The organism is Haliscomenobacter sp. (assembly GCF_040403615.1).
In the GTDB taxonomy this organism is placed as follows: Bacteria; Bacteroidota; Bacteroidia; order Chitinophagales; family Saprospiraceae; genus Haliscomenobacter.
Map to the genome: position 1 here is coordinate 25,950 of NZ_JBBAKG010000007.1, position 57,671 is coordinate 83,620.

Annotated in this window: 38 protein-coding genes (1 of these 38 only partly in view); 8 read left to right on the forward strand and 30 right to left on the reverse strand. The window is 46.5% G+C overall.

The features are described 5' to 3' along the window. From ABW391_RS03770 to ABW391_RS03780, 3 genes are all read left to right on the forward strand, one after another. On the forward strand, positions 1 to 1,557 hold a 1,557-nt coding region (locus ABW391_RS03770), incomplete at its 5' end, for a vanadium-dependent haloperoxidase (RefSeq protein ID WP_353480493.1). A gap of 2 nt (positions 1,558 to 1,559) precedes the next feature. After that, a complete protein-coding gene (locus tag ABW391_RS03775) occupies positions 1,560 to 3,080 on the forward strand; it encodes an FG-GAP repeat domain-containing protein (RefSeq protein WP_353480494.1) in 1,521 nt (506 codons plus the stop codon). 90 nt (positions 3,081 to 3,170) lie between these two features. Then, on the forward strand, positions 3,171 to 5,201 hold the full coding sequence (locus ABW391_RS03780) for a transketolase family protein (protein WP_353480495.1): 2,031 nt from the start codon (positions 3,171 to 3,173) through the stop codon (positions 5,199 to 5,201). Positions 5,202 to 5,286: 85 nt separating this feature from the next. Here ABW391_RS03780 and ABW391_RS03785 read toward each other — a convergent pair whose 3' ends face one another. The 28 genes from ABW391_RS03785 to ABW391_RS03920 form a co-directional block, all read right to left on the reverse strand. Continuing rightward, on the reverse strand, positions 5,287 to 6,909 hold the full coding sequence (locus ABW391_RS03785; RefSeq protein ID WP_353480496.1) for a tetratricopeptide repeat protein: 1,623 nt from the start codon (positions 6,907 to 6,909) through the stop codon (positions 5,287 to 5,289). A 27-nt stretch (positions 6,910 to 6,936) separates the two neighbouring features. Beyond that, complete coding sequence (locus tag ABW391_RS03790) at positions 6,937 to 7,893, reverse strand: PstS family phosphate ABC transporter substrate-binding protein (RefSeq protein WP_353480497.1); 957 nt, start codon at positions 7,891 to 7,893, stop codon at positions 6,937 to 6,939. A 263-nt stretch (positions 7,894 to 8,156) separates the two neighbouring features. After that, complete coding sequence (locus ABW391_RS03795) at positions 8,157 to 9,020, reverse strand: energy transducer TonB (protein WP_353480498.1); 864 nt, start codon at positions 9,018 to 9,020, stop codon at positions 8,157 to 8,159. An 18-nt stretch (positions 9,021 to 9,038) separates the two neighbouring features. Beyond that, positions 9,039 to 9,653, reverse strand: coding sequence for an ExbD/TolR family protein (locus ABW391_RS03800; protein ID WP_353480499.1), 615 nt, complete (start codon positions 9,651 to 9,653; stop codon positions 9,039 to 9,041). A 43-nt stretch (positions 9,654 to 9,696) separates the two neighbouring features. Next, positions 9,697 to 10,323, reverse strand: a complete 627-nt coding sequence (locus ABW391_RS03805) for an ExbD/TolR family protein (RefSeq protein ID WP_353480500.1) — start codon at positions 10,321 to 10,323, stop codon at positions 9,697 to 9,699. Positions 10,324 to 10,410: 87 nt separating this feature from the next. Then, on the reverse strand, positions 10,411 to 11,241 hold the full coding sequence (locus ABW391_RS03810; protein ID WP_353480501.1) for a MotA/TolQ/ExbB proton channel family protein: 831 nt from the start codon (positions 11,239 to 11,241) through the stop codon (positions 10,411 to 10,413). 351 nt (positions 11,242 to 11,592) lie between these two features. Next, positions 11,593 to 12,972, reverse strand: coding sequence for an NADH-quinone oxidoreductase subunit N (locus ABW391_RS03815; RefSeq protein WP_353480502.1), 1,380 nt, complete (start codon positions 12,970 to 12,972; stop codon positions 11,593 to 11,595). Positions 12,973 to 13,020: 48 nt separating this feature from the next. Continuing rightward, the gene (locus ABW391_RS03820; RefSeq protein ID WP_353480503.1) at positions 13,021 to 14,457 is read right to left on the reverse strand and encodes a complex I subunit 4 family protein; all 1,437 of its coding nucleotides are present in this window, start codon (positions 14,455 to 14,457) and stop codon (positions 13,021 to 13,023) included. An 11-nt stretch (positions 14,458 to 14,468) separates the two neighbouring features. Next, a complete protein-coding gene (nuoL, locus tag ABW391_RS03825; protein ID WP_353480504.1) occupies positions 14,469 to 16,364 on the reverse strand; it encodes an NADH-quinone oxidoreductase subunit L in 1,896 nt (631 codons plus the stop codon). Between the two features lie 72 nt (positions 16,365 to 16,436). Further along, positions 16,437 to 16,757: an NADH-quinone oxidoreductase subunit NuoK gene (gene nuoK, locus ABW391_RS03830; RefSeq protein WP_353480505.1), complete on the reverse strand. Its 321-nt coding sequence runs from the start codon at positions 16,755 to 16,757 to the stop codon at positions 16,437 to 16,439. 2 nt (positions 16,758 to 16,759) lie between these two features. Beyond that, positions 16,760 to 17,257, reverse strand: coding sequence for an NADH-quinone oxidoreductase subunit J family protein (locus ABW391_RS03835; protein WP_353480506.1), 498 nt, complete (start codon positions 17,255 to 17,257; stop codon positions 16,760 to 16,762). A gap of 3 nt (positions 17,258 to 17,260) precedes the next feature. After that, positions 17,261 to 17,791: a NuoI/complex I 23 kDa subunit family protein gene (locus ABW391_RS03840; protein WP_353480507.1), complete on the reverse strand. Its 531-nt coding sequence runs from the start codon at positions 17,789 to 17,791 to the stop codon at positions 17,261 to 17,263. Positions 17,792 to 17,806: 15 nt separating this feature from the next. Continuing rightward, positions 17,807 to 18,823 (reverse strand): NADH-quinone oxidoreductase subunit NuoH, encoded by a 1,017-nt coding sequence (gene nuoH, locus ABW391_RS03845; protein ID WP_353480508.1) that lies wholly within the window; start codon positions 18,821 to 18,823, stop codon positions 17,807 to 17,809. Next, positions 18,820 to 19,776 (reverse strand): NADH-quinone oxidoreductase subunit G, encoded by a 957-nt coding sequence (locus ABW391_RS29575; RefSeq protein ID WP_502916311.1) that lies wholly within the window; start codon positions 19,774 to 19,776, stop codon positions 18,820 to 18,822. The genes nuoH and ABW391_RS29575 overlap by 4 nt, the downstream gene beginning before the upstream one ends. Before the next feature lie 154 nt (positions 19,777 to 19,930). Continuing rightward, entirely contained in the window at positions 19,931 to 21,286 is a 1,356-nt protein-coding gene (gene nuoF / locus ABW391_RS03855; protein ID WP_353480509.1) for an NADH-quinone oxidoreductase subunit NuoF, read from the reverse strand. Then, positions 21,283 to 21,792 (reverse strand): NADH-quinone oxidoreductase subunit NuoE family protein, encoded by a 510-nt coding sequence (locus tag ABW391_RS03860; RefSeq protein WP_353480510.1) that lies wholly within the window; start codon positions 21,790 to 21,792, stop codon positions 21,283 to 21,285. The genes nuoF and ABW391_RS03860 overlap by 4 nt, the downstream gene beginning before the upstream one ends. A 13-nt stretch (positions 21,793 to 21,805) precedes the next feature. Further along, entirely contained in the window at positions 21,806 to 23,023 is a 1,218-nt protein-coding gene (locus tag ABW391_RS03865; RefSeq protein WP_353480511.1) for an NADH-quinone oxidoreductase subunit D, read from the reverse strand. Continuing rightward, positions 23,020 to 23,532: an NADH-quinone oxidoreductase subunit C gene (locus ABW391_RS03870; protein WP_353480512.1), complete on the reverse strand. Its 513-nt coding sequence runs from the start codon at positions 23,530 to 23,532 to the stop codon at positions 23,020 to 23,022. The genes ABW391_RS03865 and ABW391_RS03870 overlap by 4 nt, the downstream gene beginning before the upstream one ends. A gap of 12 nt (positions 23,533 to 23,544) precedes the next feature. Continuing rightward, on the reverse strand, positions 23,545 to 24,084 hold the full coding sequence (locus ABW391_RS03875; RefSeq protein WP_353480513.1) for an NADH-quinone oxidoreductase subunit B: 540 nt from the start codon (positions 24,082 to 24,084) through the stop codon (positions 23,545 to 23,547). Positions 24,085 to 24,155: 71 nt separating this feature from the next. Beyond that, positions 24,156 to 24,524 (reverse strand): NADH-quinone oxidoreductase subunit A, encoded by a 369-nt coding sequence (locus tag ABW391_RS03880; RefSeq protein WP_353480514.1) that lies wholly within the window; start codon positions 24,522 to 24,524, stop codon positions 24,156 to 24,158. 377 nt (positions 24,525 to 24,901) lie between these two features. Beyond that, the gene (locus ABW391_RS03885; protein ID WP_353480515.1) at positions 24,902 to 25,612 is read right to left on the reverse strand and encodes a hypothetical protein; all 711 of its coding nucleotides are present in this window, start codon (positions 25,610 to 25,612) and stop codon (positions 24,902 to 24,904) included. Then, positions 25,584 to 26,675, reverse strand: a complete 1,092-nt coding sequence (locus ABW391_RS03890) for a hypothetical protein (protein WP_353480516.1) — start codon at positions 26,673 to 26,675, stop codon at positions 25,584 to 25,586. Before ABW391_RS03890 ends, ABW391_RS03885 begins: the two co-directional genes overlap by 29 nt. Before the next feature lie 213 nt (positions 26,676 to 26,888). After that, positions 26,889 to 28,760 carry a DUF8740 domain-containing protein gene (locus ABW391_RS03895; protein WP_353480517.1) on the reverse strand — a complete coding sequence of 624 codons (1,872 nt, stop codon included), beginning with the start codon at positions 28,758 to 28,760 and terminating at the stop codon, positions 26,889 to 26,891. 43 nt (positions 28,761 to 28,803) lie between these two features. Next, a complete protein-coding gene (locus tag ABW391_RS03900) occupies positions 28,804 to 30,618 on the reverse strand; it encodes a DUF8740 domain-containing protein (protein WP_353480518.1) in 1,815 nt (604 codons plus the stop codon). 50 nt (positions 30,619 to 30,668) lie between these two features. Then, complete coding sequence (locus tag ABW391_RS03905) at positions 30,669 to 31,160, reverse strand: T9SS type A sorting domain-containing protein (protein WP_353480519.1); 492 nt, start codon at positions 31,158 to 31,160, stop codon at positions 30,669 to 30,671. 98 nt (positions 31,161 to 31,258) lie between these two features. Beyond that, positions 31,259 to 46,159 carry a GEVED domain-containing protein gene (locus ABW391_RS03910; protein WP_353480520.1) on the reverse strand — a complete coding sequence of 4,967 codons (14,901 nt, stop codon included), beginning with the start codon at positions 46,157 to 46,159 and terminating at the stop codon, positions 31,259 to 31,261. Between the two features lie 354 nt (positions 46,160 to 46,513). Further along, positions 46,514 to 47,209 (reverse strand): response regulator transcription factor, encoded by a 696-nt coding sequence (locus tag ABW391_RS03915; protein ID WP_353480521.1) that lies wholly within the window; start codon positions 47,207 to 47,209, stop codon positions 46,514 to 46,516. 6 nt (positions 47,210 to 47,215) lie between these two features. Then, positions 47,216 to 48,682, reverse strand: coding sequence for a sensor histidine kinase (locus ABW391_RS03920; protein ID WP_353480522.1), 1,467 nt, complete (start codon positions 48,680 to 48,682; stop codon positions 47,216 to 47,218). Between the two features lie 182 nt (positions 48,683 to 48,864). On the opposite strand from ABW391_RS03920, the gene ABW391_RS03925 reads away from it, so the two are divergent. Continuing rightward, on the forward strand, positions 48,865 to 49,659 hold the full coding sequence (locus ABW391_RS03925) for a GLPGLI family protein (RefSeq protein WP_353480523.1): 795 nt from the start codon (positions 48,865 to 48,867) through the stop codon (positions 49,657 to 49,659). Positions 49,660 to 49,703: 44 nt separating this feature from the next. Here the strand turns inward: ABW391_RS03925 and ABW391_RS03930 are convergent, their stop codons facing one another. Further along, positions 49,704 to 52,430 (reverse strand): putative LPS assembly protein LptD, encoded by a 2,727-nt coding sequence (locus tag ABW391_RS03930; protein WP_353480524.1) that lies wholly within the window; start codon positions 52,428 to 52,430, stop codon positions 49,704 to 49,706. A 46-nt stretch (positions 52,431 to 52,476) separates the two neighbouring features. Between ABW391_RS03930 and ABW391_RS03935 the strand changes: the two genes are divergently transcribed. Together ABW391_RS03935 and ABW391_RS03940 are read left to right on the forward strand one after the other, a co-directional pair. Beyond that, positions 52,477 to 53,946: an N-acetylmuramoyl-L-alanine amidase family protein gene (locus tag ABW391_RS03935; protein ID WP_353480525.1), complete on the forward strand. Its 1,470-nt coding sequence runs from the start codon at positions 52,477 to 52,479 to the stop codon at positions 53,944 to 53,946. Between the two features lie 195 nt (positions 53,947 to 54,141). Then, the gene (locus ABW391_RS03940) at positions 54,142 to 55,173 is read left to right on the forward strand and encodes an MlaD family protein (RefSeq protein ID WP_353480526.1); all 1,032 of its coding nucleotides are present in this window, start codon (positions 54,142 to 54,144) and stop codon (positions 55,171 to 55,173) included. Positions 55,174 to 55,253: 80 nt separating this feature from the next. Here the strand turns inward: ABW391_RS03940 and ABW391_RS03945 are convergent, their stop codons facing one another. Further along, positions 55,254 to 56,717: a glycosyltransferase family protein gene (locus tag ABW391_RS03945; protein ID WP_353480527.1), complete on the reverse strand. Its 1,464-nt coding sequence runs from the start codon at positions 56,715 to 56,717 to the stop codon at positions 55,254 to 55,256. Between the two features lie 218 nt (positions 56,718 to 56,935). Here ABW391_RS03945 and ABW391_RS03950 point away from each other — a divergent pair, with 218 nt between their 5' ends. Together ABW391_RS03950 and ABW391_RS03955 are read left to right on the forward strand one after the other, a co-directional pair. Then, on the forward strand, positions 56,936 to 57,478 hold the full coding sequence (locus tag ABW391_RS03950; protein WP_353480528.1) for a YceI family protein: 543 nt from the start codon (positions 56,936 to 56,938) through the stop codon (positions 57,476 to 57,478). A 4-nt stretch (positions 57,479 to 57,482) separates the two neighbouring features. Then, positions 57,483 to 57,671, forward strand: the 5' portion of a protein-coding gene (locus tag ABW391_RS03955; protein ID WP_353480529.1) for a UbiA family prenyltransferase. It continues 678 nt past the right edge of the window; the window shows 189 of its 867 coding nt (coding positions 1-189); the start codon lies at positions 57,483 to 57,485; its stop codon lies beyond the right edge, outside the window.

Genomic DNA, 57,671 nt, shown 5'->3' on the forward strand with positions numbered 1-57,671 from the left:
GGTACAAGTCTCCAGACTTGTACCCCTATTTCTGCGTCTCTGACGCACGAGCAAGGTGCGCATGTTGCATTTTCGAAAGATACAAATACGGGGTATGGAGACTCGAACCAGCATAACTTTGAAGAACAAAACCATTTTCGCCTTGCTCGTGCGTCAGAGACGCGAGAATATTGGTTCAAGTCTGGAGACTTGAACCAGCAGCGAGACTTGAACCAGCGAAAGTACTGGATTGCGCAAATCGCACTGTTTTGGTTTTTCACCCTGATCATCTCCTGTTCCCCTACAGAAAAACCTTACCACTCTTCGCCCCAAAGCCACGATCCTCAAATCTTGCACGATTTGAGTCAGTCGCTGACGGATGTAATCGTGCACGATGTTTTTTCTCCGCCGGTGGCAGCGAGAATATATAGCTATACCCATTTGGCTGCCTACGAGACCCTACGTTGGGACAAAGCCAATGATTACCCTTCTTTAACGGCAAAAATGCGTGGTTTTTCAGCTGTACCTGAACCGCAGAATGACGGAGTACCCATTTGTTTCCCTTTTGCAACTGCCCATGCGATGGTTGGCGTGAGCAAAATGCTGGTCTTTTCGGATACCATGCTGGATCGAAAAGTTGAACCTGTTTTTAAAAGATTTGCCGCTTTGCATTTGCCCGCTGCCGTCGAAAAGCGTTCAAAAGCTTTTGCAGATAAAATCATTGCGGCAATTGCTGAACGCATCAAAAGCGACAACTACAAAGAAACCAGGGGATTCTCCAGGTATACCCCCAAAGCAGCAGCAGACAACTGGGAACAAACACCCCCGGATTACATGGATGCCATCGAACCACATTGGCGCAAAATTCTGCCTTTTGTACTCGACAGCGCCAGTCAGTTCAAACCCATCAGGCCTGCACCTTACAGCAAAGACCCGGCCAGTCCGTTTTTCAAAGACATGATGGTGGTGTATTCAACTTCACTAACCCTCACGGAGGAGCAAAAAGGCATTGCCAATTTTTGGGATTGCAATCCTTTCGTCACCCACAATGAAGGCCACTTGATGTTTGCCACCAAGAAAATCACTCCAGGTGGACACTGGATGGGCATCGCACGCATCGCCTGCCTCAAAACCAAAGCAGACATTTTCAAAAGTGCCCAAACTTACGCTCTAACGGCGGTCACGATGAATGATGCCTTCATCAGTTGCTGGGATGAAAAATACCGCAGCGAATACGTTCGTCCAGAAACGGCCATTCGCAATTTGAAAGACCCCAAGTGGTTTCCCTTGTTGCAAACCCCGCCATTTCCGGAATACACCAGTGGCCACAGCGTCGTATCTTCGGCTAGTGCCGTGATGCTTACCAAACTTTTTGGGGATTCTTTTGCATATGTGGATTCGGTAGAAGTAAATTACGGGTTGCCTCCACGCTCTTTTGATTCTTTTGCGGCAGCAGCCTCGGAAGCTTCGCGCAGTCGACTGTATGGTGGAATTCATTTTTTACCCGCTATCGAAAACGGCGCTGAGCAAGGAAAAGCGGTAGGCTCATTCATCGTACATAAAATCATCACTCAATAGGAATGCGTTTCAAAATTATACTTTTACTCATTGTAGTTGGAATCGGTTTGACCATTTTTTACGGTGGTCGCTACCTGCGGGTGCAAGAATACCGCAAACTGGCCATCACCAATTGCAGCAGTTGCCATCTTTTTCCAGAGCCCAATTTGTTGAACAAAGACAAGTGGGTTAACGGGGTTCTCCCCGAAATGGCTATTCGCATGGGTTTGGCAGCGCCACCGATGGATTTCAACAGAGATCCGAATATTGCAATGAATTACCCCCAGGCGCCGATGATTTCGGAAGAAGACTGGCAAAAAATTCGGACCTACTACTATTACGCTGCGCCCAAAAAACCACTCCCGCAAAAGCGCAAACTCGACCTGGAGCTAGACTTGCCTGGTTTCAAACCACAGGTTTTGCGGGCCAAACCGGGGATATTGCCACTGGTATCCATGCTAAAATTTTTGCCCAAAACCGGACAGTTTCTGGTGGGCATCTATGGGGGAAGTTTGTTTCGGTACAACTTAAAGGAAAGCTTGAAGCCCAAAGATTCACTGTTTATGTACTCCTCTCCGAGTTTTGCCGGACTTACTGACAATGGTGACCTGGAAGTGCTGGCGATGGGGCGAATCAATCCGAATGATTACCCCATCGGTACACTGATTCGGGTCAAGGAATCAGTGGATGGCATTTTTTTTGCTGATCCCAAAATCAAGCAACTCAAACGCCCCGTTCATTTCAACAAAGCCGACTTTAACGGAGATGGGAAAACGGACTACCTCATTTGTCAATTTGGACACCTGAGTGGAAAACTGAGCCTGCACCTGAAAGTTGATACAGGATATGTGGAAAAAATCCTCAAGCCCATGCCAGGGACCAGGGTAACTTATTGCCTTGATTTGGATGGCGACAAAAAAAAGGACATCCTGGCACTTATGGCGCAAGGCGATGAAAAAGTGGTTTGGTTTCGGAACAAAGGCAAAGGGGATTTTGAAGAGCAAGAGTTGTTGCGGTTTCCTCCCATCTATGGTTCCAGTTACCTGGAGGTCAAAGACATGAATGGCGATGGCTTGCCGGATTTGATCCATGCCTCGGGAGACAACCTGGATTACTCCTATTCCTTGAAGCGTTACCACGGGGTGCGGATTTACCTGAACCAGGGTAAAGGAGTATTCAAAGAACAATTGTTTTTGCCCCAACATGGCACGGGCATGGTCATGGCCGAAGATTTTGACCAGGATGGAGATGTTGATTTGGCTTCGACTGCGTATTTCCCCGATTACGAAGGCAATCCCAATGAAGCATTTGTTTATTATGAAAACCTGGGCAATCTTCGATTCAAAGCGCGCTCTTTTTCTGATGCCAGCGCAGGAAAATGGCTGGTGATGGAAAAAGGCGATTTTGACACCGATGGTGACATCGATCTTGCATTGGGGGCCATGGCTTTGAGCAACAGTGAGCAGTTGCCCGAGAAAACCTGGCAATTGTACCGCAAGCAGGGCATCGAAGTACTGCTGCTCCTAAATCAGCTCAAAAAATAATTGTAGGGCGAAAGCTTCCCATTTTTTATCTTTGGCTCATCCTATTTAGTGAACAAACAATTAACACACAAACTGCTATCAATCAACGTCATGGAAAATAACCTTTCTCTGCGTGCCGCCGATAATATTCGCATCCTTTCGGCGGCGATGGTGGAAAAAGCACAATCTGGTCACCCTGGTGGCCCAATGGGTGGTGCTGATTTTACCCACATCCTTTATTCTGAATTCCTGGAATTCGATCCCAATGACATGCAATGGCCACTGCGCGACCGTTTCTACCTGGATGCGGGGCACATGTCGGCGATGTTGTATGCACAGCAAACCCTGTTGGGTAATTACTCGCTGGAAGACATCACCAACTTTCGCCAATGGGGCAGCCCAACTCCGGGACACCCAGAAGTAGATTTTGAGCGGGGTATCGAAAACACCTCAGGTCCATTGGGCTTGGGGCATACTTTTGGCATTGGTTCGGCCATTGCCGAGCGTTTCCTGGTCAATCGCTTTAGTGAAGCAGTTGCCCACAGGACTTACCTCTATATCTCTGATGGAGGCGTTCAGGAAGAAATTTCTCAAGGTGCGGGTCGCATCGCCGGATTTTTGGGTTTGGGCAACATCGTGATGTTTTACGATGCCAACGATATTCAGCTTTCTACAGAAGTCAACGCAGTAACCAATGAGGATACTGCCATGAAATACGAAGCCTGGCATTGGCATGTGCAAACCATCGATGGAAACGACCACGATGCGTTGCGCGCCGCGATCAAAGCAGGTATTGCCGAAACAGATCGTCCATCCTTGATCATTGGCAAAACCACGATGGGCAAGGGCGTAAGAAAAGAAGATGGTTCCGCTTTTGAAGGCGAAGTAGAATTGCACGGCAAACCCCTGGGGCAATCCAATGCCTCTTTTGCCAAAACCATCGAAGGTTTGGGCGGTGATCCTGCCAACCCCTTCCAAATATTCCCGGATGTAGCCGAATACTACGCTAAAGTGTTGGATCAAAAACGCAGCAGTGCGGCAGCCCGCAAAGCTGAATTTTCTGCATGGGAAAAAGCCAATGTTGACCACGCAGTGAAATTGGCAACCTGGCTGAGTGGCACCTTGCCCGAAATCAACTGGGGAGAGATTGCCCAAAAAGAAAACGATGCAACCCGCAACGCTTCGGGCAACGTATTGGCTTATCTGGCTGGTAAATTAGAAAACCTCATCGTTGCTTCTGCGGATTTGAGCAACTCGGATAAAACCGATAGCTTCCTCAAAAAAACTACGGCATTCACCAAGGGCGATTTTTCTGGCTCCTTCCTTCAGGCAGGCGTTGCCGAATTGACCATGGCGGCTTTAGCAACTGGGATGTCTTTGCACGGTGGAATCATTCCGGTGTGTGCTACTTTCTTTGCTTTTTCTGATTACATGAAGCCGGCTATTCGGGTTGCGGCTTTGATGGAGAAGCAAGTGATTTTTGTCTGGACGCACGATGCCTTCAGGGTAGGGGAGGACGGCCCTACGCACCAGCCGGTTGAACAAGAGGCGCAATTGCGCTTGTTGGAGCAATTGCAAAATCACTCTGGCCACAATAGCTTTTTGGCGATGCGTCCTGCTGATGTCCACGAAACAACCATTTGCTGGAAACTGGCTTTGGAAAATCGCCATTCTCCGGCAGGCCTGATCTTGTCACGCCAAAACATCACCGATCTTCCGGCTGAGTCCAGCCGTTTTGCGGAAGCTTCTCAAGCAGAGCGTGGCGCATACATTGTACAAAACTGTGAAGGTACTCCCGAGGTGATTTTGGTGGCCAACGGTTCTGAAGTAGCGACCTTGGTAGCTGGTGCCGCAAAATTGATGGCAGAGAAAAACCTGAAAGTGCGGATCGTATCTGCTCCATCTGAAGGCCTGTTCCGCAATCAATCCGTTGATTACCAGGAGACGGTGTTGCCTTCCGATGTTCCTACTTTTGGCCTTACAGCTGGTTTGCCGGTCACCATGCGTGGTCTGGTAGGTACCCGTGGCAAGGTTTGGGGTTTGAACCACTTTGGCTACTCTGCGCCATTCAAGGTACTGGATGAAAAATTCGGCTTTACGGCTGAGAATGTATACAACCAGGTATTAGACTTGTTGGGATAAAATCCAGCAAAGCGCAAAAGCAAAGAGGCTTCCCGTTTTTCAACGAGAAGCCTCTTTGCTTTTTAACGATTTTCATTCAAAGGAATCATCGATTCTGTTTATTCCCACCGGAGGTTTTGATGGCTTCCTCCAGAAGCTTTTTGTTTTCTGGTGCTTCTTTGTTGGCCGGATCGAGCGCAATGATTTTGTCAAAGAAGGTAACCGCAGTTGCGTAATCATTCACGGTGTTGGCAAAATGCTCAGCGAGGTAGTTGTAAGCCTCGATGGCGCTGCGCTTTTTGAAATCCGTATCGATCTTTGGTTCGGTCAATGACAGGAACTTCTCGTAGTAAGGCTTGGCCAGGGTAGGCTTCGTCTTGGCCGTATCCAATTTGGTATTGGTTTTTGCGCGCATCAACCAACCTGGACCGTAATCTGGTACGATTTCGTTCACTTTGCGGAAAGCGGTATCTGCCAGTGAATAATTCTTTTGTTGGTACTCACTGTTGCCGATAAACCACCAATCTTGGTTGGTCGCTTTCACTTTGGAGATCTTGGTGTAATACGCTTTGCCCGCCATTGGATAGTTCTTGGCATCGGAGTAATACATTTTTGCGATCATGTCGTACACTTCCACTTTGGTGCTGTCCAACTCGAGTACTTTCATGAAGTTTTCTGAAGCAAGATCGTATTCTTTCATTTTGGCAGCAGCCTTGGCGTAGTTTTCGTAATCGATGGAAAACTTTTTACGGCCTGCTTCTTTTTCGAAAAACAACTTTGAGCTCTCCAGTGCTTCCTTGTACTTTTCCTTTTGTACATAAGCCCATGCCAAATAGCGGTAAACTTCGCTGCGGTTTGGATCTTGCTGCAATACGGTTTGTGCTTCGGTGATACCGCGGTCATAATCGTTGACGATACCAACCAAATAACGCACCAAACGAACCCGAGCATCGATGTCGGAACCAGCCAGGTCTACGTATTTAGACAGGATTGGTGTACCTTTGGTATATTGCTTGTTGTCGAAATACACTTCGTACAAGGCCTTGTAGGCAGGAGGATAACTTGGAAACTTGGCGATGATGTCTTCCAGGTTCTTTTGACCTACGTCCTTGATGTTGTTGCGGATGTAAGTCAACGCAATCTTCATCTGAATTTCGGGGTTTTCCTTGTCTTTTTCAGCAGCAAACTGATAGTTTGTCAATGCATCACCAACTTTTTCCGCAGCCATTTGGGCATCGCCTAAGAGCATGAAATAGCGAGGATTTTTGGTATCGCTGTCTCTGGCCAGGGTGAAATTGCTCAACGCCTTTTCGGAATCCGGCTTTTGAGAATTCAAATAGGCAATACCGATTAATGCATAAGCTTCAGCAGGTTTTTTCTTTACGGAGCGCAAGGCACGGCCAAAAGATTTTTCGGCATCTTGAGACAATCCTTTGTCCAGCGCAATCTTTCCAACCCCTACATGAGGTGAGAATGCTTCAGGGGCAAGTGCTAGCCCTTTATTGTACCAGAAAGCAGCAGAATCCTGTGCTTCGTCAAAGTAGAAGGTTTCACCTAGGTAATAATAGCCGTCACCGTTAGTTGGTTCTTTTTTGATCAACTCCCGAGCCATTTTGCGGGCGCCAGAGATGTTTTCATCCGACAGCATCTTCTGAATTTCCGCAACAGTTTGCGCAAACATCCCTTGCGAAACCACAATTAATACAGACCACAACACAAGTTTCTTCATTGCCGATGAATTTTGAATGGTTATTACTTACTTGTTATTACCAAGTTTAAAAGGTTTTGAATAAATTTCGATGTTGTAAGGGACCCTGTAGTAGGGCGGAATACCCGCTTTTTTGATGATTCTTTGTCCAATATCGCCCGATACGAACGAAGCGAAACCAGTACCCAAACCCGATCTCCCTTCTCTGCTGATGATGTACACCGTTCTACGGAAAGGATACAATGTGTCGATTAAATACGTCGCAAAAGGTTGGTAAAAACCCTTGCGTGGATCCTTGGGATTTGGAGAAACGGCCAAAAGCTGTGCTTCTTTCAGCATTTTTTTGGTCAAGGGGTCGTCGTAATCGCTGATCCAACTGTAACCAATGATTCCCAAAGCATTGGGATGGTTGGCCACATAATCAACTACAGATAGATTGTCTTTTAACGCATATACGTTAGCGGGCAATTGTTTTTGGTGCGTTTGCTCCAGGATGTATTGTACTGTACTGGAGTTTTGGTTGTCAAAAACGATATTGATCTTTCCGTTGCTGGTATTGGGACTGAGCTCAGCCCAACTCGTCACTTGGCCACTTAAAACTTTAAGAATTTCTTCACTAGTCAATGCTGTATCGGGATTACTGGGGTTGATCAAAAAGGCGACAGCATCGGTAGCAATTGGAGTGTAGCGTGGGGTAATGTTATTTTTTTTAAAAAAGGCTTCTTCTTTGGAATTGAGTTTGCGGGCAGACACAATGATGTTGCTACTGTCCTTTAGGAAGTAATTCATGGCCTGGTTGCCAGGCAAATACTTTACGTTAAGGAATGCGCCAGGGTAGGTGTGTTCAAAAATATCTTCTTCTGCCGCAACAATAGGAAGTAGGGTCTCGTCAGCAATGATGGTGATTTCGCCCATAGTAGGAGTGTCTGTGTCAGTTTTATCTGATGCACACCCTAGTTCCAATAGCAGGGCAATACAAATCAAGGCGAAAATTGGGAATCGCATGTTCTATCCTTCTTGTTGTTTCGGGATGAATAATCCCCGGATGAGTCGAAAGGCGCCATAAAGGATTGCCCCATATCCGAGAACAGAATCAAATATATTGTCTTGCATTGGTCGATACTTGAGTACAAACCATCCAATGGCGATGTAACCAATGCCCACAACGATTACGAGAACGATCTTTAGAATATTCATTCAGGTCAAAAAGAGAGGGAAGGTTACCAAGCCCAAATTTCTTTGTAGCGCTGGTAACCTTCGTCTGGTGATTACTCTAGTTTGAAACGGATAGGCAAGTTGAACTGTACCCGTACCGGTTGTCCACGTTGTTTACCAGGTTGCCATTTCGGCATCGCACGTACTACGCGCAAAGCTTCTTCATCGCAACCGGCACCAATGCCTTTCACTACTTGAGCACCAGCAATAGAACCATCACGTTCTACTACGAATTGTACTACAACCATACCTTCTACACCGTTTTCCTTCGCAATGGTAGGATATTCGATGTTTTGTGCCAAGAATTTAAGCAAAGCTGCTGTTCCATCTGGGAAAGAAGGCATCTGTTCTACAACCCGGAATACTTCCTGGGTCTCCGGTTTCTTTTCTTCGGCCTGAACCACCTCAGGAGCTGGTTCGTCAATTGGTTCGTCACCCAACCCGTCAGGCACACCATCGTTGCTACCTTCCTGAGTCTTGGTACTTACTTCAATGTCTTTCATTTCTTCCTGAGTTGGTGGTGGAACTTCTTCCACTACTTCCTCATCTTTCTTGACCACGGGTGCCACGAAAGCGATGGTCGCTTTTGGTGGGGGTGGTTCCACCGGCGGTGGTGGTGGTGGTGGTACTGCCTTGGGGTCAATCGGTGGCGGCTCAGCCAGGTTCACCTCTACGCTGAGGGTCTCCTGGTTGGCTTGATTTTCACGAATTACCTTTGCCAACAATTGGCCGCCAATCAGCAAAGCGATGAGGCCCAATGCAGCGAGTGTTCCCTGAGTCATGCGGTCACTGTACTTCTTGCGAAGTACATAAGCACCGTATTGTTGGTTACGCCCAGCAAAGATAATATCATTCAAATCCGCCTTCATTACCGCATCTGCCTTAACAGCTCCTTGTGGAGATTTTTCGGTACTCATGCGCGAATTATTTTTTAATTATTTGATTCCTGTTTTGGCAATTTCGGCGTTGATGGCCTGCATGCCTTTTTCGGAGAGCAAGCGATTACCAGATTTTGCAGCAACCAGTTTGTCGATTTCGTTGAAATCGTCAATGATGGCATAGCGTTTCACGCCGGTAATGGCCATTTCATCCAGGATGTCTACCATGTTGCGGTACTTGGAGTCAGGTAATGGTTTGATCATCACAAAGAGCTCGTCTTTGTTGCCCCACTGCTGCTGTACTTCCATTTGGCGCTGTTTGATCATGGCGCGGATCCCTGTTCTGGAGAAAAACGTACTGTCTACTTTAATGCTGCTGTCGTCGCTGGCACCAGTATAACAGTAAAGCATATCGTTTTTGCCCATTACAATGGAATAGGTCTTGGATTGCTTGATTTCAGGCAAGTCTTCCGTCTTTTCCTTGTCTTTAGCTGGCTTGTTTACTTCCATCGCCTTAGGCTTGCTGAAAGTTGTGGCCAACATGAAGAAGGTAATCAGCAGAAACCCCAAGTCCACCATCGCTGTCAAATCCACCCGAGTTGAAGATTTTTTCGATCGGGCTTTCTTTTTGCCTTTTTTTGCCCCACTTTCGGGGGTACTCATTTCTGCCATGGCTTCAATGCTTTTAAAGGGCCAATAAAATTATTACCTTCGATTACTCTTTATTGGCGCTTTCAGCGTTAGCTGCCCGGCCAGAAGTAATCAGGTTGAATTTGTTCACCTTGCGCTCTTGAAGTTGAGCAATAACTTCGTTGACGTCTTCGTAACTTGCTTCTTTGTCGGCTTTCACCGCAATCCGCAACTTAGGATTTGATTGACGTGCAAAGAGAATTGCATCCATGAATTCACTGGGCTGAGGTGGTTTGATCTCCATGCTAATGCCCTGTTGCTTTACCTTGTTGAGTTCTTCTGGACTCAAGGCAAGGAATTGAGGCAACTGGCTGGCGGTGACTCCATAACTGTCCAATACAACGAAATTGTGCTGCATGGTAGCAGTCACTTTAAACTTGTAGTGTTCAGCCATTTTGGCCAACCAAAGCGCACGGGTGTTTTGATCATCAACCCCAATGAATACCTTTCCCCCTTTTTCGACCTGGATCAGCAAAATGTCCTTGTCTGGTAGAGGCAACTGCGCAGTAGATGCTGGGATGTTTATCTGTGCTACTTCGTTTGGCTTAAACTTCGTCGTCAAGATGAAGAAAGACAAAAGAAGGAACGCAACATCACACATCGCGGTCATATCGATCGCTGTACTTTTGCGTGGTAATTTTACCTTACTCATGCTTTTAATTTTTAAAAATGCTCTGTCTTACTAGATGCAGGTCGCATCAAAAGTGGTGTGCGACAGAGCATTTTTTTTTAAAAATTCTTAGTGCTTGGAAGCAAAAGTTTGAGCGATGCTGAATCCAGCTTCATCGATGGCATAAGTCATACCGTCGATACGAGTAGTAAAGAAGTTGTAGAAGATGATCGCACAAGCAGAGGTAGAGATACCTAATGCAGTGTTGATCAAGGCTTCAGAGATACCAGTTGAAAGCGCAACGGCATCAGGGGCACCAGTAGACGCCATCGCGGAGAAGGATTTGATCATACCGAATACTGTTCCCAACAAACCCAACAAAGTTGCGATTGAAGATACAGTAGCCAGAATTACCAGGTTTTTCTCCAACATTGGAAGTTCCAAAGAAGTAGCTTCTTCGATTTCCTTGGTGATGGCCAACACTTTTTGCTCGCGGTCAAGCCCTGTTTCCGATTGCATTTTCTTGTAAGTTTCCAATCCAGCTTTAACTACATTGGCAACTGAACCCTTCTGCTTGTCGCATTCAGCAATTGCAGAATCAACGTTGTCCGCATTCAGCAGTTGTTGGATTTTTCTTACAAAATTTGGAATGGAACCTTTACCACGCGCATTGAAGATGGTAATGATGCGCTCAAAAAATACAGCAAGAACCAAAAGGAAAACGCCAATCAGGATGGGTACCAAAAACCCGCCTTTGTACATCATACCTTGAATTGCACCAGGAAGTGGGTGGTTTTTGTTGTCATTTCCTTCAAACCATTGGCCATCGCCAAGGTAAAGTGAATAAACAAGATAACCACAGATCAACACAATTGGAATAATTGCGAAGGCAAATGCTGTACTGAAAGAACCGGAAGACGCTTGTGCTGACTTGGCAGCTGGTTTTGTCGATTTACTCATGGCTAATCAGGATTTTAGAAAAAAATTATTTTTTAGTTAACAAATGTTTTACCAAAACGAAACGTGGGAAGGAAGTGTTCACAGCCGTGAAGATAAACAAAAGATAATTCATTGCAAGTATAAAATTTGCCGGAAAATATGGCTTTGCATAGGGAATGACATAATAAATCTGGTAAAGCGGCGAACAAAAACAAAGTCTGTACCAAACTGCGATGGGTAAAGTTTTGATAGTGTTGAAAATACAATAAGAAAGGGGCAAAATGTCAACATCTTGCCCCTTTCTTTGCGCAATCTTCAAGGAATCGCGAATATTGTTTTTTTTGTTCAATTTACATTTAATATGCAATCAGTTTACAGACTGTTCAGAACGATGTTGGGAAAAATACCCAAAACCAGTAACGCTAAAGTGCAAATCACCAAAACGGCAGCGTATCCCAAAACATAAGGAACGCTGATTGGCCCTTCTTCAGAAGATATAAACGCCATGCGCATCACCTTAAAGTAGTAAAAGATACCGATCGCGGAATTGAGTGCAGCCAATACCACCAGCCAGGCGTATCCATTGTGCAGCGCCTCTACAAAAATGGCATACTTGCCAATGAAACCCGCTAAGGGAGGAATACCCGCCAACGACAGCATGGCCAATACCAGGCAGAAGGTCAACAATGGCTTGCTTTGATACAAGCCTTTCAAGCCTTCGATTGATCCTGAACCCAGGCTTTCTTTGACGGTGAGGTACACCGCTATGGCAATTACGTTGGCGATGGAATACACCAACATATAATACAGTACCGTTGAAGAGGAACTTGCCCCCAATCCTACCAGCGCCAGCATCACGTAGCCCGCATTGGCAATACTTGAAAAGGCCAACAAGCGCTTCAGGTTGCTTTGATTCAAGGCCATCAGGTTGCCAATGGTCATGGTTAAAGCCGACAACACCGCAATCAATGGCGTAAATGAATCTTCGATGGGCGCAATAGCTTGGGTCAAAAACCGCAGAAAACCTCCAAATGCTGCCGTTTTGGCTACCGTAGCCATGAATACCATAATTACGGCAGGAGATCCCTGATATACATCGGGTGCCCAGAAATGAAAGGGAGCCGCTGAGATTTTGAAAATAAAGGCGATCATAATGAGCATGACCCCCAGTTTGACCAAAGCAGATATACTTGGCGTACTACTCAAATAAGCACTGATGGCTCCAAAATCGAAACTGCCACTCATGCCGTACACCAGCACCATACCCAACAGCAAGAAAACCGTAATGAAAGAGCCCATCAGGAAGTATTTCAAACCCGCTTCGTTAGAGAGGAGATTGTTGCGCTCGCTGGTAGCCAGGATGTACAATGGAATGGAAAGGATTTCCAAGCCGACAAAGAACATCACCAGGTTATAACTTCCCACCATGATCATGCCCCCCACCACCGAAAACAAAAATAGTGCGTAAATATCGCCCAGGTGCTCGGTGGTGTCGCGGTAATACCGGCGACTCAAGATCAAGATGACAAAAGTGATGCCCATCAGCACCGCCGAGAAATTGACTGCAAAACTGTCAAACTTCAACATTCCCGAAAACACAGGGGTATCATGCAGGTTTTGCGGCAGTAAATTCGCTACAAATCCGGCCAAAGTAGCCAGTAATACCGCAGGCAAAGCCAACTTCTTCAATTTGAAGGCTCCAATGAACATGGACAAAATGCCCGCAATGGAAAGTATAACAATTGGATACATACGATTCTGTTAATGGGTTGTTCTACAGTTGAACTTCCCTTGCCTACATTAAAGCGATTGCAACAAGTGTTCAATGGAGGGTTGAGCGATGCGCGTAATTACATCGGGCATAATTCCCATCAATATAATGGCAATGACGATTGGAACCAGTACTACTTTGTCCCAAATGTCCAAATCCGGGAAAGCAACCACCTTGGTTTCACCCAACATAACACCCTGGTAAGATTTGAACATGTACACCGCACCCAGGATCACTCCAGATCCAGCTACCAAAGTCCATACCCAATTGTATTTGAATAAGGACGAAAGCAACATGAATTCTCCGGGAAAACCATTGGTCAGAGGCAGTGCCACCGAACCCAACAGCACCACGAAATAAGTCGTGGCAAACCAGGGCGCAAAATTCCGAATACCTCCCAGGGCAGCTATTTCATTGGTTTGGGTACGATCCATCAGTACTGCGCAGATGTAAAACAAACCAACCGCATTGACGCCGTGGGCAAACATTTGCAGCATCGAGCCATTCAAACCTTCGGGAGTCATGGTCAGGATACCTGCGGCAATCAAACCCACGTGGGCAATAGAGGAATAAGCAAAAAGCCGCTTCAGGTTCTTTTGCTGAATGGCAATGATACTTGCATATGCGATGCCAATCACAATTAACCAGATCATCCAGGTGCGTTGCTCTGCCAACGTCTGCGTAACCACCGGCAACACCCAACGAATGATGCTGAACAGACCCATCTTGAGCATGATCCCCGAAAGCATCATGGTGCCTGCCGCAGGTGCTTCGGTGTAGGTATCTGGCTGCCAGGTATGAAAGGGAAATAAAGGTATCTTGATGGCGTAAGCCAACATAAAGGCCATTAGTACAAAAATTGCTGCTTCGGGGCTGAGGTTCACCTGATGTACATTGCTCACATCAAACGAAGACGGGCTCCATTGTTGGCTCAAAAAGATGATCGCCACCAGCATCAGCAAACTTCCAACCAGGGTATAGATGAAAAATTTTAGCGAAGTTTTGCGGTGATTCCCGCTGCCCCACAACAAAACCAGGAAATAAGCCGGAATCAGTGCGAGTTCCCAGAAAATGTAGTATAAGAACAGATCCAGGGAAACAAATACTCCGGTAATCGAGCCTTGCATGATGAGCAATAGCCCATAAAACAAACCTTTGTGGTCAAATTCCTGCTTAAAGGTGGACAACAAAATGAGGGGAGTCAACAAGTTGGTCAACAACAACAGTACCATGCTGATGCCATCTGCACCAACGTGGTAACCTATGCCCAAGCTGGTAATCCATTCCGCTTTGATTTCAAACTGAGTTGCTGCGGAAGGCACATATTGTGTAGCCATATATACACTCACTCCTGCGGCTACCGCCGAAATGAACAACGCCTGCCAACGGGTAGCACTGCTGCCCGGAATCAAGGTGAGAATTAATCCACCAATTATAGGTATAAAGAGTAAAAGTGTAGTCAGCATGAGCGTTTTCGTTAGAACAAGATTTGTAATGCCAACAAAATAATTATGCCAACGGCAAAGACAAAGAGGTACAAACCTACGGCGCCTTGTTGGATGTTTTTCAATACGCTTCCCATTGTCAGGATCGATTGGCCAATGCCATTGATCGCGCCGTCGAGAATTTTGGGATCTACAATCCGGCCAAACCATTCAGAAATAGCCTGGGTTGGTTTGACAAAGAGCGAGGCATACAACTCATCCACAAAATATTTGTGACTGAGTACACGGCCAAAGCCCGCTTCCGCTTCGTCTTCAACCGGAACGGTATTCCGATTGACGTAGATTGAGTAAGCCAAGCCAATCACCACCACCACCAGTGCCACCACGATGGCCATCAAGATCCATTCGGTACTGGCAGAAATGGAATGCGCGTGCTCAGCGCCTTCTGAGGTACCCAATACACCACTTAAGGTATGTTGCAACCAATCGCCACCACCCATGAGGGAAGGCCAATTGAGAATACCACCAACTACGGAAAGTCCAGCCAAAATGCCCAATGGCAGGGTCATTGAAAGTGGAGACTCATGCGCATGGTGCAGGGTATCGTGGTTAACCCGATTTTGACCATAAAAAACCAGGAAAAACATGCGGAACATATAAAACACCGTCAGCAAGGATGCGAAAACACCCAATGCAAACAGCAAGGGGCTTTTTTCATAAGCTGCCAATAGAATCTGGTCTTTGGAAACAAAGCCCGCGAACGGAGGAATCCCCGCAATGGCCAAGGTACCAATCAAGAATACAATATAAGTGATGGGCAATACTTTGCGCAATGCCCCCATTTTGCGAATGTCCTGTTCGCCACCCAAACCATGGATGACACTACCCGCGCCAAGGAACAACAAGGCCTTGAAAAAAGCGTGCGTCACCAGGTGGAAAAAGGCGGCTACATAAGCCCCCATGCCCAAGGCGAAAAACATCAAACCCAATTGAGATACGGTAGAGTAGGCGAGTACCTTCTTGATGTCATTTTGCTTGAGGCCAATGGTTGCTGCAAAAATCGAGGTGGCCAAGCCCAGGTAAGTCAACACTTCCATGCTGATGGGCGCCAAATCAAACAAGGCGTGACTGCGAATCGTCAAGTAGATACCGGCGGTTACCATCGTAGCCGCGTGGATCAACGCTGAAACAGGCGTTGGTCCGGCCATTGCATCCGGCAACCAGGTGTACAAAGGAATCTGAGCACTTTTGCCCGCTGCACCAACTATGAACAACAAGGTAATGGCCGTCAGCGTACCAACCGGAATTTGGCTGAGTACCGTGCTGTCGAATACGCCATCGTAGTTCAGGGTGCCGAAGTTGACCAAAATCAAAAACAAGCCCAGCAAAAAACCAAGATCACCGATCCGGTTCATCACAAAAGCTTTTTTGGCGGCTTCGTTGTATTCGTCTACCTTGAACCAGAAGCCGATCAGCAAGTAAGAGCAAAGCCCTACACCTTCCCAACCTGCAAAGAGCAGCAGGTAATTGTTACTCATCACCAGGATAAGCATAAAAAACACAAAGAGATTGAGGTAGGCAAAAAAGTAATTGTGCCGCTCATCATCGTGCATATAGCCAATAGAATAGATGTGAATCAGTGCGCCTACGCCAGTAATGACCAGCATCATGATCAGCGACAATGGATCTACCAGAAATCCAAAATCTACCGTCCATGCGCCACTCGATACCCAGTTGAAAAGGGTTTGCTCCAGTTTGCCGCTGGCAAAAACCGGACCTGCCAGTCCGAGAGACAAGGCAAAGGCAATCAAAATTGTTGCACAACCCACTACACCTGCCAATCCTTTGGACAACTTGCTTGCGCCAAGCCCAATAATGAAGAAGCCCAGGAGAGGAAGAATGGGAATGAGCCAAATTAGTTTTTCCATAAACTTATCTTGTGTAAGTCGAAATTTTGAAGATACAACCGCCGTGGCGGGCAGCATCAAAACTCTACTTTTTTACCATTTTAACTGCTTCAAAGCATTGATATCTACCGATTTCACATTGCGATAGATCATGACCAGAATGGCCAAGCCTAAAGCTACTTCAGCGGCAGCAACCACCATGACGAAAAAAACAAAAACCTGTCCACCGGAATCGCCACGATTCGCGGAGAAAGCCACAGCCAGCAGGTTTACTGCATTGAGCATCAATTCAATGGACATAAAAACGACAATCATGTTGCGGCGCAACAGCACCCCAACCATTCCAATACAAAACAGCGCCAAACTGAGCAGCACAAAATGCTCCAAAGGCACAACGTTGAAGATGTTTTCCATAACTATTCTTCTTTTTTGGTCAGTACAATTACCCCTACCATCGTAGCGATCAGCAATACTGAAGTCAACTCAAATGGCAACAGGTATTCGTTAAAGAGCATTTTGCCCAAAACTTTTACCGAACCAATGTCCGTTGCAGCCGTATTGCTTGCTGCCGGAAGCACAGTGGTCCAGGAAGCATAACCCAGAATACCGGCCATGGCCAATCCAGCCAATCCAGACATTACTTTATTTGTAGTGGTATTGGTGACCATGCTATCGGTGGTATTCAGATTGAGCATCATGACCACAAAAAGGAAAAGTACCATGATCGCCCCTGCATAAACGATGATGTGTACCACTGCTACGAATTCTGCATTCAACAGCAAGTAAAGGCCAGCAAGGGTAAAAAAGGTAACCACTAACGACAATACACTGTACATTGCGTTGCGCGCAACGATGGTGATAACTGCACTGATGATGGCGATAGCCGCGAGAGTGTAAAAAAGAACTTGATCCATGACTTATTTATCCTTCTGGCGTTTGGTAATGTCGATGCGGCCTTCCAATGCAACGGTTTCAACGAGGTCTTCCTTGCGGAAAATAAAGTCTTCCCGTTCGTAATTAGAAGGTACAATCCGATCGGTCATGTAAATGGCATCTTTGGGACAGGCCTCTTCACACAAACCACAGAAGATACAGCGGAGCATGTTGATGTCGTATTGCACCGCATATTTTTCTTCCCGATACAAGTGCTCTTCTCCCTTTTGGCGCTCGCCAGCTACGATGGTGATCGCTTCGGCTGGGCAAGCTACGGCACAAAGGCCACAAGCTGTGCAATTCTCGCGCCCTTCAGCATCGCGCTTGAGTACGTGCTGTCCACGAAAAACGGCACTGTGCTCGCGAACTTGCTCCGGGTATTGCACCGTAGCACCTTTTTTGAACATGTGGGAAAAGGTTACCCGCAGGCCGCCAGCAATCGCAGGCAAATACATGCGTTCGCTGAAGGTCATTTCTTTATTGGAAACTTGTTTGGAGCGATTGGTCAATTGCATGTTTACTCGTTTTTCTTAGATGAAACTAAAAATAGCACCATAAACTACAATCAATAGGATCGCTAAGGGCATCAGCACTTGCCAACCTAGATGCATGAGTTGGTCGTAGCGGAACCGTGGGATCGTCCACCGAATCCACATGAAAAAGAAAATAAAGAAAATGACTTTGCCAAACATTACCGCTACTCCGATGATGGCTGCCAATCCTGCTGGCAACAAACTCATGAACGGGAAATGATAACCACCAAAAAACAAGGTAGAAATCACCGCTGATGACACAAACATGTTGACGTATTCCGAAAACAGAAAAAAGCCCAGCTTCATACTGGTGTATTCGGTATGGTATCCACCCACCAATTCCGTTTCGCATTCTGGTAAGTCAAAAGGCGTGCGGTTGGTTTCCGCAAAAGCACAGATCAAAAAGATCAGAAATCCTAAGGGGTACTTGAACACGTTCCAAACTTCGTACTGAGAAGTTACGATCTCACTGAGTTGCAGGGAACTGCTGCCCAAAATGATGGGAATGATGGACAAGCCCATCGCCAATTCGTAACTGATCATTTGTGAAGATGCCCGCACAGCACCCAACAAAGAGTACTTATTATTGGAGGACCAACCCCCGATCAAAATGCCATAAACACCCAAAGAAACAACCCCGAAAACGTAAAGAATACCCACATTGATGTCGGCTACCTGCAAAGGGTACTCCGTGCCACCGATGGTAATGCTTTTGCCCCAGGGAATGACTGCGCTGGTCATCAAGGCCGTGAGCATGGCAATACTGGGCCCTAGGATAAACAGAATGCGGTTGGAACCCTCCGGACGGTGCTCTTCCTTGAAAATCATTTTAACCCCATCGGCAATGGGTTGCAACAAGCCCAATGGCCCTGCGCGGTTGGGACCAATCCGGTCTTGCATAAAAGCCGCTACTTTGCGCTCAAAATAGGTGCTGTATGCAGCAACACCCAGGGTGATCAAAAACATGATCATCGCCAGGCCTGCTTTAAATGTAAGTACAGATATCAGTATCATTGCGCTTGTCCAATTTGAGGATGAACAACATCCAATTCGTAAGGCAAGTGATTTTGAGCAATCACCGAATGCGTATCGATTCGACGTGGCCCTTCAATCACCCAATCCATTTTTTCTTTCTTTTCAAAACGGCAGGTATTGCAGATGAACTCTTCTACCTCGCCGTATTTGTCTTTGCGCCCAGTTACGCGCAGCACTTCATCGCCCTGAAACCACAAGGCCACTTTGCCACTGCATTTCTCGTTTTCACAATTGCGGTGTGCATTGTAAGGCTTGGTAAACCATACGCGGCTCTTGAAGCGGAAGGTTCTATCCGTCAACGCTCCAACTGGACACACATCGATGACGTTGCCAGAAAAATCGTTGTCGATGATGTTTTGGATGTAAGTGCTAATCTCGGCAGCATCACCGCGGTTGATTATCCCGTGGCGGCGCTCGTCGGTCAGTTGGTCGGCAACGTACACACAACGGTAGCACAGGATGCAGCGGGTCATGTGCAATTGGATGTACGGGCCAATGTCGATTTTGTTGAAAGTTCGGCGACCGAATTCGTAACGCGTGGTTGCAGCACCATGCTCATACGAAAGATCCTGCAAATGGCATTCTCCAGCCTGATCGCAAATTGGGCAATCCAGCGGGTGATTGATTAGCAGCAATTCCACGATTCCCTTGCGGGCTTCGATTACCTCGGGTGAGGTAACGTTTTCGACTACCATCCCATCCGCAATCTGGGTGCAGCAAGAAGCAATCAACTTGGGCATGCCTCGCGGGTTTTGTTCGGATGATTTGGTCACTTTTACCAAACATACCCGGCATTTTCCGCCGCTACCCTTCAATTTGGAATAGTAGCACATGGCCGGTGGTACGTTTTCTCCAATCATTCTGGCTGCATTCAGAATGGTGGTACCGGCGGGTACTTCGATGGTTATGTTGTCTATGGTTACGTTTGGCATTGGTTTTGCTTTTTCTCCCACGAATAAATTCCTGGGCTGTTTTTGTGTGGCCTCCCACGACTGAAGTCAGGGGTTGGCTTTTTCCTACCACGAATAAATTCGCGGGTTTGTTTTTGTGTGGCCTCCCACGACTGAAGTCGTGGGTTGGGTTGTGCTATGCGGGTTGTGCAAGGAGTTCGGCTGACTTGCCCATGCCGTAGTTGCGGCGGGTTGCTTCAGCAGGTTCAAGCACGTGCCATTCAAACTCATCGCGGAAATGGCGGATTGCCGCAGCAACTGGCCAGGCAGAAGCATCTCCGAATGGGCAGATGGTGTTCCCTTCGATTTTTCTTTGTACATCCCAGAGCAAATCGATGTCTTCGATGCGACCGTGACCGTGCTCCATGCGGTGCAGGATTTTCTCCATCCAGCCTGTACCTTCGCGGCAAGGGCTACATTGGCCACAAGATTCGTGGTGGTAAAAGCGGGAGAAATTCCAGGTATTGCGAACGATGCACTGGTCTTCGTCGAAAACGATAAAGCCTCCGGAACCCAACATACTGCCCGTAGCAAAGCCACCGTCGGAGAGCGATTCGTAGCTCATCAAGCGGGGGGTGCCGTTGGCGGTGGTGGTGATCAAGCGATTGGGTAAAATTGGAACGGAAGAACCTCCTGGCACCAGTGCCTTGAGTTGCTTGCCGCCTTTGATTCCGCCACAATATTCGTCAGAGTAAATGAATTCTTCTACCGGAATACCGAGTTCGATTTCGTAAACGCCTGGCTTGTTGATGTTGCCGCATGCAGAAATCAGTTTGGTACCTGTACTGGCGCCAATGCCAATTTTGGAATAGGTTTCCCCGCCTTCGTTGACGATGAAAGGTACTTTGCAGATGGTCTCAACGTTGTTCACGATGGTTGGGCAGCCCCACAAACCTTCAACTGCGGGAAATGGAGGCTTGATGCGTGGGTTACCCCGCTTGCCTTCCAATGATTCGATCAACGCGGTTTCTTCGCCACATATATAGGCGCCACCACCTGGGTGTACATGCATGTCGAGTTTGTAAGAAGTTCCCAGGATGTTTTCTCCCAGATAACCCTTGGCGTATGCTTCATCAATGGCCTTTTGCAAAATGTGCATGATGTACATGTACTCGCCACGGATGTAGATGTACGCAGTGTTTACACCCAACGCAAAACTGGAAACGATCATCCCTTCGATCAGCAAGTGAGGAATTTTTTCCATCAGCAAGCGGTCTTTGAATGTTCCAGGTTCGGATTCATCGGCGTTGCAAAGGAGGTAACGGGGTTTATCGTTGCCTTTGAAGATGAAACTCCACTTCATTCCGGTTGGGAAACCTGCGCCACCCCGACCACGGAGTCCAGATTTTTTCACCTCTTCGGTAACTTCATCTGGTTGCATTTTCTTGAGCGCTTTTTCAAGTGCCCGGTATCCACCGTTCTGGATGTAGCCTTCGATGCCAGTGATCTCCGGTTTATTGATGTGCTCTGTTAATATTTTTAACCTACTCATGGCTTTGTGGCATTTTTGGTAAACTCTTCCAATAATTGATCGATCCGTTCTTCTGTCAAAAACTCGTGGTATTTTTCACCTACTTGCATCATTGGCGCATAGCCACATGCTCCCAAACATTCCACCGTTTTGATGGTAAACAACCCGTCGGGAGTCGTTTCGCCATCTTTGATGTTCAATTTGTTTTCGAGGTATTTGACGATGTTGTCTGAGCCTACCAGCATACAAGGGCCAGTGCGGCACACTTCCAATACACTTTTGCCCACGGGGCTGAGGTGGAACATGGTGTAAAACGAAGCCACTTCATACACCTCGATGTGCTGAATATCGAGCAGTCCTCCAACATAATCCATCACCTCTACACTGATCCAGCCAAAATCTTTTTGAGCCAGGTGCAGAATGGGCAAAATAGCTGATTTTTGCTTTCCCTCAGGGTAACTCTTGATCAACGTTTGCACTTCGGCAAGACGTTCGGGTGAAAAAGCTATGGTTTGTGTTTCGATCATTAATCAACTGTTTTTAGGCATCCAATTCCCCCGCGATCACGTTCATGCTGCTCATCGTCAGGATGGCGTCGGAGAGCATTGAACCTTTGATCATTTCAGGATATGCCTGGTAATAAATGAAACATGGACGGCGGAAGTGCAAGCGATACGGCTGGCGGCCACCATCGCTGATCAAGTAAAAACCCAATTCCCCGTTTCCGCCTTCCACTGCGTGGTATACTTCTCCTTTGGGGATTTCTACTTCGCCCATTACAATTTTGAAGTGCCAGATGAGCGCTTCCATTTTGGTGTACACATCCTGCTTGGGAGGGAGGTAAAACTCGGGTACATCCGCAAAATATTCCCCTTTTGGCATTTGCAATAACTTGGCGTACGCTTGCTCAATGATGCTCAAGCTCTGCCAGATTTCTTCGTTGCGTACACAAAAACGGTCGTATACATCGCCGGATTGACCAATCGGGATGGTGAAATCAAAATCCTGGTAAGAACAGTAAGGATTCATCACCCGAACATCGTAATCGATGCCAGCGGCACGTAGATTTGGCCCGGTAAAACCATAGTCCAAAGCCTCCATGGCATCGATGCCGCCTACGCCAATGGTGCGATCCATGAAAATGCGGTTGCGGGCAAGCAGGCCTTCAAACTCTTTCCATACTTTGGGAAATCCGTCCAAAAACTTGCGAATGCGGCGCATCACATTGTCATCAAAATCGCGTTCGAAACCGCCGATGCGGCCAATATTGGTGGTGAGGCGAGAGCCACAAATTTGCTCGTAGATTTCGTATACATGTTCGCGTTGTTGGAACACGTACACAAAACCCGTCAATGCACCCGTATCCACACCAATTACACTATTGCAAATCAGGTGGTCAGTGATGCGGGCCAATTCCATAATGACCACGCGCATGTAGTCTACGCGCTTGGGCGTTTGTACGCCAAGGAGCTTTTCTACCGTCAAGTGCCAACCAATGTTGTTGATCGGGGAGGAGCAGTAGTTGAGTCGATCGGTAATGGGGGTTACCTGATAGTAAGGCCGGTGCTCAGCGAGCTTTTCAAAGGCGCGGTGGATGTAGCCTACCGTAGCTTCAGCTGATATAATGTATTCACCGTCCATTTGCAGCACGTTTTGAAAAATACCGTGCGTGGCAGGGTGGGTGGGCCCAAGATTGAGGGTGTTGTATTGCTTTTCCTCTAGGGTTCCGGGTGGAGTGGTTTGCAATGGTTCAATCATCGGCCAAAGAATTTGTCTTCCTTATCGGTGCGGGTACCATCTTCGAGCGGGTATTGCTTCAACAAGGGGTGATAAGTCATATCGTCTACATTCAGAATCCGGCGCAAATCAGGATGCCCGGTAAACCGAATGCCATAAAAATCAAAGGTTTCTCTCTCCATCCAATTTGCTGCACGAAACACAGCGGTGGCACTTGGAACAACCGGATCGTTTTCAGGGAAGAACGCACGCAACCGCAACCGGATGTTGTGAATGAAGCTGTGCAAATGGTACACTACCCCGAGTTCCTGACCGGTATGCTCAGGGAAATGCACGCCGCAGAGATCGGTCATAAAAATGAACTGAAGCTCGGCATCTTCCTTGAGCCACTTGATGATATCGATGACATCTTCGCGCGGAACATTGAGGGACAACAAACCAAAGGGTTCTTCCTGAGTCAGAACCTTTCCGGGAAATTGTGTTGAGATTTTTTCCACGATGTACTCGTGGTTAATATCGGTAGCAGTCATGATTTACTACAATTATTCAATTCCGTAAGAGGCCAGCAGTTGTCCATACTCTTCGCTGTTGCGGCGGCGCAGCGATTCGTTTTTGATCAGTTCCTGGATCTTTATTACCCCGTCAATGATGGCTTCCGGGGTAGGAGGGCAGCCAGGCACGTACACATCTACAGGAACCACCTTATCGATGCCCTGCAACACACTGTACGTATCAAAAATACCACCTGAAGAAGCGCAAGCTCCAACGGCAATGACCCAGCGAGGCTCGGCCATTTGAAGGTAAATCTGTTTTACTACCGGACCCATCTTCTTGGCAATGGTTCCCATGACCATCAGCAAGTCAGCCTGGCGCGGAGAAAAACTCAAGCGCTCAGACCCAAAGCGTGCCAAATCGTAATGCGCACCCATGGTTGCCATGAATTCGATTCCGCAGCAAGAAGTAGCAAAAGGGAGTGGCCAAATGGAGTTGGCACGTGCCAAGCCAATGGCTTTATCAAAAGAAGTGGCAAAAAAACCTTGTCCGGTGTGACCTTCGGGACCTTCAACCAGTTTAACAGCCATTGTTGTTCATTTATGAGTGATGAGTTATGAGTGATGAATCAAACACGACTCTTTTTGTTTTCGGGTTACAATTAACCTTTTTCCCAATTCAAAGCGCCTTTTTTCAGGATGTAAATGTATCCCAAAAAGAGGGGGGCAATGAAAAGCAGCATCTTCAGGTAACCTTCGCCGCCTAGCTCCTTAAAATTGACGGCCCAGGGGTAGAAGAAAATGACTTCTACGTCAAAAAGAACGAAGAGGATCGCAGTCAAAAAATATTTGATGGAAAAAGGCAGGCGAGCATTGCCTACCGATTCGATGCCACATTCAAATACTTCGGCTTTTTGAGCCGTTTTTCTTTTTGGACCAAGGAGGTGGGTGGCGATCATGGTCGTCACTACGAATCCGAGCGCGACAACCAACTGGATCAAAATTGCTAGATAATCAAGCTTATTCTCCATAATCTGTACATGTTTGGGTCTTCCCGATGGCTTCATTTGGCACAAAAACGTGCGGCATGATTGTCAATACTTGGTCATTGGGAATTTCGAGAACAAATGTATCAAAGCATTTTGAAATTATTGACAGGAATGGAAACTAAAGGTTTGGAATGAATTTATTTGTACGGAGTCTAAATAGACGACAAAAATACCTGATAATCAGCGATATGTATTTTCAATCAATACTGAAAGTATAATTTGATTTGGAGAAAATGTAGAACGCAGAATATAATGTGGGGATTTTAGGAAGAAACGCGATAAGGTTTGTTAAAAAAAGGTAATGCTTAGCCATGGCTAAGCATTACCCCCTGCTTTTAGAGCATCAAGTAGAAGGAAAATCAACGTGCAGCGGCTAAAATCTTTTCTGCATATGCATTGGGATCATGGTACATTTCTTTTAAGGTGCTTACTGGATCTTTGAATAACCGGGCAAGGGCAGGATTGTTAAACACAACATCTTGACCTTCTGCTCTTAATTCTTTTTCAACTTTTGCAAATTCTCGTACTATCAATCTAGCTCCCATATCTATGATTCGATTGAATTTTTCTTCACTCATTACATTGTGTAAAGATTCGTTAGCTACCTGAGGTATTGCAAGGGAGGTTTTAGGATTAGGTGAGCCATTAAGATAGCTTTCTATTTTATTGACTTTCTCTTCTACTTCATGGACTTTACCCGCTAGTTGATTGGATTCGATACCAACTGCTATATTGACCATGTTAAACGGGAAGTTATTTTCGATCGTCTCCCAAGCCACACCTACAATTTTGCTGTAATCTGCAATAGGCAGTTCTAAGGGATCAATTGCAATTCCAAATCCATCATTTTTACCAGAAGGGATAATGTAGTCGCCACTGTGTACATTACCCATTACCCGAACAGGTACCTGACCCATAAAAGCTATTTTTTCATATTGGTCTTCAGTACCTTCCGCAGGGGTTTTACCTAGAAAAGCTGGGAATTGGGACACGACCATCACATGCCCTGCTGTAGTCGTATTACGGGTTACTACTCCACCATTAACACCAATTACTTCTCCAAAGACCATGTCTTTTTCCGTTGGATTTATTGGCCACTACGCGTACCTGATAACCGGTGCCATAACGGATTTCAGGGATGGTACCACTGATAGAACCATTGGAAGTGGCACTTACTGATCCGATATTGGTCGGTGAACCAAAGTTCCCAAAACGGTCGCTGAGTTGTAGTGTAAAAGTATTGGGGCTGATGAAAGGACAGTTTACAGCATACGCTACATTGATATTGTCACCTGCACAATAAGGACCAGCAGGGGTCGGGTCAACAGTAGTGATGGTACGCGTCAGAATAGTGAAGGCACTGGATTGAGAACCTGTGATCCCAGGGTTGTTGGCTACTACCCGCACCCGATACCCCGCACCTCCCGCGGCTGTTTCAGGAAGGGTACCCGAAACCGATCCGTTACCGGTAGCACTGGTACTGCCAATGTTGGTAGGCGAACTGAAAGAACCAGCAGCATTGCTGAGTTGTAAGGTAAATGTATTGGGACTGACAAAATCACAGTTGACAGTATAATTTACAGTGATGGAAGCTCCGGGACAGTAAGGACCAGCTGGGCTAGGATTGCCAGTAGAGATGGTACGCCCCAAAACCGTGAGGTCATTGCCGTTGTCGTCGTCACTGGCATTGACGTGATTGGCTGCTGGGTTGGTAGAGACTACCCTGACCCGATAGCCTGTACCTGCCGCCTGGTTATCCGGAATGGTAGCTGTAATGGTGCCAGCAGCAGCAGAAGTCACCGATCCAATGATATTGGAAGAATTGTCATTGTCTGGAAAAAGACCAGCGGCATTACTCAATTGGACCCGAAATACGTTGCCCGCGGTGAAAACCCCTGTCGTGGTATTGATGGTATAACTAACATTGAGGGTTTGCCCTGGACATAAATTGGTGGATGCTATATCAGTTGTGACTATGGATTGGCCATTGACAACGAAAGACCAAGCCAACAACCCTATTAAGATGAACCATATCCGCGTGGATACAATTGGATATCGCTTTGACGTATTGAATATACTGAAAAAGGAAGTGATCCCTATAGCAGGAATGCTTAGGTGTAAATTTTTTTTCATGAGAACAACAATTGTAGCGTAATAAGTAGATGATATTAAAAAAACTGAAGCTATTTTGTTTTACACATCACAGTATTTAGGTTATATACAAAGATATGACTCCAGGGATAAACTTCGAAATTTTCTAGGTTAAGAAATTGTATAAAAAATAAAAAACGCCACCTAAAGCATTTTCCTTAGGTGGCGTTAGTGAAGGTATTTATGAAAAAGATCTTATTTCTTCAATTCTTTTTGGATCTTTTTATCAACCATTGACCATTGCGTAAGTAAATCAGGGTCACGGCGCAATTTTTTCATCATTGGCACTGGGTTGTCCAAAAATTCATTTAATTCAGGATGAGCGCTCAAATCATAACCTTGTGCAATCAATTGCGTTTTTGCCTTGGCATAGATTTGCTTGAACAATGGCTCATTGAGGTCAACCATTTTATCAAATTCTGCATCCGTAAATTGCTTGGTGGCCGTAGTTGAACCAGGAGCTAAATTGCTGCCATTAGTTGTCAGGTTGTTAGTGATCCCTTCTGGGCGTAAGGCACCACGCCCTTCAAGGTAAGCAATAATGTTGTCGACCTTGTTTGAAATTTCATCCACCTTTGGCGCCAGGGCATTGTTTTTTAATCCAACCGCAACATTGACGTAGTGTAGCATGGATTCGTCATTGACTATCTCCCAAGAGACGCCTACAATTTTGGAAAAGTCAGAAATTTTCATGTCCTTTGGATTCACGGCGATCCCAAGTCCGTCGAAGTTTCCAGAGGGGAGAATATAATCTCCAATTTCTACTTTGCCAGCTACTTTAACGGGTACTTGCCCCATAAAAGCAATTTTTTCAAACAAGTGTTTGGCATTGGGCTGGGGTGCATTGCCCAAAACAATCGGCTGTTTGGATACCACCATAATGTGTTGTGCATCATTGGTATTGAGGGAAACGACGCCTCCAGTTACACCTACGATCTCCCCATATTGTAAATCCCTCACTTTATTGCTACGCCGAAGCCACTCAGCATAATCTCCGGCACCAGAGTTGTAGGTAACACCCACTCCATTGACCGTGTTGGTGATCCAATTGTCAATTTCAATCCCCAACGAAATGGCTTCTGCCGCGGTGGTAATGGTGATAACTGTAGCGCCCGCTGCTGCTAGGGCCCACCCAGGAACCTGCCAAATGAAAATGATGGTAGCCGCCGAAAGTCCAGCAGCAGTAAACAGTCCTGCCGTTTCAATTCCCGCAGCAATTGCCCCTGCTGCAAGTGAGATGGCATTCAGGGTAAAGGTCGCGATTTGACTTTTATATTCCCAACTGTCTTTGAGTTCATCCAAGGTTCGGCCTTCAATTTGACCCCAAGTATTTTCATCATCGGCAAAGGTCATAAAATCGTTAGCCGTACTGCGCAACCCTTTGATGGTGATGTAAATTCCTTGCTGGCTGCCTTCAATGGTCAGTGGATAAGCAGCAATGTCATCATCTTTACCATCCACTCCACTCTTTATTTGCATTTGGCCACCAGAGGTCAATACAACCCTGGTGGTATTGTTGGTTTTCAATACCAGATTTTGAGCGTCTTTAGTACCGACAAAATGGGTTTCAGGACGGGTCAGGGTGTTGCCTGATGTAGTCCAGTAGATCGATTGACTTTTCTCCACAGGCAATTCAATCTCGGTAGATTCACTTACTAGCTGTGATGCAGTAGCCGCATAAAAAGCATAAGGTACGGTTTGCAACTCGGTACTACCCAATAAAGCGAATTTATTTCCGCCAGTTGCATCCATTTCAACATCCAACCAGACTTGATAAGTTGCCCAGGGGATGTCTGCCAGTTCCCCAATATTGTTTTTCCCTTCCCCAATCACCAGGTTAATCAAACCCAATTCGTCTGTGGTCACCTGGTGAACTTCCGAATAATAACTTTGATTTTCTTTTTCTTTAGTGGAAAAAGAAAATTTGAGGGAAAGGGTTTTATTTGATAAAATTTGACCCGTTTCATCGCGGGCAACAGCTTGGTAAGTCATTCCCAGGCTGGTTTGAGCAGCCAAAGAATGAAATACCAAGACAAGGAGCGAGAGTAAAAATAAAATCCTTTTCATTATCTAAAATTTATATTGAGTGAAATAAACAAGTTTACTCCCTCTATTTTTTAGATTTAATTTTTTGATCGATCAGTGCCCATTGGGTCAGGTATGTAGGGTCACGACGAACTTCCTTCATCGTTTGCACTGGGTTGTCAAAAAACTCGACCAACTGTGGATGAGCATTCAAGTCAAAACCCTGCTTGCTCAACTTAATTTTGGCTTGAGCAAAAGCATCCTTGAATAAAGGAGCATTGTTATCAATCATCGCATCAAATTCCTCATCCGTATAAATTTTATTGAAAGTGGTCTGAGGTTTTACACCTGGAGTAATTGCCAAAAGTTGGCCATCAGCCTGCAGTGGAGCTTTTCCCTCAAGGTAGGCCATGATCTGCTCCACCTTTTGGTTCAACTCTTCTACTTTGTTGCTCAAATCGTTGGAATTGATACCCACAGCTACATTGACATAATTGAGGGGAGCATCTTTGGCAGCCTGCCAGGCCACACCCACAATTTTAGCATAATCGCCAACCTTCATATCGGCTGGGTGAATCGCTACACCAAAACCGTCTTTGTTACCTGAAGGAATGATGTAATCTCCTATTTCTACTGAACCAGAAACTTTTACGGGAACTTGACCCATGAAAGCCACTTTTTCAAATTTATATTCCAGCTCTTTGGGTGGCACTTTGCCCAATACAATTGGACGCTGAGACACCACCATGAAATGATCTACACCTTCCGTGTTCAAAGAAATGATGCCACCTTTTACACCTACAATTTCGCCAAATTTCAAATCACGCTCTTCTTTGTTGCGTTCCAACCACTCTGCGTAATCACCCGCACCGGAAGAATAGGTGACCCCTACGGCATTAACAGTATTGGTGATCCAATTGTCAATTTCAATTCCCAATGAAATGGCCTCAGCGATAATGGCTGCCAGACTCAATGTGGCTCCTACACCCGCAGCCGCACCAAAACCGGAAGCATACAAACCACCAGCGGTAATACCAAAGGCAACCGAATTTGCTGCAAGTGAAATCGCAGAAAGGGTAAATAAAGCAATTTGACTTTTATAATCCCAGCTTGATTTGAGTTCATCCAAGGTCTGTCCCTCAATTTCACCCCAGGTATTTACATCATCTGCGAATGTTACAAAATTATTGCCCGAACTGCGCAGACCCTTGATCGTAATCCAGATACCTTGTTTACTACCTTCAATCGTGAGGGGATAAGATCCAATTTTATCATCCGCACCATCAACACCACTTTTGATCTGCATTTGACCCTCTTTTGTCAGCTTAACCCGGGTTGTATTGTTGGTCTTTAAAATCAAATCCTGATTGTCGCGCGTACCCAGAAAGTGGGTGGCTGGGCGCGTATTGGTGTTTCCACCAGTAGTCCAATAAATGGACTGGTTTTTTTCAGTGGGTAAATCGATAGACGTAGAATTGTCTACAATTTGTGAGGCGGTAGTTGCATGGAATGCATATGGTACGGATAGCAACTTGGCAGAGCTGACCAAATCGTAATTTTTTCCACCTTTGGTGTCAACACCAATATTGAGCCAAACCTGGTCTTTAGACCAAGGTACCTCTGACAATTTACCACTGGCATCTTTACCTTCTCCAATGATAATTTTGAACAAACCATTGTTGTCGGTTTGAACCTGATGGGTCTCGCTAAAATATTCGGCTTGGGCTCCGTTTTTGGAAACCAGCGAAATTTTTAGTGAAATGGGAAGATTGGCAATGATCTGACCAGAAGCATCACGCGCCACCGCCTGATAGTTGATGCCCTGGGAGGTACTTTGCGCAGTTAGTACAAGTGCGCCAATAAAACTGGCGAAGATGAGCGAAAGTAGAATTTTTTTCATATCAAAAGGCAATTTTGATGCATTAGAAATTTACGGTTCAAAGGATATACTTAGTGTGTTTTAACGACTTTAAATACCTCAACTGGTTGTCCGCTCTGGTGCATTACATTCAAGAAATATACACCAGAGGGTAAATTGCTCAGGTCTAGTTCTGTGTTGCCCAACTGCAAGGCCGTACGATTGATGAGTACACGACCTCCTACGTCCACCAAATTGGCAAACAAGCTTTGCTTATTTGGTTCTTGTAGCTGTACATTCAGCGTTGATTGAACCGGGTTAGGGGCAATGCGAACAGTTGGAGCAGTATATTTAGGTAATAATGTCACTTCTAAAATAGGCTGGTGAAAACCTTCAGTGACAAACCCTTGTGGGGATGTCCAACGAGCCACTGCAGTTTCGCCTAAAGTCCAGGCCAATTGAATTCTACCTGCTTGCATTTTACCTCCAGCGCTACTGATGACCTCTGGCGACAAAGATTGAGCTTTACCTAGTACGGCACTGAAGACCAGGGTTCCAACCAAAACTAATGAATGACATTTCATAATTGTAACTATTGGTGGAGGGCCGCTTTATGACCTTGCCGCCATCGAGTGAAAAATTCACCTCAACAGTGGCAAGGCATAATAGCGCATCCGTGATTTTAACGGTTCAAAAGAATCATCTTTTTGGTATCGATAAAGTCGGCAGTTTCGAGGGTGTAGTACAAGACTCCACTTGCTCTCAATTCTGCTTGCTTCAGTATAATTTTGTTTTCGCCTTTGCTGTAAGTTCCGTTGACGCGGTAGATCAAACTTCCCTTGGTGTCGCGAATGGTCAGGATACCCTTGGCCGCTTTGGGCAGGTAGAAACCAACTGAGGTTTCATCGCTGAAAGGGTTGGGGGTGTTCTGGCGCAGTACCGCGAAGTCTTGGGTGGCAATTTCGCCAAAAGACAGTTTCACACCAATGGTTTCATTCTCCTTGTCGTAGGCTTCGGCAGGCGTCAGGCGGCTGCTGATGTTGAGTACTTCGCTCAGTTTGGTGTTGGCTTTGGCCTTCAATTTCAAGGTAAACAACACCTCGTTGCCCGCTGCACCTACACCTGAGTTCAGGTTCCAGCTGGTGGTGATTGCACCTTTGTCTTTGAAAATTCCAAAGTTGTCGGCCTTAGTTACACCGTATTCGATGCCTTCCAATTCTACCAGGTTTTGCGCATAAGTGAGCGTAAACTGGTATCCCTGGATGTTTTGCAAGTCCTTGGCGCGAATGGCTACTTCGTAGCTGCCATCCACTTTCATGGCTTGTTCTTCGGCAACCAACAACAGCTGGCGGTTGGTACGAATTTCAGTTGCAGCTATTCCATTGGCAGTTGCTGCGTTTCCGTTGACATCCCCCATTTTGATGGCGACAAAGTCTGCTTTGACGTTGCCAGTCAAGTTGTTGACGTTGATGACCTCAGGATATTCCGCTCCAAAAGGATTGGAAGCATCCGGGAATCGGTAGGCTGCATCGACAAACTTCCAGCTTGGTACACTCTTGAATTTATCATCCACTTGCAGGATCAATTTCCGAATCTGGATCATGTCCAAAGTACTGATCGATTTGGAATTGTTGACGTCAGCTGCGATTTGGCGGTAAGGATTGTCAATCAACTTGGTACCGAGGATGTGCTTTTGGATTAGAACCAAATCGAAGGTAGAAACCCCGTTGACGTGGTCTTTGTCCAGTTGTGCACTCAAAGAGAAGTCTGCACCTTTGGTCAGGTTGCTGAAGGCATATGCACCAGAATTGGCGGTGATTTGCTTCAGGGTGCTGGCTCCACTTACATCAACAGATACCCCAAATACAGGTTCAGATTCATCCGTAGCAATCAAACCGGAGATGGTTGCCACAGCAGGATCTCCAGTGTTGCAAATCTTGCGGTTGTCTTGGACTTCAATGAAGGTTACACAGAAGTCTTGGTTGCCGGCATTGTCCCAAGCGTGCAATTCTACCTGTATGATCTTGCCTGCGTCCTTGCAATTGAAGCTCAAGCTGGTCTGGTTGTCCACTGCTGGACTACCGACGCGGTTGATCGAGTATTTGGTCACCAATTTGCCGCTGCCGTTGGTTTCAGGACCTTGGCCATTGCAATCGAATATTTTGGAAGCCACCAGGTCGGTTGCCCACACGGTGATCATTCCACTGCCGTTGCCGTCAGGCATGAGGCTGGTGCTGAGTCCGTTGATACAGATTGGTGCAGGGCCTTTGCAGTCTTCGACGGTGAATGGAATGCGGGTTGGTTCACTCAGGTTGCCACATTCGTCGCGAACCACCACAATCAAGTCGTGCTTGCCTTGAGGCAAGTTGCTCACGTTGATCTCGAATTGACCACCAGCAAGGGTCTTGACACTCCAACGTGGAGTTGAGTAGCCGATCAAGCTGCCCGCATCGCGGGTTTGGAACGGTGCAATGGCGAGCAAGTTGGTTTCCAAAGTCACCTGGTCAGTGCAATTGTCGGTTCCTTTGACAATCATTTTGATGTTGGCTAGACAATCTCCACCTTCGCGGATGCAGAATTTGGCTTGATCACCCGTTACCACTGGTTTCACTTCGTCGTACACTTTGATGATCTGGGTGTACTGGAAGGCGTGGTAGAACTCACCAACGGGCAAGCCGTATGGATTGCCGCTGAAGGCATTTTCACAATAAGCAGGCACGAACGCTTCGTCGTTGCCAGTGGCTACTCTGCTATCAGAAACATTGCCTTCGTTTGGCGTTTCATTGAGAGACAAGTAAAACTCTTCGCGCTGATTCCGGTCGGCATCGCGTACCAGCACATAGATTGGCGTTTTACCGTAATTGTTGTAACTGCGGTCTACCACATATACAATTCCTTCAGCAGTAGGATCACCACAGTTGTCGTCGTAAGCACACCAGTCGATGACGGTGTAAGTACGGAAGATTTTGTAGCACTCATCATTTGATGCATCGTAGCGCTTGTCGGTCACATTGACGGCCAGGATATCGCAACCCAATTCCTTGGTAAAGGCGGTATCAATCACTGGTGCTTTGCAATCGCGTTGATCTACGTCTTTAGGGAAGCAGATGTTGTATTCGCGCAGCGGCAGTACCCGGATGATTTGTTTGCAAGTCGTGGTGATTGGTCCCTTCGCCGTTTGTTTGGTCAATACCCAAATCCGTTCAATGGTACCAGCACCACACTTCAGGCGTTTCACTGTACTATATGCAGTATCTGCCTGGATACAAACTGCACCACTGTTGATGATGACATCGCCAAATACTCTGGCTGATTTTACTCTATCGTCAATAAACTCGAGGTTCTTATCATTGCAATAGATGGTAACTTCCCAAGGAGCAAGACACTGAATTGGCGTTTTGTCGTCTACCTGGATGTTGTTCCAACAGAAGTTGCGGTTTCCAAATTTGTCCTGAGCCCAAAGTTCAACCATCAGCGCACTTCCATCACAGCAGAAGAATGGAATGGTATCCATCAATGGCGTCATAATCATGCCCAATCCATTACCAGTAGCTGGTGGATTTTTCGTGAAGTATTCACCAATGCTAAAGTATTCTTCGATTTGCGGAGTTCCGTTGCTGTTGAGGTCGATGTAATCGTAATCGTCTGCTTTGCCATTGTTATTCAGGTCAAGCAGTCCTTTAGAAGGATCATAAGGATCAAGCTTGCCATTCTTATTCGCGTCGACCACCCGTGGGAATTTCAACATGGTCGCTACACAAGCATCTCTTACCGGACGGCGTACTTTTACCCACATCAACTTACAGTTGTCCCAGCTCCCTTCATCCAGGTCTTTGGCTGCAACAAAGCCGTTACCCTGATTATCGAGGGTAATGTTCAATTTGTCGTCGCACTTCACTACTGGCGAAATCTTGTCTACGATGCGTACAGGAATCCAAACAACACTATCTTGATAACATGCATCGTAAACCCGCACTTCTACAAACCAGTCGCCAAGGATTGGCACTCCAGATACGGTGTAACCTTTCGCACAGTCACCAGTTACTTTCACACCTGGATCAGTTTTGAGCACGAATACACCAGTGGGGCGCTCATCCAGGTCAAGGATGGCTACACGCTCAACTACGCGGATTTCGTAGCACCAGTCGCTTTGCTCAATTACATTGAAGCTGGAGCGGTTGAATAAAAATCCACCAGTACAATCCATCGGGCCAGTAGAGAATTCCAGTACGTCATCTGGATCATAAGTTGTAGTAGCTGTTTTTGGATTGGCTTGAGGGGCACCAGTATAGGCACCTACTTTACCATCCTTATCAACATCCAGTGCAGTAATGATTGGTCTTTCACTATCACCTACAATGATGGTTTGTTGCCAGGTATAGCGGCCACCACTCCAGATACTTTCAGCGTAACAATCGTTGCCGGTTGCTGGCTGGATCAAGTAGTTTGGATAAGCAGTTCCGGTTCCATAACACCAGTCAAATATTGACCAGGTACGGATGATCTTCTTACCACACAGGCCTTGACCCGTAGAGAAGGAAACTTCATCCGTGTAGTTGAAGGCAAAACCACAGTAGTCTTTTCCAGTAATGAAAACCTTCTTACCTGCACCGTTGATGTAGTAAGGCACACTTTCAGCGATGTTGTATTTCTTACCCGCCAAATCAGCAGGTAGAATCAAATTGTCTCCTTTCGCTTTGTCATTCGGTACTTCAATTTTGCACAAAGGAAGGTTGATGACCGGACGGTAGATGTTGATCAACTGGCTGCAATTTGCCTTGTTACCGGCTATATCCTGGAAGGTGAAAGTACGGCGAATCTGTGCGTAGATATAACCTTGAGCAGCTGAAGCATTGCAATCAGCAAGGTACTCAATTTCATCCTTGACATTGATCAACCTCGGTATGTCACAATTGTCTGTAGCAGTTGCTACACCAGTATAATAAGGATAGTTGACATTGGTCCAAGACTTCGCTACATTGTAGATACTGTCTACATCAGAGCAGACAAAGGTGTATGTACCAGTGATCTGATTCGTAGCATTCAATTTGCGCGATGTATTCGGAGGACAAGTAACGATTGGTGCGATCTTATCCACAAAGATGATTGGTCCCCAGATCACGTTACAATGGTTGGCAACACTTCTCACTTTGTAGATCAAGGTACGATCGCGGTACTTCTGCACATCAAATGGTACCCGATCTACTGAAGCCCAAAGGGTTTCTTCTGTCCATTTATCCTGAATGATCACGCGGTAGTAGCTCCCCATTGGGTACTTATCAAAACCACAAGCTGCGATGAAGTTGGGCACCAGCAAATCTGCGTTCACAACAGCTTCACAATTGGCATCCAATGCAATTTGGAATTCTTTGTAGCCACTATTCCACTTCGTCTTGAACCAGCAAGAGTCGTTCATGATGGCCTTGTCATCCTCATCTGCGTATTTATCACGGCCAGTTACGTTTGGTGAAACATAAGGCAGTTGATAATCCCCTTTCAAACCACGGTCAGCCACCATACCCTCGAAGAGGATACCATCACCACCAGCAGGATATGCCAAGTTGGCCATCGGCATTGGATCGTCGAACTCATCGGTAGAGTCGAATGCCACAATGGATTTGCCAAAGCGTGGGTGGAAGAAACGGAAGTCGGTCAATGGTCGCTTGTTGCCATTTGATTTATCGAAACCAATGGCACGTGCAGTGACAGAGGCAGACAACATCCATGGATAAGCCGCGTCTTTGGTTGGATCAATTTCGAACTCAATTTGTACACACAATATTGAATCACCACGGAGCAGGAAGGTGGCATTCTCAGAAGTTGGCAACAACAACTTGGTATCAGTTGTACCATTGTAGTTGGGGTTTACCACCAGCAAGTCCTTCGGCTTCGCATTGACTGCAGTTTTGAAGTTAACCAATGAAGACTTTCTGATCTTCTGATGTGGCAAATTGGTCACAAAAGCGCTGTCTACAATGGTCACGATTGGCTTGGAAGCCGTGTACAATGCTGGGCCGTAAGCATTCAAGAGGTTGAAGAACATCTGGAAGCTATCCAGTGGCACTTCTTGTGGGTTTTTCACGCACAGGTGAGTGATCACGTTGAAGTTGCCGCAGATCAGGCTGGTTGGGAAGTTCACCCCAACGATGTCCATACTTGCTTCTACGTTTGGCTCGTCTACCCAACCAATGTCTACCGACTTGTCCCACTGGTTGTCAGGGAAGAAGGCCGGAGTAAATGGATTGGCGTTGTCATTGGCATCGCGTTTGCCATTTTCGCCAATTGGACGGTCGTTGACCTCTACTTCAGGTTGACGGCTGTTGCTGTCGGTGATTTTCACAAAAGCACCAGGGCCTTTGCTGGTTCCGGCAACCCCTTTGGTCAAACCATCACTGTCGTTGTTGTCGTCTACCCCTGGATTATCCTGGAGGGTCACCACGCGGTGTTTCGGCCAGGCATTGACAAATGAAGCACTGTCGGTTGCGAAGTACTTAATCGGCAATACGTAGTAAATGCCCGGGATCAAACCGCGGAAGGAATACAAACCGCTGTCTGCTGCTGGAGAAATACCCGTTTTAACCAATGCCCCAGGAGCATAAGTACCCACGGAAGGTGGTGCAATCGTACGGTTGTACAAGATGTCAGTTATTGATCCGAGCGAAGACAAGCTGGTTTGGTAACCCACGGTGTCAAATGCACCAGTAGTACCATTTACACCACCCCAGATGAGTACGAGGTGCAAAGAGTCAACCACATCTTCACTGGCATCCTGGTCTCCAAATACATCGTGATCGAACCAGGCCAGGTTGCCAATTTTGGCAACTGGAATGGCATAATCTTCCAGTTCCCCTTGTGGGTATGGATATCTTCCTGTATTGCCAGGGGCATCCGTCCAATTGTTTGGCGGAGCCAAAATTGGGTTGGATGGCAGGTTGTTTTCAAAAGACTTCACATAAGGCGATGCCGTCATGTGGAAGATGTTGTTGTCTGCGCCCAAACCGTTCGGGAAAGCATTCGGGAAAGCCGTTGCATAATTGGTCCAACCCAAACGGAAGCGCATGAATACCGTTCCTGAGTCAAAGACGGCAGTTGTTGGTACTCTGAAGGCTAGGATGGTACTGTCCACACCGTTTGCGCCCGTTCCAGGCAAAATTGCCGTGCGGGTATCGGTGATATCGGCAATGTTATTGGTTGTCAACAGAGCATTGGCCGAAGTAGATTGATGCGTAAACTCTACTTTTTCCGCAGGAATGTCCATCACTCCGTTGCCGTTCCAGTCGATGAAGGCATCGAGGTAGGCAGTGCGGTTCACATAGCCACCTGCTGAAGTATCCTGAGAAGTATAGTTGACTTTGATGTAAGCGTATTCACCAGGGAGCAGCGGAGAAAGCAAGCGAACACCTGTTTCATCATCTGCTGTTACACCTTTTTTGAAGGCACCCTGGTCATCGTCGTCACCGCCGGCTTTGCTGCCTGCGTCTGCGTCTGGCTTACCGTTTAGTTCACCATCTACACCTTTACCCAAGTATAGGCGAGGCTGGATGGCGTGGCGTGGGCCAAATTTACCACTGAACAAGGCGTTCATTGAATCGCGCAGGGTCAGGTATTTAGAACCAGGCAGGATGGAAGTGATCGGCAGATCCCCGTAATCAAATCCGGTGTAACCAAAGTCGCGGGTTTCGTCGTATTGGTTGTCTGGGAAGTTGTTCAAGGCATCCACAGCAGTGGGGTTGGGCAGGTTATTGCCAGCCAATAAACCACCTACATCATTGCGTGGAGCATTTTCATCCAGGCACAAGGCCATTGGATTGGTAATGCTGAAAGTATCGGCAGTGATGCGGTTGTCAATCAACAGGTCGTCGCCGTTGCTGTTGTCATCGATGCAAGAATCATCAGATGGATCTGGGTTGTTGAACGTAGCCGTCATGCCCGCTGGATCGTCAACAATGATCCGGTATACTGGATTCGGAATACCAGAAGGATCGACGTTGCCAATCAAACCGCAGAAATAGTAGCGGCCATTGGCGTCGGTTGTATCGCGATAAGTGAATTCGTATGGATCACCATTGTTCAAAATACCGTCAGCACCTGCGAATTGCAAAGTGATCGGTACATTTTTGATGCCTGGCTCAAGTACATCCTGGTAACCGTCGTAATCGCGGTCTTCGAATACAGTATTGCCCACTTTAGAGAGGGAAATGAAGTAATCTTCTACCTCGCCATAAGGGATAATGCCACCAGGTACGCTGGTGTTTCCTGCTCCTGGTTGTGGATCAGGAAAGTTTAGATTGGCGGCCAGGATTCCGTTTGGTCCCAATTGAGGATCAAAGCTGATGCGGAAACGAGACAAGATGTTGCCATTGTTGTATTTGACATCAGCAGGAACCTTGAAGGTCAACGTGATCGAGTCATTGGCGGAAGTGAGGTAACTCATTTCCAGTTTGACTGCTTTGGTATTGGCTTCAAGCATGTTGGCATCTACTACACCATCTCTTTTGTAAAAAATGATGTGTTCGTCCTTGTCAATAGTGCCTGCCCCATTGTCGAAGTTTCCGTCACCGTTCCAGTCAAACCACGCATGCAAATAAGCATCCGGGCCGTTGAAGTTGATTTTTGCACTGTACTTAACTGAGAGGATGGCGTCGTAACCAGCTACCATTGGTGTTAGGAACCTGATGCCGTCTTCGTCGTCGCCACAAACTTTGGTCGAATCGTGGAATGGCCAGCGGCGTCCTTGTGAAGGATCGTATGGGAAATTAGGATAGTTGCTGAAATCCGCAATCGGATCATCGCCACCGCCCAGTACAACCGGAACGGGCTTGAAATTTGCTCCTGCGTCGGCGTCAGGTTGGCCCAGCCATTCTACATCCTGGCAATTGCCCAAACGCAAGTCTGGAGTAACGATGTGCTTAGGCCCTTCTGGTTTGAGGCCATTTTCAGTGGTTACAAAATTGGTTACCGAAGGATCATTGCCGGATTCGGCCAAATCGCCGAGATCCAGACCTACGTAACCAAAATCGATGCGTTGCTCAACCCTGTCATCAGGAAGTGCGCCAACTGCGTTCGGATCGAGCAATTGTGGGTTGCCTTGATCCAGGATGCCTTCTTCGTCGGTACCTATTTGATCAATCTTAAGCTTGAACATTTGGCTCTTCGATTGTCTGCGGTCGCCACTTACATACGCCCAAGGATTTTTGAGCGGTTTGCCGTCACTATCGAGGTCTTCTTCGGTTACGTTTTTGATGTTGTCAAAACGAGTAGGCGTCAAACCAAAGGTGTCTAAGGCAATGATTTGGTAAACACCCTCAATCAAACCGGTGAAGCAATACAAACCGGACGAATCAGTAAATACTTGCAAAATAGAATCCCTTACCAGGTCGTCACCACCACTGATAGCGATGGTATTTGGGTTGGCAGCTGTATTTTGATTCACGGAATCACAACGTCCGGTAATTGGATTAACCCCACCAAAACGAAGCACGACGCGTACATTCTGGATGCCTAGGTTGATTTCTTCAGCATCTTGTTTGCCGTTGTTGTTGCGGTCTTCCCAGACCAGATTGCCCATTTTGAAGATCGGCAGGAAGTAATCTTCCACTTCACCGTCTGCTGCTGAACCGTTAGGCCTTGGTGCACCATTGAAAGGTGCATCCGTAGTGAAACGGAAGCGGAAGTACACTTTTCCACCAGCAAAAGTAGCATTGGCAGGGACGTTGAAATTGACGATTTGACCAAGTACCGTAGTTGTAGGTCCAACTTCTACGCTATCCACATATTCCAGAATGCCGTCGCTGTTCCAATCAGCCCAAATGTGCAGGGTTGCTGTGTCAACGGTATTGTTCGTTCCTGAGAACGACAGTTGAGCGGTGCTACCAGGTACCAATGGGCCGAGGAAAATGATTCCATCTTCGTCATCAGGAATTTGGTTGCTGTCGTCACCATTTGCGCGTTCGGTAGGTTGTCCGTCTGCTTCAGTGTCGATCACTTTACCAATGAATACGAGTGGAGTTACCGGCACCCCGTGACGAGGACCATTGTACACACGGCGGGTTTGGTAATCGTTGTTGCCTGTACCAGCAGTTGCATCAGGCAAGTCACCATATTCTGCGCCACGCAATTCTACCATGAAGTCTTCCACTTCCCCATCGGGTGCTTGTCCATAGGCGTCGAGGATATTGCCTGAAGTTAGACGAATTCGCACACCAATAGAATCTGAAGAAGCAATATTAGGAATGCGAATACCGAAGTTAACGTTGCCAATGAATCCAGCAGGTACTGTACGTTGGTACGTTTCAGTTACTCCATTGAACAAACCATCACCATTCCAGTCAATGAAGGCCCAGAGGGTTGCGGTTTTATTGGTGAAATTGTTGGTAACCGGAATCCGCAATACTGTGCTGTCTGTAGCAATAAGCGGGTAGGGGAGTAGCGTAGTAGGATTCAGGAAGTTGTTGGCACTCAAATCCTCGTCATCTACTCCGTTGTTGTCGTCACCAGTAGCTGGCTGGTTTGGATTACCTTCTGGTTCTGCATCGGGTGGGGTTGCGCCAATGTAGAGGGAAGTAACTGGGCCAGCGCCGTTGTCAATCGCGTAGATCTTGTGGCTTGGCCCAGGCTGACCACCTTCGGCATCGGTGATGTAACGTGGTTCACCCAGGTCACCCCAGTCGTAGCCGACGATGGTTACCCAGGAGTCTTCTACTTCACCTTGTACGTCTGTGGTTACTCCTTGCGCTGGTCCGGTAGACAAAAGCGTGGAGGCGTTATTTACATTGAACAAACGGAAACGTGCCGCTACTCTTTCCGGTAGTGGGTTGGGATCAACGGGTACATTAAAGATGACGTCGAAATAACCACTGGCGCCAGGAGCAATCGTGATTGGCCCCGATTTTTGGTTAGGCGATGCGTCTTCAAAAGATCCGTCATTGTTCCAATCCACAAAGCCTATTAAATAGGCATTACTGTTCGTTTTATTGGTTACAAATACTTTGAAGCGAGCAGGTTTACCTCTCACCACGGAATCTGGCTGAATGATGCCGTCTTCATCATCGATGCCATTGATGTCGTCACCAAATGCATTTGATTGGGGTTGGCCATCTAATTCTGCATCAATCGTATTGCCAATTCTCAGGTTTGGATTGATCAAGTGACGTGGACCACGAGATCCATTTACAGCAAAAATCGTCTCGTAGTTGCCTGCTGCAGTAGCTCCAGGCGTAAGAGTAGGTTCTGCGTCCGGAAGGTCCGCATAGTCAAAACCAGCGATACCGCGCAAAAGATAATCTTCTACTTCCCCATCGGGTGCCGGGCCATAGGCGTCGAATACTGCCCCGGAGGTCATCCGTACCCGTACCCCAACGTTGCCAGTTGCAAAAATGGGGATTTGCAGGTTCAAAAAGGTCACCGTACTTGCTCCTGGAGGAGCGGTGGTGCTGAAACGCTCGGTGTCGTTTTCAAAAACCCCGTTGTTGTTCCAGTCAAAAAATGCGATGACATTTACTGGCTCAAGCAAGTTATTGGTTACCGGGAAGCTCAAGGTAATCGTATTACCGGCAATCAAGGAGTCATCAGTAGCGGGGTTGCTGAACCAGGTGATATTGATGTCTTCGTCTGATGGAACTACACCGCTATTATTGTCCCCATCAGCAAACAAAGAAGGTTTGCCATCTGCTTCCCCGTCGGGAGGCGTAAGGCCCATAAACATCGGAGGCTGAAGATTGGTTACAAAAGGATCGGTATTGATGTCGATCAAGTTGATGATGTGGCTTGGCCCCACCAAACCACCCGCCAAATCGGTAGCGAATTTTGGCTCAGGTAAATCACCATAATCGCGCAAGGTATAGGTGATGCACAATTGGTGCTCACTCGATATGTCAAATACTTTACCGTGGAATTGGTAAACTGGTACATCGAAATCAGTACCCGAAAGGGTCAGACCCAACTGGAAGAAACCATCACCGATTAAACGTCTTTGGGCATCAATAACCCCTTGCGCACCCAGGTCGGTATGTGGGCCAGTTGCCTCAGAACCAATGACAAAATCGTTGTACTTGACTTCGAACAGATCATTGTAAGCGGTTGAGTTGAATCCGTTGTAGCCAGTGCCCGCTGGTGCGTAATTGTTGTCAGCAACCTGGGTGATGTCAAATTTGATGTCACCCGTAGCACCCTGATTTGGTGGGAGCGCCAGTACATCTACTTCGCACACGGTTTGGAAACCACCCAAAATGGTTTTAGGGCGGTATTCGATTTTTTCAATGGTGGCATTTTTAGGAATAGCGCTCAAATTAAATTTGATCCAACCCCGCATTTCTACCTTTTCATTGGTATTGGCAGGATCTTCCTGGGTTTGACGAATCCGCCCTACCGCAATCGCACCTACTCCATCCAGAATGGCATCACTGCTGGCACAAGTTGGATCGGTTACTTTTTGTAGGTAACCTCCGGCAACCCCTGGAATTTCACAAACGACCGTCTGTAATTTTGCCGTGCTGATCACATCTGGTGGGGGAGGCCCAACGAGTGGACACGATGTAATGATGTTAGACGCACAAGTTGTGGCTGGGGAAACCACCTGGAAATTGGTGTAATTGCCAACCCCCAAACCAGTGATGACAAACGGAGCAGCTTGTGGCCCGATTGCTTGTGCACCAAGCGTTGGATGGGTATACGTGAGCGTATAATTACCCGCTGGCAACACGGAAATCGTGATTTGACCGTCGGTTGAAACCGCCGTATTTGGCTCAAGCTTGGCAGCACTGATGACCGGTCTTTCGTTTACCACATAATCGACCTTGGCTAAAGTGCTGCTAAAACACTCGGTTACCGTATTGCGTATCCTTACCCACCGCGATCCTCCAGGTGCTGTTGGGTTGACGATGGTATAGTCACCCAGTGAAGTAGATGGATTCGCCGGTATCGTACCCAGCGCATTGGTATACCAACGGTATTCTAGCGGAGCCACCTGAAGCGGCATGGGTATCGTGACGTTTTCACCCCTACACACCTCATTTGGAATCCCTGGAACAGCTACCACTGGCAGCGGCGGCGTATTGATGACAATATTGTCGAATTCATTGGATCTACAGAAAGGAGCTACCGTACTCTGGACATAGATGTCATTGTACGTTCCTGCTCTTAAAAACTTGATCCGGATTTTGCCCATAGCATCCGTAGTCACATCCATATTGGATGCAGGATTGCCTTGAGGGGAACCCACTGGGCCAGTATAAAATAACTTATACGCCAAATTGGGAATCAAACCCGTGATGGTAAATTCGCCATCCTCTTTGAAACATCCCGTGGTGGGCAAAACATTGGTCACCGTGATTTGAGGCGGAATGTTATTGATAGAGGCAATATTGGAAGTGGCGAAACAACCATCATTTTCTACCAGCACCTGAAATTTACAGTTTGCATTCGGGTAATTGATGTCCGTGATGCTAAACGTATTGGCATTAGTGCCTCCAGCACTGGCCGGACTAAGCAATCCTTTGGATACCCCATTGAGGTTGCCTGCAAAAACGTTAGTGCCCAGTACGGTTACACTAAAGATGGTGTTTTGCCCCAGGCCATCCTGATCCGTATAGTTGGTGTATTTATTGGAACCTACATTGGCGACGGACAATCCTCCAGGTGTTGCTGCATAAATGAGTCCTCCCGAAACAATGACATCGGAGACGTTGGCATTACCTAGACCAACCACCACATTTGAAAAAGTCAATCCACCGTTGGTTGAGGTAGATACCCCATTAGCCGTACCTAAATAGATAATGCCACCTGTAACAAATACCGAGTTGATGTAATTGTCTCCAAGGCCGCTGCCGGTGATGGTGACAAACGAACTCGCACCATCGTAGAGGATGGCCAAGCCATTTTCAGTGGCGGCATAAACATTATTATTGGCATCCACAAAAACATCGTTGACTGCGATGCCATTTAAAAAATCAGGCGCAGCATTGAAGGAGTCGCCGTCATTATCGGTCGACACATACAATCCATTGTTGCTGGCTGCATAAACCTTGGTTGAAGATGCAAATATTGCATTGATGGGGAGCCCACCATTGATGAGCACATTAGTGAACGCTGCCGATCCATCGGTACTTGTACTTCTACGGATGCCTAATGTAGTAGCAACATAAGTAAAAGTACCGTTGGCAAAGACATCTTTGATGTCCCATCCTGGAAGCCTAGGTGTGAAAGTTAAACCACCGTCAGTAGAAACGGCTAATCCATTTCCGGTTCCAGCGTAGATGTTCCCATTGGCAGCGTACAAACTCAGTACCGTTTTATTCATGGGATCAAGCCCGGCCGCAGAATTTGTAAAAGGGAGGGCACAGATTTTTTGCCAGGTGTAATTCAACCCGCCCAGTGCTGGAGTTGAAGTGGTACTAAAGGAAGGATCGCCCAATAAGCAAGCGTCAAAATTGTCTAAAATGCCTAACGGACGTGGACCACGGATTTGATAGTCCCCGAACTCACAACCAAAAATTGGTCCTGCGGGGGCCAAAGTGGCTACCAGGCGAATTTTATACCCATCGCCACCCACTGCATTAAAAGGTATGGTATATGTGATGTCTTGTAAGGTACCTACATTACTCTTGAGTCTGCCAATGATGGTTGAATTAGGAAATGCTGGGTCAAAAACGCCCGCAGCATTACTCAACTGAACGAGAAATTCGTTGTTTGCTCCAAAGGTCTCATTTGCGAATATAAAATTTTTGGTAAAACTTTGGCCTTGGCAAAACTTGGTGCCACTGATCTCCATGTTGTCGATAGCACCATTCCTGATCTCGAATGGAGCGGATGCGGTTCCAAGGACATTGCCCTCACTGCCCACAACTCTGAATCGATAAGTACCCGAGGATACCCCTGGAATGGTAATGTTCGAAAAAGTACCAGACGTCGTGTTGCTATTGGAAGTACCCGTAACATTGATAGGGCTCGTAAATGCCCCTGCGCTGGTTTTGCTCAGTTGCAAACTAAAGGTATTGGTAGCTGCAAAATTACAAGTGGATACTGTATAGCCCACGCTAATGACATCACCTACACAATAAGAGGCCCGGTTGGGGTTCAAAGTGGGGGCGTTAATGCTTGGGTAGTTGATGGTGAGGTTTACATTATTGTCGTCAAGAACACCCAATACCCCAGAGATTACCCGAACCCGATAAGTATTTCCAGCTGGAAAACCACCCGGGTTATTCGTTGGAATGGTAAAAGAAATATTGCCACTAGCGTTGGTCGTGTTGGTATTTGTAAGGTTTACGGTACTTCCGACGTTGACCCAGCTTAAAAGATTTCCTGTGGGTGAATATTGGGCTTGAAGGGTTCGCGTAGTTGCAGCACCTCCAGCCACATAATCATAAGGCACTGATATCGGATCCCCTACACAATACGTCGTTGGATTGACTGTATTGGGGGTGGTCAATGTCTGACCAACCAAGGCTGAACCAATAAACAGCAAACCCATCAAAGTCAGGGTGATCTTGATGGGTAAACCATTTAACCTTCGCACTCTATCGAGCACAAGGGTAGCAAAGGAAATCCCCGAAGAAGGATTGCTAAAAAGTAAGGGTCTTTTCATGAGATACCGATTTATAAAAATAGCGTTAATATCGACATAAATCAAGCCGCTTAAAGCTTGAAGGTGTTGCGATTCAAGTTCTAAAAAATGGTTGCTAACATATCAATGCTGATCGTCTTGGAACAGCAACCATTGTTTTTAGAATAACATCGAAGGTCGTCAAAAAAAATAGTTCCCTGCGAAGGTAAGCTAAACCAGAATATCTAGCATAGAATATAGGCTTTTTTTTATTTGATGTAGTTTTTTTGTTTCAACTATTTAGTCGTTTTTATTTTGTTATAAAGCTGATGCATTTTTATTTATATTTAACGTGAAATTAATATAATATTCACTCGGCCTTATTTGCCAAACAGATCAATCCACAATAAATTGATACCCCACGCCCTTCAAGGTAATGATCTGCACCCGTTCATCCTCCTTCAAGTAATCCCGCAAGCGGGTAATGTACACATCCAGGTTGCGGGAGTTGAAGAAAGAATCGTCCCCCCAAATCTGTTGCATGATGACTTTGCGCTCAACCGTGAAGTTGCGGTGATCGGAAAGAATTTTGAGCAATTCCGCTTCGCGGTGCGACAATTTGCGCACTTTTAATTGAAAACGCAGTTCGTATTTGCGCAAATCAAATTGGTACTGCCCCAATTCGATGACCCCATTAGATTCAACGGGAGCTTCGGGACTGGATTGACCGCTCAAATTCAGCAAATTGTGGATCCTCGCAATGAGTTCCTCCATGCTGAAGGGCTTGCGGATATAATCATTGCCACCTGAATTGAAGCCTTTGAGTACGTCTTCGGTTTGGGTTTTGGCGGTGAGGAAAATGATGGGTAAAGTGGGGAAGTTTTTGCGGATTTCTTGCCCCAAGTCATATCCATCGCGGTTGGGCAGCATCACATCCAGCAAACAAATATCGGGCACAAAATTCTCAAAAATCGCCATGACCTCGGCACCATCGCCGACCATCTGGACTTCAAATCCCCGACTTTCAAGACTTTCCTGGACGATTTTTCCCAAAAAAAGTTCGTCTTCTACGTACAGTACTTTTGTAACCACTACACCTTATTTATTATGCCTTGGCAAAAATACCGTAAAACGGGTTCCTTTGTCCACTTCACTGTCCAGGATGATTTGCCCTTTGTGTTGCTGAATCACCCCCGCCACATAACTCAAGCCCAATCCGTATCCCTTTACGTTGTGGGTATCGCCATGCGGTACCCGAAAGAATTGATCAAAAACCTTGCCTTGGTACTCTTTGGGAATGCCAATGCCACGATCCTGGACACTCAGGGTGAGGGTACCATTGTGTTCGGCCAGAGATATGTCGATCTTGGGTTCTTTTTTGCTGTATTTCAGCGCATTGTCCAAAAGGTTGTACACTACATTGGTGAGGTGAATGGGATCAGCCTCAATCTGAAAATCTTCTCCTTCGGTGCTGAAATTGACCACAGCCTTGTTTTTTTCAAATTGCAGACTGAGCGATTCCAATATTTTTTGGATAACGGTTTTTAAGTTAAAAGTCTCGGTTTGAATCTGCAAAGTTTGACTCTCAAACATCGACATTTTCAATACCCGATCCACCAACATCGACAGCCGTTGCATCTCGTGCTGGGAGATGTCGATGTATTCCCTGGTGCGTTGCGGATTGTTGAGCGCATTGAAATCTTTCAGGGCTTCCAGCGCCACACTCACTGTGGCAATCGGCGTTTTGAGCTCATGCGTTATGTTGCTGATGAAATCGTTTTTCAGGCGGGTCAATTGTTGTTGCTGGCGCAAACTTCTAAAAATCAGGCCAAACGACAAACCCGTAAACAGCAACAAAAACAGCCCAAAAATCATTTGAGGAGTCATTCGCTTGAGCAAAAACCAATGGTAATCGTTGATGCTCAACTTATAAAACTGAATAGGAGGGATACTGGCCGGGGCAAAATGAATGATGCTATCGCTGGGCATTTCTTCAGGCAAGGAATCGATTTTGCTCAAGGAAAAAGAAAGGGGAAGTTCAGACTTGAGCAACTGGCTATGGTATTTGGCCGCAAGGGCATGCTGGGGAATGCTGTCGTCGGCCAGTTCAAAAATGGCATTCGCTCCTTTTGGCAATTTACTGAGTGCCAATCCAATTCCTCTACGCATTCCAAATGACCTGCGCATGCGGTCATCATTGGGTTTGCGCTTCATAAAAAAGTTGATCGGTCGTTTTTCTGGAAAGGTGTCGCGGTGAATAAACGTAACGCTGTCCATGCGAACCACCAGGGTTGTACTGGATTTTTGAGCAGAATGACGAGCCCGAAAATTTGGTAAAAATGCATTTTGAAGGGAATCTCCATCCCCGTCGGTAAATACAATCCGCTTTTGGATGATCGAATCCTGCAAATCGCGAACCGTCTGAATGAACACGTTCTCAGATTGATGGCGCAGCAAATTCTCCTGTTCCTGGTAAACCTTGCTCAGCCAGTAAATTTGAAAAACGGCCAACAGCAACAAGCTGCCCGTCATCAAAGCGCGGTATAAGGTATTGTTCTTGTACAAATCGGTTGATTTGAATAAACTTTATGAATAGACTTTATGAACTGGCTACGTGTTGGCACAAAGTTAATTCAAAGGATCAGGCGGCGCACCTGCCATTAACCATTATTAACGTTAAATCAAGGAACGTTAACTTGGGGACTGAGCGAGAAGCGCTTAGTTTTGTATAAAAAATGGAATTACCCATGAGAAACTTGTTTATGTTGTGTTTTGGGTTGTTGTCCCTGGCCTTATCGGCACAAAACAACGAAGGTACCATTGTGTACAAGCAGACGGTTTTTATGCGCCGTGAAGTTCAAGCCAATGCACCTGCAGGCATGGATCAAAACATGATCCGCAACATTCCCGAATCTTCGGTTACCGAATTTCAACTGAATTTTACGCCTACCACTTCTTTTTACAAGGAGCTTGCCTCCAAAGTAGATGAAGAAGGAGGCCAACCTGGCGGTGGTGGGATGCGCATGATGATGCGCCGGTTCAATCCACCTGTTTACCGCGACCTGGCCAACAACCGGCAGGTAGAGGAGGCGGATTTGTTTGGCAAGCCATTCCTGGTCGATGATGTGCTCCCTACCCGGGCATGGAAAGTGACGGGTCAGCAGAAAAAAGTGCTGGATTATCCCTGCATCTCAGCCACTTTTACCGACAGCCTGATGGGACGGGCACGCGTCGTCACTGCCTGGTTTGCACCTACCATCCCGGTAGCCATCGGCCCACAAAGCTACGGCGGTTTACCCGGCATGATCCTCGAAGTTGAATTTGATGGTGGCCGCAGCATAGTTACCGCATCAGAGGTGAAATTTCAAAAGCCAGCAGAGGGAAGCATCAAAGTTCCTGAAAAAGGCAAGAAGGTTTCTCGCGCCGAATACCAGAAAATTCAGGCTGAAAAAATGAAAGAAATGCGGGAATCCGGCATGTTTCAAGGTCGCCAAGGTGGTGGCCCTGGTGGTCCTGGAACGCAGATTATCATCCGCAACTAATAAAGTAGGCTGTCTCAGAACCTATATACTGAGACAGCCTGTATTTAAAATCCAGACCGACTGTCGTAATTGTTTTTCTGATAAGGAATCTTGATAAAGTCCAATGAACCAGGTTTGACCTGAATGTTCAAGACATAAGTTCCGCGCTGGGGTTGCCAGTTGAAGGCCAATTGCCAGCAATGCAGATCGCGGGTAAAACCAATGGAAGGGTAGGAGAGCCCTTTGTTGACAAAGTCATATCCAATATTGCCTACCGATACCCCCCAATTCTTGGTCAATTCGATATTCCCCTGTGCGTTGACGGAGTTGGTGCCCATTTTAAAAACTGCTTTTCCGGTAGACTGCGCTTGCCAATAAAAATCCAGGTTGTGCGAGATGCTGAAGTTTTCAAACAAACTCAGGAAATCTTGCTCATCTGCCTCCTTGGGTTGTGGCTGATTGCGCACATCGGTCACTACCTCCTGTTTGGCGCCCTGAAACATTTCGCGAATTTTCTGCACCGTCAGGTCGGTCACAAAAGAAAACCGCGCCGTCTCCATGCGGGGAATGATTTTCCCCTCCTGCCACACCGTCCGATTGTAGCGTATGCCCTCTGCATTCTTTAGGTAAGGATCCAGACTCATGAAAAAGCCCATGGTGGTAATGCCTTTAAAAAAGCGGGCTGTGGTGCTCATGCTGATCTGACTCCATTTCAAGGAGTCGGCAGCAAAGTTGTAGTTTCCACCAATGACCAGGTTGTCGATGAGTTTGATCTTCTTTTCCATAGAATCTCCTTTGGAGTAGGCTTTGGCCTGGAAAATGTTGTTCAAACTGTAGCCAACTGCCATTTGCCTCCCGCTCGGATTGGGCGTGCCGTACACGGCGATGTTGTCAAAACGCGAATAAATCTGCTTGCGCAAAGGAAAACGCGAATCGTACTGCACACTGTCAAAATAATTCAGCGCAGGATTCAGGTAATTGGGCGAATAGTTGAAGGAAAGATTGGGACGCATTTCCCAACGTACCGCTCTTACCGGAGTGAGCTTGCCCGTTTTTAAGGTAAAAAACACCCGGGTATTCAAACTGACGCCTGCTGAAAATTGCCGGAAAGAAGAGAATCCCGACAAGGTATCTGTGTTCACCGTACCGAAGAGGGTATCGTAGCGGTATACTTTTTTAGCGAGGTCAAAAGGATCCTGGATAGAATCTCTTTTGGTGACTTTGAGGGTTCTGTCAAAATTCTTGGCGATCGACTTCAACTGCCAAACTTCGTTGTAGGTAATATTGGGGTTGACGTTGATGTATTTCAGCAATTTGAAAGAAGTGTTGACATCCAGGTTGTGCCTTGCACCAGTGACAGCATCCTTCCACATTTTTTGGGTAAAAAGCGTGGTGTCTGTCGCTACAAAACTGCTGCGGCCTTCTCCAGCGTAGCGCAAGGCAATGGTTTCGTACCATTTGTCGTTGCTGACCTTCTTTTTGAAGGGGTACAAGGTCTGGGTCTGAAACTGTACGTTGGGGAAGTTGATGGTGGCCTTGCGGTTGTTCAGGTTTTGACTGTGGTTGAAGGAAGCACTCAAACTATAAGGCTTCCCTGGCCAGTTTTTGGTAAAATTCAGGTTGGAGTACAACTGCGAGTTCAATACATTGTAGGCATCGTTGAACACCCGACTCTGGTTGCGGTTGCCCTGAATGTTGAGGTTGCCCCCAAAGCGGGCGCTGGGGTGGGCCGCCGCTTCCTGATTATGGCTAAACTGGATGCCAAAACTTTTGGTGCGGCCATATTTGCCTGTTTTTAGGTCTTCGCGTACCTGTGAGTCAAAGCGCAAGGTAATGTTCTCCGAAAATTTGTAGCGCTTGCGGTAATCCGCTTGGACAGATAGACCATAAGTGCCTTTAAAATAGATGTTGCTGCGCAATGCCAGATTCAAGTGATCTCCTACCGGAAAATACCAACCGATGTCCCGCAAACCGAAGCCCCAGGATTCAGAATATTCATAATCGCGCGGAAACAACAAACCAGTACTTCTGCCTTTTTTTAGTGGAAAAAACCCAAACGGCAACCAGATGGGGGTAGGCACGCCCATGATTTCTATTTGAGATGGCCCTACAATGGCCAGTTTATCCGGAATAATTTTTTGCTTGGTACTGCGGATTCCGAAGTGGGGATGCTCTGCTGAACAGGTGGTAAACAGCAACTTTTGCCCAAAAATGATGTTGTTGGGTTTCGAAGTATCTTTCTTTTCCTCCGAAATGAGTTTCATCCGCGAGCCATGCACAAACAAATCATTCTGTTTGGTGCGCACATCATACACCATGCCTTTGCGGGTTTTGAAATTGTACCGCATGCGCTTGGCCGTAAAAACCTGATCCCCATCCTTGAATTCGGGCACGCCAATCATTTTACCGGTTAGGGTATCTTCCCGCAATTCGGCTGCTACCAGGTTGTTGGCCCAATCCAATTCAATAAATGCCGCATTTAAGCTGATGTCCCCGTATTTGATGAAGGCTTTTCCGTACAAGTAGATTTTTTTAGCTATGTTGTCCAATACCATTGAATCGGTTGCGTTGTATTCAACCGGAGCATCCAGGGAGTCGTTGGAAAAGCGAATTGTTTTTGATTTAAACCCAAAAGTATCGGCCAGTGCAACCGGAACCGTATCTGCAACGTTTAGGCTATCAGGCAATTTTGGATAAGGATCCTGAGCCATCAGGGGCATTGCGCCCAGGCATAGCATCAAAATACCCCATACACTTCTTGCTTTCCAAAAATGAAAATTGTTATTTTGCATTGCATTCATAATCAAACCCCTTACTCTAAACACAGACCCACAAACCATGATAAAAGTGATTGTTCTTTTCCAAACGAAACTCATCCTCATCCTGTCCACTGCGTTGCTTGGCTTTAACGTTTCCTTAGCAACCACTGTTTTTGAGCCGGGCAAAGTTATACAAAGCGAACGAAACGCAGCCCCCATCCCACGAATAAATTCGTTGGTTGCTGCGTCGGATAAACCCTACCAAATCAAAACAGTAGTCATTGACGCGGGACACGGTGGCCACGACCCAGGTTGTCATGGAGCGAGTGCGCATGAAAAAAACATCACCCTGGCCATTGCCAAAAGACTGGGCGAATTGTTGCGGAGTCGTTTCCCCGAAATCAACGTCATCCTTACCCGCGATCACGACGTATTTATTCCCTTGTACGAACGGGCTGAAATTGCCAATCGCAACAACGCTGACTTGTTTATCTCCATCCACTGCAATTCCATGCCTGGCAACAACAGTGGAACTTATGGTACCGAAACCTACGTCATGGGTCTGCACACCGCTCAATATAATCTTGAGGTGGCAAAACGCGAAAACGCTGCCATCTTGTTGGAAGATAATTACCAAAAAAACTACGACTACGATCCCAACTCCCCAGAAGGCCACATCATGATCAGCATGTTTCAAAACGCGTATTTGAAGCAAAGTCTGCAATTTGCCGAACTGGTGGAAAGTAAACTAAATCTTCAAGCCAAACGCAAAACCAGGGGAGTAAAACAGGCTGGTTTTGTGGTACTTAAAGCTACCGCCATGCCCAGTGTTTTGGTGGAAACTGGTTTCCTTAGCAATGCCAGCGAAGAACAATTCCTGAGTGGAAATTATGGCCAGGAGCAAGTGGCCGGAGCCATGTTGGAGGCTTTTGCGCAGTACAAAAGCAGTGCGGAAGTACCCGATTTTCGCTCTGAAGGACAATACGACACTGAACCAGGAAAGGCCATTGTGGCCAGTGCCAACGATAAACCAGTTGCTTATTCTTATGGCTCAGGTGCATCCAACAAACGCGTGGAAAATTCAAGCAACAATCAAGCAGGAGAATTGGCCAGGTCCAAAGAAATTCCAGCTCCCGAACGCGCCAATGCACCGGGTTCAAATGAGACAAACCCTGCTCGATATGGCCCTGTACCTCCTGGCGTCAATGCGCCCCGGTACAACCCTGGAACGCAGGCCGCTCCTCAAACCAATCTTCCTTCATCCAAAGTGAACGATTTAAGCTATGCGTTCAAAATCCAATTGGCAGCAGGCCCGATCGCTCCGAACCCAGCAGAGCTGAAATGGAAAACTTTTCCGTATCCGCTGGAAGTTTCGCAGGAAGACAACCTGTATAAAGTACGGACTGCCGCTTTTACGGATTACCAGCAAGCCAATCTGGCCCGCAACCGCAGTAAGGAGTTGGGTTTTGCAGATGCATTTATCATCGCGTTGAAAGATGGCAAACGCATTTCCTTGCCCGATGCAAAAAAAGCTTTAGGTATACCTTAGAGTAACGTCGATTAAATAGGAATTCCCCTAAACTTTTATTTATCTTTGCGCCTTGGTAGTGGGGCAAAAATAAGTGTTCATTTTTCTCGAGCCAGAGGATTAGATAAGACACTTGAAATGAACCGTTTACTTATCTAATCCTCTGGCAAAATGAACACTTATTTTTTTATCGCCCGACCTAAAATTAAAAATTTCATGTCAAACGAAATTAAAATTGCCCTTTTGGCGATAGTCGCGATTGTCCTTTCAATTTGGGGCATCAAGTTCATCAAAGGGAAAAATATCTTGACCCGTTCTAATCTTTACTACGTAGAATATGAAGATGCCTTGAGCATCCAGACTTCATCTGCGGTGGTAATCCAGGGGGTCAGTGTTGGTTTTGTTTCGGGGGTAAAACTCCTGGAAGGCGCTGACAAAGTCTTGGTTACCCTCGACTTGAACAAAGACTTACAAATACCCAAAGGTACCCGTGCAGAGATTTTTGCCAATGGTTTTATGGGTACCAAAAACATACGCTTGCATTTTCCTCCGGTGGATCAGCGGCAGGAAATGCTCAAGTCTGGTTCGTACCTGATTCCGGGCTCCGTGGGCTTCTTGGGCGCCAATATCCCGCAGGAAGAACTCAAGCAATACATGAAAATCATCCAGGAAGGACTCAAAGGAGTGATCGATACGCTCAACAGCAGTTTGACCGACAACAACAATCCCAATAGCCCCGTTAAAAAAAGCTTGAAAAACCTGGAACTGACCCTGGCCAACCTGCAATCGGCCACTGCTGCCGCCGACCGGATGCTGGCCAGCTCTTCTGGCAACATCAACGGCTCGCTCAAAAACCTGAATGAAATCACCCAAAGTTTGGCCAGTAGCAAGGCAAAAATTGGCAACATCATCGACAATGCCGACAAATTCAGCGGTCAACTTAATCAAATGGACCTGAAAAAGACCATGACCGAAGTGGATCAAACCATAGCTGGATTAAAAAATACCCTCGGTAAAGCGGATCAGGCCCTCAATTCCGTAGGTGGCTTGGTGACGGATATGCAAGCAGGCAAAGGCACGCTGGGAAGATTGTTGAAAAGTGACAGCTTGTACAACGAGATCTCCAAATTTAGCAACAGCGCCGATTCGCTGAGCAAAGACTTAAAAAAACGGCCTTACCGCTACATTCCGCTAAAAGGCCGCAAGCGGGTGCTGCGGTATGATAAGCAGGATGCGGTGAAGCAATAGCGAAGAGTAACGCTTTTTAGCATGAAAAATGAGGATACTTGCAGGCGCAGGTATCCTCATTTTTGTTGTGTGTGGCGCTTTCAACGCTCCATCCGAAAGACGGTCCACATGGGCGTACGGGCTTGCCAATTGTTTACATTAAACTGTAGTATCCAGTTGGGAAAACCGGTATAGACGCGCCGGAGCGGCAGATTCTCCAATTCGGGGGGCAATTGGAGGTTTTGATTGAAAATCAAATCACCCTTCCTCAACAAAAAGGCGCTGCTATCCCGCAAATCTTTCCACTGTGCTACTGGCCGAACCGTCAGATCAGGCAGCTCGTAGTAGCTGAAACGCAAATTTTGGTAATAAAAAGGTCCTTTATCCAGGGTGTACAAACGCACTGGCCCCGTCTCCTTGACATAATGATGAAAAAAATGATAGGTTCCTACAACCTTGTGTGCAGGAAGCAGGCAAATAATTAGCAAAATCACGAGATTGATACCCACCAAAAAATTGCGTAGATATTTATAAGCCTTCCAGTCTTGGATTTTAAGGTGCCAGGCATCCCAACCTTGTACCATCAGGAACAATGCCGGAAAAGCCATTGGAAACAAAAAGCGAATTTCTTTGTGGCCAACTATGGTATGCACCAGTAAAAAAGGCAATAACATCCACGTAAAAATGTGCCGAGGCTTATGCCGAATGCCGGCGATCAGCAATAGCAACAAGGCTACACTCAATGGTGGGATGGCCTTTATTAAATATTCTGGCACATAATACCACCATGGTGAAACTCCAAATTCACGGGCTACCCCCTCTTGTATATTGACCTTGTAATACAGCCAGGGAGTAAAAACGGTACTTTCGTAAAACCAACAATCGAGCGCAAAGCCAATGGCAACCGCTGATAATCCACCAAATATCCAGGCCGCCAGTTGCTGCCACTGGATGCGCTTTTCAAACAGCAGCCAGGCACCAACTCCTATTACGGCAAAAGCAATCTGAAAACGAAAAAGGAAGGCCAAGCCCATCAAAAAGCCACTAAGTCCTAATTGAACCGCGGTACTGGTGATTTCTTTTCGCTTTATTTGCAACAAAATCAAAGTGCCAGCCAATAGGCTCAATGCAGACCAGGTCTCTGATGAAAACCGTACGCTGATATAAGGCATGTACCATAGAAAAACTGACAACCTAAATAGAAGGCGCCGACCAAAAATCTCCTGTTCAAAATCTCCTGCCAATTGTTTGCAGAGCAGCCAATACAGCCACAGGCAAAGTACTGCACTCAATACACGCAGGAAAAACATCTGATCAAAAACATTGATTGCCAAATTGTTTGCAATCCGGATCCAGGCCATGGCCAAAATGGGTTGTAAGCTGGGTCTTATTTTTTTTCCAAGTTCCCATGGCGAATCGCTTGCAGGAATATTGCCTAATTTATAATTGGCGAATTCTATAATTTGAAAATGCTCATCTAAATGGTGGTAGCCCTCATTGTTCCAGGCCACGAGTAAATACAAAATGAGTCCAAATCCAAACAGGGTTTTTTCGGAGCGCTGCATTTTTATTTTTTTGTAAAAATTCGAGTAGAGAAGAGAAGCCAAGCACCACTTTGAAAAAGTGACATAAACTTAATAAATTTGAATCAAAAGCAAAAGGCTCAAGTTTATTCGCTGGATTCAGTTTGTCGGATACCATCAAATGCTAAAAACACCGAAACTAAAAATTGAATCTCTTGTTGTTCAATTAACTATTCTCATTACCTACAATCAATTAAACCATGATTAAATGCTGTGTTCTAACCTGTACGGCTTTGCTCCTCATCAGCACGCCTCCTTTATTTGCCCAAAAAGCCCTGGTTTTGCAAAGTGCTAAGGTAGAATACAAAATCAAAAATGCTGGGATCAACACAACTGGGCATTTCGGAAAAGTGGCCGCTGACATAATCTTTGATGCCAACAACCTGGAAAAGAGCAAAATTTCCGCCACGGTACAAGTCGGTTCACTAAATTCGGGCATTGGCCTGCGCGATAAGCACCTGAAAGGCGAAGCTTATTTCAATGCTGAAAAATACCCGGCAATATCCTTGATCTCCACCAAAATCACCAAAACCGATAGCGGCTATTTGGGCACTTTCAATCTAAACATCAAAGCCGTTACGCAATTCATACAGTTGCCTTTCACGGTGACACAAAATGGCAATATTCTGGATTTTCAAACCAATGAATTTAGCATCGATCGCCTAACTTACGGTGTTGGTAAATCCAGCATTACGCTCAGCAACACGGTAAACATCTCTATTAAAGCCACCTTTTCAATGTAAGCCTATGCTTGATCTGGATACCTTGAAACTCCTAAGATTTCCTTTTTCCATTCTCTTAATGCCCGTTTTTTTGTTGGCCTTCAGCCAAGTCCATTCCCCTTATTCCTGGTTGGATGTATTGTATCCTTTTTTGATCATCCATCTCTTGGTCTATCCCGCCAGCAATGGCTACAACAGTTACATCGATCGGGAT

Excerpts from the sequence above, each read along its gene's own strand:
- ABW391_RS03775 (WP_353480494.1), top strand. The coding sequence starts at position 1,560 with ATGCGTTTCAAAATTATACTTTTACTCATTGTAGTTGGAATCGGTTTG.
- ABW391_RS03780 (WP_353480495.1), top strand. The coding sequence starts at position 3,171 with ATGGAAAATAACCTTTCTCTGCGTGCCGCCGATAATATTCGCATCCTT.
- ABW391_RS03785 (WP_353480496.1), bottom strand. The coding sequence starts at position 6,909 with ATGAAGAAACTTGTGTTGTGGTCTGTATTAATTGTGGTTTCGCAAGGG.
- ABW391_RS03790 (WP_353480497.1), bottom strand. The coding sequence starts at position 7,893 with ATGCGATTCCCAATTTTCGCCTTGATTTGTATTGCCCTGCTATTGGAA.
- ABW391_RS03795 (WP_353480498.1), bottom strand. The coding sequence starts at position 9,020 with ATGAGTACCGAAAAATCTCCACAAGGAGCTGTTAAGGCAGATGCGGTA.
- ABW391_RS03800 (WP_353480499.1), bottom strand. The coding sequence starts at position 9,653 with ATGGCAGAAATGAGTACCCCCGAAAGTGGGGCAAAAAAAGGCAAAAAG.
- ABW391_RS03805 (WP_353480500.1), bottom strand. The coding sequence starts at position 10,323 with ATGAGTAAGGTAAAATTACCACGCAAAAGTACAGCGATCGATATGACC.
- ABW391_RS03810 (WP_353480501.1), bottom strand. The coding sequence starts at position 11,241 with ATGAGTAAATCGACAAAACCAGCTGCCAAGTCAGCACAAGCGTCTTCC.
- ABW391_RS03815 (WP_353480502.1), bottom strand. The coding sequence starts at position 12,972 with ATGTATCCAATTGTTATACTTTCCATTGCGGGCATTTTGTCCATGTTC.
- ABW391_RS03820 (WP_353480503.1), bottom strand. The coding sequence starts at position 14,457 with ATGCTGACTACACTTTTACTCTTTATACCTATAATTGGTGGATTAATT.
- nuoL (WP_353480504.1), bottom strand. The coding sequence starts at position 16,364 with ATGGAAAAACTAATTTGGCTCATTCCCATTCTTCCTCTCCTGGGCTTC.
- nuoK (WP_353480505.1), bottom strand. The coding sequence starts at position 16,757 with ATGGAAAACATCTTCAACGTTGTGCCTTTGGAGCATTTTGTGCTGCTC.
- ABW391_RS03835 (WP_353480506.1), bottom strand. The coding sequence starts at position 17,257 with ATGGATCAAGTTCTTTTTTACACTCTCGCGGCTATCGCCATCATCAGT.
- ABW391_RS03840 (WP_353480507.1), bottom strand. The coding sequence starts at position 17,791 with ATGCAATTGACCAATCGCTCCAAACAAGTTTCCAATAAAGAAATGACC.
- nuoH (WP_353480508.1), bottom strand. The coding sequence starts at position 18,823 with ATGATACTGATATCTGTACTTACATTTAAAGCAGGCCTGGCGATGATC.
- ABW391_RS29575 (WP_502916311.1), bottom strand. The coding sequence starts at position 19,776 with ATGCCAAACGTAACCATAGACAACATAACCATCGAAGTACCCGCCGGT.
- nuoF (WP_353480509.1), bottom strand. The coding sequence starts at position 21,286 with ATGAGTAGGTTAAAAATATTAACAGAGCACATCAATAAACCGGAGATC.
- ABW391_RS03860 (WP_353480510.1), bottom strand. The coding sequence starts at position 21,792 with ATGATCGAAACACAAACCATAGCTTTTTCACCCGAACGTCTTGCCGAA.
- ABW391_RS03865 (WP_353480511.1), bottom strand. The coding sequence starts at position 23,023 with ATGATTGAACCATTGCAAACCACTCCACCCGGAACCCTAGAGGAAAAG.
- ABW391_RS03870 (WP_353480512.1), bottom strand. The coding sequence starts at position 23,532 with ATGACTGCTACCGATATTAACCACGAGTACATCGTGGAAAAAATCTCA.
- ABW391_RS03875 (WP_353480513.1), bottom strand. The coding sequence starts at position 24,084 with ATGGCTGTTAAACTGGTTGAAGGTCCCGAAGGTCACACCGGACAAGGT.
- ABW391_RS03880 (WP_353480514.1), bottom strand. The coding sequence starts at position 24,524 with ATGGAGAATAAGCTTGATTATCTAGCAATTTTGATCCAGTTGGTTGTC.
- ABW391_RS03885 (WP_353480515.1), bottom strand. The coding sequence starts at position 25,612 with ATGGTCTTTGGAGAAGTAATTGGTGTTAATGGTGGAGTAGTAACCCGT.
- ABW391_RS03890 (WP_353480516.1), bottom strand. The coding sequence starts at position 26,675 with ATGAAAAAAAATTTACACCTAAGCATTCCTGCTATAGGGATCACTTCC.
- ABW391_RS03895 (WP_353480517.1), bottom strand. The coding sequence starts at position 28,760 with ATGAAAAGGATTTTATTTTTACTCTCGCTCCTTGTCTTGGTATTTCAT.
- ABW391_RS03900 (WP_353480518.1), bottom strand. The coding sequence starts at position 30,618 with ATGAAAAAAATTCTACTTTCGCTCATCTTCGCCAGTTTTATTGGCGCA.
- ABW391_RS03905 (WP_353480519.1), bottom strand. The coding sequence starts at position 31,160 with ATGAAATGTCATTCATTAGTTTTGGTTGGAACCCTGGTCTTCAGTGCC.
- ABW391_RS03910 (WP_353480520.1), bottom strand. The coding sequence starts at position 46,159 with ATGAAAAGACCCTTACTTTTTAGCAATCCTTCTTCGGGGATTTCCTTT.
- ABW391_RS03925 (WP_353480523.1), top strand. The coding sequence starts at position 48,865 with ATGAGAAACTTGTTTATGTTGTGTTTTGGGTTGTTGTCCCTGGCCTTA.
- ABW391_RS03930 (WP_353480524.1), bottom strand. The coding sequence starts at position 52,430 with ATGCAAAATAACAATTTTCATTTTTGGAAAGCAAGAAGTGTATGGGGT.
- ABW391_RS03935 (WP_353480525.1), top strand. The coding sequence starts at position 52,477 with ATGATAAAAGTGATTGTTCTTTTCCAAACGAAACTCATCCTCATCCTG.
- ABW391_RS03940 (WP_353480526.1), top strand. The coding sequence starts at position 54,142 with ATGTCAAACGAAATTAAAATTGCCCTTTTGGCGATAGTCGCGATTGTC.
- ABW391_RS03945 (WP_353480527.1), bottom strand. The coding sequence starts at position 56,717 with ATGCAGCGCTCCGAAAAAACCCTGTTTGGATTTGGACTCATTTTGTAT.
- ABW391_RS03950 (WP_353480528.1), top strand. The coding sequence starts at position 56,936 with ATGATTAAATGCTGTGTTCTAACCTGTACGGCTTTGCTCCTCATCAGC.